The sequence below is a fragment of the Paenibacillus sp. HWE-109 genome, assembly GCF_022163125.1.
Classification (GTDB): domain Bacteria; phylum Bacillota; class Bacilli; order Paenibacillales; family NBRC-103111; genus Paenibacillus_E.
In genome coordinates this window covers 2,710,560-2,768,230 of sequence record NZ_CP091881.1, presented here as the reverse complement: position 1 = coordinate 2,768,230, position 57,671 = coordinate 2,710,560, and the positions used below count along the sequence as shown (strand labels likewise).

Genomic DNA, 57,671 nt, shown 5'->3' with positions numbered 1-57,671 from the left:
CGCTTTCTACTTGTAAGCGCTCATCATCAATCTGGAAAGCAAATGGCTCCTCACTCCAAATAAATCGGCCCTTACTCGAGATGAGCAGCGGGCTGGCTTGATTTGCTCCGCTGTCAACAGCTAAATTCATTTGGAAAAGGGATTTACCAAAGGGCATACTTGTGCCATCCGCTACACGGCCTCCCCACCAATATTCATCCGGCAATAATTGAATTACTATTTCATGATTAGCCATCCCATAATCACTCCTTTATCTAAGAATGATTGTACCGTCCGTATAATAAGGCGACAATCTTAAAGTTGTGATTTATACTATAACAAAATTGACTTTTCAGGAGAATCCTATGCTGAAACCTTCATCATATGCCTTTCGCAACGACGACACCTCCATCCTGACAATGGATTCCATCGGGTGGCAAACGATCAATAGCTCTGCTTACAGTTTCACTGGCGATAACCGCCCTGACTGCGGGCATGTCATTTTTCAATATACGCTGAGCGGTCAAGGCTATCTTGACTATGAGCAGCAGAGCATCCCGTTGCCGAAAGGTACAGCCTTTCTTGTCAAAGTGCCAAGCAGTCACAGATACTTTTATCAAAATCAGGGGGAACCATGGGAGGTTATTTGGCTGAATCTGCGTGGAGATGAGGCGAACCGCATCTGGGATTTGGTCATCGCGTTGGAAGGACCCGTGATTCGCAGAGAATCGGGGGCCCCACTGATTCAAGGACTCTGGAAGCTGCTGCGCATGGTTGCTGAAGGCAAGGCCACCGATAAGTACCAACTGTCAGTCGCGGTATATGAATGGATGATAACCTTGCTCCAATCGAGCCGAGAGCAGACGAAGGACATGAGCCCAAACTCAAGCACGTTAATTCATACAGCCAAGAAATTCATGAAAGAGCACTATGCAAAGCCACTTACACTGGACATGATCTCTCAGTACTGTGAAATCAATAAACATTATCTATGCAGATTGTTTCAGCGTTCCGAGCAAACCTCGCCACTAGCCTATCTGCGCGATCGGAGAGTGGAGGCTGCCCTTGCTCTTCTTCGAACCACAGAGATGCCAATTCAAGACATTGGCCAACATTGCGGCTTCGATAGTCCTAGCTACTTTGGCAAAATTTTTCGTGCATACATGAATATGACACCGAAAGAATATCGGTTAAAACAACTTGAGTTTCCTTTTGATGCGATTTACTATGAGTAGTCAGCATAACACCATCAACATCGTTTATTCGCCGTCTTGATATAGAACGGACTACGTTTCGTAATTCAAGACACCAAACAAAAAGCTTCATTGGATTAATCCAATGAAATCAGCTTTAAAGCAGTTGAAAACAACCTTTCACTGGATCTATCCAATCTTTTAACAGGGAATCGCTCTACAAGAGCCGATTCTGGAAATCCCATTGGAAATACCCAATGAAAGAGGGTTTTGAAGCGCAAAAACGAGGAAAACACTGGATAAATCCAATGTTTTCCTCAACGGAAGGAGCAGCGGCAGAGTGGTGTAGCCGCTAGGCGCTTTCCGCCAGTTCGTGTCGCTCTCCACTCCCCAGATAGTCTCACTCACCGAACCAAGCAACTCGACTCCCACCACTGCCGCGCCACGCACCAACTATAATAAGTTAATTCGAATGTGGCAGAACTTTTTTAACCATTTACTCTGTCCTTCTATGAGATTGAGCAAAGGCCCACAACCCCATTGACTTCATTAAAGTAGTCGTCAATCTTACAGTTATCCTTTAAAATCAAAGACCTTATATTATCCTGATGGAGCATATTCAAAATCATCGGTTTACTTTTTTTTTCGAATCCAGCATTCCATTCAAACATTTTCATGAATATAGTGAATGTTGGTTTATAGTTCGCTTTTTCGATCCCTAGTTTTTGCAAAATAAATCTTTTGGTAATCCTACTTATTCTTATTGCATACGGGGTATCCAAGAAAATGATTAAATCAGCATTTTGAAAGCTTTTGAAAACCCATTCATGGTTATGAGCACCTTCTATAATCCATCGATCAGTACGAATTATTGTATTTAAGTACTCATCTCTTTCTTCGTCAGATCTTCTAATATCTTCAGAATTATGCCTTTTCCAAACCACATTGTCTAATTCATAATAAGGAATGTTGATCTTTCCGGATAAATTTCTAGCAAGTGTGGTTTTTCCGCTGCCGACTGAGCCTATAATATGTATTTTGTTCGGAATATGCCTATTCAGATAGATCACCGCTTTGTGTGAAAGTTGTAATTCCTTAATTCTGTAAAAGAGCTTCAATATCCTTCACATATTCGTCCCAAAATAACATCACGAGCAGCTCGTTCGCATGCTTTCCCAATTATTGAATACATTTAAGTATTCGATAAACAGGAGGACACATGTCATGTCACAACACGGGCAATCGTTCATGAGAGGTACGCTGGTCTTGTCTGTCGCTGCTTTCATCAACCGTATTCTCGGTTTTATCAGCGGTATGTATATCGCTCGCGTACTGGGCGCAGAAGGAATCGGTATCTTGATGATGGCGCATCCGCTCGTCCCGCTCGTCATTACGATTACGGAGCTTGGATTGCCGGTGGCAATTTCAAAGTTGGTCGCGGAGGCTCACGCCCGCGGTGAACGAATGAAAGTGAGACGCATTCTGCATGTCTCGCTTGCTGTTACAGGTGTCTTGAGCGTAGCGCTCACGACCGTAACGTTACTTGGATCTGAGTGGATTGCATCCATTCTTCTAAGCGACCAACGCGCTTACTACGCGATGCTGGCGATTACGCCTATCGCGCCTATCGTCGCTGTTTCCGCCGTATTAAAGGGATATTTCCGCGGCATGCAGCAGATGAAGACTATTGCCGCTTCCGATGTATTGGAGCATACGGTACAAATCGCCTGTGTACTTGCACTGGTTCACCTATTGCTGCCATATGGTGTTGCATACGCAGCTGCCGGAGCAATGACTGCCTCAGTTGTCAGCGAAGCGATCAGCCTCCTATTCCTGGTGATAAGCTACAAGCTATACGGTGAATCGAAGCTGCCCGGTGAAACTTGGTCAAGCCACTTGAAACAAGGAAGAAGCACGCTGGGCGAGCTGCTCCAGATTGGATTGCCGACGACCGTGCATGGAATTATTCATTCGTTGTATAGCACTTTTCAGCCGCTTCTTATTACAACCAGCCTGGCGCTGGCTGGCATCGGCACGGCGTTAGCAACGAAGCAATTCGGGCAGCTGGCTGGCTATGCGTTTCCATTGCTGTTCATGCCTAGCTTCATCACGCAGTCCTTGTCCACCGCTCTCATTCCTGCGATTGGCGAGGCAGCGGCGAACAAGAACAGTCTGCTCATACATGAGCGGATGAATCAGGCTATGATCTTGGGACTCCTGATCGGCGCGCCTGCTACCGTTATCCTGTATGAGTGGGCAACTCCACTAATGATACTTGTCTATCATGCACCGGAAGCAGGATTGCTTCTGAAAATCCTTGCGCCGATGTTTTTCCTGCATTATTTCGACGCTCCGCTACATGCAATTTTGCTCGGGCTCGGACGTGCGAAGACTACCTTATGGAATTACGTAATAGCTACTGTATTCAAAGGTGTCTCGATCTTCGTGTTCGGCAGCCAATTTGGTATTATTGGCGTTGCGTACGGAATCGGTATCGGCATTGTAATACAAACGCTGCTAAACTTCTTTTCCATCTCAAGCTCGATTGGATTTTATTGGAATATTCGTCCTTATGTCAAGGTTATGATCTGCATGATGCTGATGGTGATATGCGGTCACTGGACCTATGACTATGTTGCCAGCCATGGTATGTCGCAGTTGTGGTGTGTAGTCACTTCAATCGTCTGTTCCTTGCTTCTCTATTTCGCTGCACTCCTATTGACGGGTACTTTGAATTGGAAAAGTACGCGTCACCGATTTTCGATACCATGGTAAGTTTACTCGAAAAGGAAAAAGCAGCCATTACAATATTTCAATATACCCTTCTGTTCCATGCACGCGGATTCGTTGCCCATCTTTTATCAGCTTGGTAGCATGTTCCACTCCAACAACTGCTGGCAAGCCATATTCACGAGCGATAACTGCTCCATGGGTCATCAGTCCGCCAACTTCGGTGACTAGTCCTTTTATGGATACAAACAATGGGGTCCAGCCAGGGTCAGTAAAAGAGGTGACTAAGATGTCTCCATCCTCTAGATTGGCATTTTCCATACTTAAAATGACACGTGCTCGGCCCTCAATCACTCCGGAAGAAACAGGCAAACCTACAATAGCTTCCGCTGGGAGATTTTCTCGTTCGTACTTACCTGCAATGATTTCACCATCAGACGTGATTACACGCGGGGGGGTTAATTTCCCGAAAAATTTGTAATCATCTTTTCGTTTGTTGATGATCTGCTCATCCAGTTTATTAGTGCGTACGACATCATGAAATTCTTCAAAAGTGAGATAATATACATCTTCTTTTTCGTGAATAACGCCCGCTAGTACGAGTTGTTCGGCTGCTTTCATTAAAGCTTGCTTATATACGAAGTAGCGATTAATCATGCCATATTTGGGATATTCACGATAACCGATGTAATTCCGGATTAGGTTGATCGCTTGTTCCGTCTCTTTGGCTTTTCGTTCACCATCCGGTAATTGTTTCAATCGATCTAATAACTCTTGTTCTTTTTCTAAAGCTTCCTGTCGCCCTTGTTCAAATTTCCGTTTACCAGCATTAGGCTCAAAGTTTTGGATGTTACCGAGAATCAACGCGACAAGTGTAAGTGGTTTTTCACTCCAACGAGTTTTGGTTATATCGATTTCTCCGGCGCAACGCATTCCGAATTTATGGAGGAAAGCATAGATAGCGTCTTGGGTTTCCAGTCCACCATTAAACTTAACTAGTTCATTCAAAAAGTTATCATCTTTTGCCTGTTGTAAATAATCAATTACTTCTGGATAGGGACGAATCACATCCGCGACATCCAATAACGCCAGACCCATTTCTGAGGTAATATTGTTTGGTACAGATTGAGAAAGCGTATCTGCTGCATTTTTTTCGCCTAACCACTCGTTCATGTTTTCATTGATCCATGAGGTAGTATTTATAGCAGACATAAACACAGCCGTACTTTGTGGGTCAAATAAGATCTTCTTTAATTGCTGAATATCTTCCAGAATAAAATCAAACAAATCCGATCCCGATTTCGTTTGGATGTTTTGTTTTAACTCTTCTATCGATGTTTGATTACGCTTAATCAAATCAGAAACAATGGTCGGATCGTGCTCAAATTGTGCCAGCATATCTATATTATTTTTGCCCGGAATCGGTGCTGTTTGATCATTTGGTAACAATTGTATAAAATCTCGCTCTATTATGGTCATGAGTGCACCTTTTGTAAGCGGATCGGATCCAATGGTATTTAATAAAGTTTCCCGGCCGACAGTTGTAGCCAACCTAGGTGCAACATCAATAAACAACCTCCCACCGGCTTTACGCATAGGCGCAGGAGTAATTAACAGGTAAAAAGACAATCCCAATGGTTTTATAGGATCTGTCATCATTTGTTGATGACCAACAGAGAGATAGACGTGATTTTCTTGATCCTTCGCTTCAGGGATCGGGTATAAAGTAGTGATTGGCCGACTCTGGACAATATAAAATGTATCATGGGCCAAGCACCATTCGATGTCTTGTGGGCTTCCAAAATAAGCTTCGATCTGTCTTCCGATATGTGCCAGTTGAAGAATTTGTTGTTCAGTAAGTGTTTGAGTCTTTTGTTGATCAGGATCGATCTGCTTTGTCACTGTTCCGCCTTCTTCTCGTCCATAGATAGCCAATTTTTTGGTTGCTATCCGCTTATTGACGATTTTCCCTTCCTGTACTTGATAGCTATCAGCAGTAACCAAGCCAGAGACCAGCGCTTCTCCAAGTCCAAAACTGGCGTCAATGGATAACGACTTACGGTTCGAAGTAATGGGATCAGCGGTAAATAAAATCCCCGAAGCCTCTGGGAATACCATTTTTTGAACGATAACGGATAAATAAACTTGGCTGTGGTCGAATCCATTTTGCATACGGTAGATTACCGCGCGGTCCGTAAATAGGGAAGCCCAACATTTGCTGATATGCTGCAAGATTGCTTCTATGCCGATGATATTCAAATACGTGTCTTGCTGACCAGCAAAAGAGGCCGATGGTAAATCTTCAGCAGTCGCACTTGAGCGAACTGCATAAGCCTGTTCATCACCAAGCAGTGAAAGATGGTGAGTAACTGCTTTCACAACATCGGAAGGAATTTCTATTTCCATAATGATTTGTCGAATCTCACGGCTGATTTCACCAATTTGATCTCGATCTTCTGCTTTTAGTACGGTTAATCGATCCAACAAAGCCTGATACGTTTCGTTTTGTGCAATAGCTTTAGGATATCCCCATGTTGTAACACAAAATCCTTCTGGTACTTGTATGCCTTCAATTTTTGATAATTCCCCTAAATTCAACCCTTTTCCACCAACGAGCAAAAGCTGGTTTTTTTCTATTTCCTGAAAACCGAGTACCAAAGAATTCATTCCGCATCTCTCCTAACGATTAAATTGAGGAAATCATTTGACAAGAGCTTACCGACATGGTATATTTAAATTGTAGAATGCATTAGCTATGTCCATGAATTCAAATATAGTCGTGATGTGATTATATCATCGTGTCTGTTTATATGCAATACTAAGAACCGGATAAACCTATCCAGGTTCTTTTTTGAATATATAGCGATCTCCGCGTTCCCCAAGCTGTCTCGTTGGGAGGGAACTACAGTACGCTATTCTAGCCAAAAGTGGCATTATCGCGACTGAGTTGGAACTACAGTACGCTATTTTGCTAATTGCTGCGAAATTTTGCTCATTTCGTGGATATAAGGCCCTGTAGTTCCGCTATTTCGTTAGCATCCCCGATATTTGCCTAATTAGCGTACTTGAGTTCCCTTACTGGGATTTATCGATTGGAAGTGGCTCATCGAAACATCCACTCTTACATCCCCTGCTCTGGCCTGTCTTATGTCTTTCCCCTCCGGTTTGATCTTTGCCTCTGTTTTCCAATCCAGCTTCATTTCAATATACATCACCCAACGTTCTAATCTGTCTTGAGCTACGATCAATGCATTGCTTGTTATGTTTGGAACCAGTGACGTGTTAGGCAATTGATACGCAGGGAAACTGCTGTCTGTGCAACTGTTCTCTTCTATCCCCTCGTTTTGGGGTTGTCCTATATTTTATATATATTTTCACTTTGCTCTTGAAACTTACGTAACGTAATGCATTATGATGTGGATGCCGGTAAAAAACCTCGCGCGAAAAAAAGGTAATGATCATGAAGCAGGAGTGGAAATTTGGAGAACATGCGAAATTATCAGGCATCGCCCGTGCCGGTATTTCCCTTCTGGCCGGACCCGTCAGCCAAAGCCCGGTGGTTCGCAAAGCCGACGAGTTTGACATTCGGGTTGGCGGTCGAGAAATCAACAAAGGCATCCCGCTGAACGGTCCTATATACATTTTCGACGCTGCTACGGCACAAAATTCAAGTTAGATAAGCTGGGCTTGGAGCTGCATAATGAATGAAGAACACCTTATTTGGAAATGAGCTGAAGGCCGGCATAAGGGAATGGATAGGGCTTGCAGTACTAGCCCTGCTAGCCTACCAGCTCTAAGCGCTCAGCATTTGCGGATCATCGACATCTACGGGTTCATGCTAGCCGGGTTATTGATCACCATGAGGACACTGGGAGATCGGTGGGCTCGGTGTTCCTTAAGGGCATGCCTGTCATGTTGCTTTTACTAATAACCAGACCCATGTTGCTGCCCGAATACCGGCACCCCGAAGCCGGCCCGCTGGACTTGACCAGTGTCGCGGCAGCGCAGGTTGACGAGTCCCCTACTGAACGTACCTATTCGCAAGTCCCGGATTCAACGCTGCACTGGGGGCATGTTCGGTGATACTCAGTCTAACCAAGTCGGTAGCATTCCAGAAGTGGCAACCTGCGCTGCCAAAGATTCAAGGTAGTTACATTAACTAATCAAGCATAAAAATGAGAGGTAGTTGAAGAGAATGACGAAGCAAATAAGAATTGGTAAAACTGATTTACTTGTCAATCCAATCGGACTTGGAACAAGCGCTGTAGGTGGGCACAATATTTTTCCTAATTTAAATGAAGAAGCGGGAAAAGATTTGGTGCGGGCTGCAATCAACCATGGAGTGAATTTTTTAGATACAGCGTTTTTTTATGGAACAGGACGTTCAGAGGAGCTAGTTGGTGAAGTGATAAAAGAAGCAGGAAAGCGTCATGAATTCATCCTTGCAACAAAAGGCGGGCTTACACTTGTCCGCAATGATATTGCCATGGATAATTCGCCTGCTTTTTTAAAACAAGCCGTTGAAGATAGTTTGAAAAGGCTGCAGACAGATTACATAGATTTATTTTATATTCATGTTCCAGATCAGGATACACCAAAAGATGAGGCGGTTGGAGTCTTAAAACAGCTAAAGGACGAAGGTAAAATCAGAGCAATTGGCGTTTCTAACTTCTCACTTGAACAATTGAAAGAAGCAAATAAGGATGGTTATATCGATGTCTTACAGGGAAACTACAATTTGCTGCAGCGTGAAGCGGAACAAGAATTCTTTCCATATACGACTGAGAATAATATCTCGTTTATTCCATATTTCCCACTAGCATCAGGCTTGCTGGCCGGTAAATACAATAAGGATATGACATTCAATGATCTGCGCAAAGATATGCCTCACTTCCAGATCGATAAATTCACAAAAAATCTAGAAAAGGTAGAGCAGCTCCGTAAAATTGCAAATGAAAAAAATGCCGAAGTTGCTCATATAGTCCTTGCTTGGTATTTGGCACATGATTCAATAGATGTTGTCATTCCCGGAGCAAAAATAGCAGAGCAAGTGCTGGATAATTTAAAAACATTAGACGTCCATCTGACTGAAGAAGAAATCAACGAAATTGATCGTATTTTCAGATAGGTTTGGTAAAACCGCTTGAATTACCTGCACTTTTTTACATGTATTCAACGTATTCTTGGTAAGAGCATCAACAAAGCCGGCCACAACTGGAACAATCTGTCCAGTAAACCCTTATTATCTTTTGTCGCTAAACCCAATGCAATTAAGAAAAGCAGCTTTGCCGCCCAAAGTGATGAGCGTCTTTATTACGGTTTTCAACAATATAGCGGCCCCTAGTTCCCTTTAGGCCTTGCAATGACAGAGAGCGTCGTGTGAAAAGGAACTATGATCCTCTATATGGCGGAAACTAGGGTAAACGCAGCATGAAAGGGAACTGAGATCCGCTATTTAAGCGAAAACTGCTGATTCCAACCGGAAAATGGTGACATAGCGGATCGTAGTTCCCTCTAGCGTGGAATATCGCGGTTTTCAGAATGATAGCGCACTGTAGTTCCCTCCAACTCGCTATCCTGACATATTTTTCTAGTATCGCGGATTGACGTTCCCTTAGACCTTCGTCGATGGTTGACATGACATACATTCTCAGACAAGACTCGGCTCCACTCTTCCGTTTCTACACATGAACACGTCGTGCAGAAAGTCCCTTGCACCGATAGGGAACCACCTCAAGATCGTGGCACCCTTCACTTGTGAGCAGCTTAAACCATTTTTTTGGGGTCCCGCAATCTCGAAACTTTTGGATTTCTTTCTGCACTATGGGACGTATCTTTTGGCCATGCTCACTTTTAAAGGCTTCCCAGTACCGATTCTCATCAAAGAAAATTCGATATAGGATGTCCTGTTTCATATTCCAAATGTACCAAAAACTAAAAAGGGAGAATCCCTTAAATCCAATCGATTTTCAGTGCTTTCTCCCCTTACAGAATGCCCGCTCTGTAATAATCCGCGAAAAAATGTTACATATAGCCTTGCAAGATCGTTTCCAGATATTGTTCGATGGGAAGCGAATTCCGCAGCGCCAGCAAGTTATTGCCTGCTTCGCCAACGACCGTTCGGAATTGGTTGCTTTCTCCGGTTGCTTGAGCCGCAATGGCATCGACGATGATTTGTGGATCATCGAGATTGCTGTGATCGGAATTATTCATCATCGTGGTAATTTTATTCATTAGCTCGTCATACGCCGTGATGCTCTCTTCTTTGTTCCATCGGATATTATTCTTAAAATTGTTACCCGTAGAGCCGCCTTGTTCGATGAGTCGAAGTTCAATATTCAAAGGTTTGAGCTCGTAATAGAGTCCTTCCGTCAAACCTTCCAGCGCAAATTTGGACATATTATACAAGGAGCCGAGCGGAACGGCCGTGGTGAAACCCATGAATGAACTAATATTGATAAACATGCCTCCGCCTTCGGCTCTGAAATGTGGCAAAAATTTACGAATGACATTGATCGGACCACGAACATTCACGGCATACTGCCAATCGATGGTCTCTTCCAAAGCCAATTCCAACGCACCGTAGACGCCCATTCCTGCGTTGTTGACGACGACGTCGATTTTCCCGAAGGCCGCAATCGCATCGTCGACGGCGGAATTGACTTCCTCCAGGTTCGTGACGTCTAGCTTAAATAGCTTTACGTTCTCGTATGCTGTCAACTCGGTTTCATTTTCCGGGGTGCGCATCGTTGCAGCAACATTCCAGCCGCGCTTCGCGAAATGAATTGCCGTCAACTTGCCAAGCCCCGTACTGGTTCCACTAATAAAAATGGTTTTTGTTGGCATAATAATTCCTCCGATACTAATTATAGTATTTCGTTGTAATGAACGTTCATTCTATAAATAAATCGAACGTTCGATCTAATTTGATTAAAAGAAACAGGCTGAACTTAACCGTTCGAACCTTTTTCTTTGCTCACCGCGTTCCAGCAGGCTAGGATTGCTTGATCAACGATTTCTTTTGTAAGGTCCTGCATGTTTCGTTGATATAACTTTAGAAGATAGACGATCGACCCGTAATGCATCTGAACCATCATATGCGGCTCAAGCGCAACGAACACACCGTCCTCGACCGCCTGTCGATACAGCTTCTCGAGCGGCCCGCACCAACCACCTTTGTAGGCATCTTCCTTGGTCTGCTCATAAATATAGGGTGAGAATGAGTACTGCTCAATAAACCGAAAGCCTTTCGGATACTTCCTGCCCAGTTCAAAAACACGATTCCAAGCCTGTTGGAACTGTTCCTGTACAGAATCGGCATGGTTCAGGTCCTTCGTTACGAACTCCCCGTTGAACTGCACGATAGCCTTGTAAAGCTCATTAATGATGTCTTCCTTACTGCTGAAGTAATGATAGATGTTACCTGTTGAGACTCCGGAATCCTTAGCAATCAATGACATCGATGTAGCCTGCAGCTCCCGATCAATAATCAGATGCAGCGTTGTCTCCAAAACAGCTTTCTGAACTTTATTGTATCGTTCGAACATGTCCTGCCTCCTCTCGCTCAAAATAGATCGAATGATCGTTCTAACCATAATACAAATGAGTCCTTAAGTCAACCCTCCCTGGGTATAGGTAATTCCTACCATATAGATAGGATATCTCATTTATTTGAGGGCATAAAGTCTTGGTCTTTTTAACCCTAGTAAAATATTACCAATCTCTGATAAGATAATATTTCCAAGGATTTCCGCTTAATAAATAGGTAATAAAGGAGACAATAATTGATGAGAAAACTAACATTAGGTTTTATTACTGCATCTTTAGTAGTCTGTATGTTACTAACATTTTCCGGAGCAGCCAGTGCAAGTGACTGGCCTGGACCAAAGGTATATTCGGAGGATTGGCCTGAAAGAGGTTGGTGCTGATCTAGCTTAACTGACCGCAGAACGAGCCTTAAGTATCACTTCTAAGGCTTGTTTTGTGTTTAGGTGGACTTATTGGGCCCACCTAAATCCATTAGCAAACAAGGTGATTCCCCTTCTTTCTCCTACAAGTCGCTAATTTGCAAGCCATTGCTTTAACGTACATTCCTGTTTATTGGAATTCTCAGATCATTAAGGAAAAGGAAGACGCTCTATGACACATATAAATCAGAAAGAAAAATTGCTATTGCGATTAGAACAAATCAGCCAATCTTTACAGAATACAGGAGTAGCCAGAGCATTAATCGGTTTTGGCTCTGTCGCAGAAACCGAGCGTATGGATGCTTATTCAGATTTGGATTTCTTAGCCATTGCCAAAAAAGGCAGTAAGTTAACACTTATTGAAAATATCGATTGGTTAACCTCCATTGCTCCTATAGGCTACTATTATTTGTTTACCAAAGATGGATACAGGATTTTCTATGAAGATGGGATCTACTGTGATTTCGGTATTCTGGAGGAGGATGAAGTGGCCCAAATTCCTCATGCTAATGGTCGGATCATCTGGTGTGAAGAAGATTTCGATCAAAGTCTTTGTTTACCTACTCACACATGTAACTATGAGGAAACGGATTTGAGCAGAGTTGTAGGTGATGTGCTAACAAGTCTTTATGTGGGGCTTTGTCGTTTTGCTCGCGGAGAAAAGTTATCTGCTGCAAGGCATATTCAACATGCAGCAATCGACCACTTATTGTCTTATTCTAATCAATTAGTTAATGAGACCGCTTATTTCAAGGACCTCTTTCAAAATGAAAGACGCTATGAGATACGTTACCCGTCATTGGCCGCATCCTTACCAAATATGATTCAAGGTTATGAAAAATGCCCTGAATCTGCATTGGCAATTTTGGCATTCATCGAAACCCACTTTGACATCAACCTTTTTATGAAAAATAAAATTGCTGGATTTGCCAATGATTTAATTCAAAATAAAGCATAGCGGCTCTAGATGATCTCGCAATGGCAATCTTTCATCACTTGACTTACAAAGCTATCGTCTCTCGTTTAAATTAATTTTTTAGTCAAAATAATTTCCAACGGCTCATTTTCGAGTAATAAACATCCAGCATCCTGATAGCTTAACTTTCTATAGAAATGCTGTGCTTCTTCATTAGCCTGGGTAGACGTCATAACCAATTTAAAGCCTTTTTGTTTCATTTCATCTTCCCATAATAGGACAGCTTGCTTGCCTACACCCTTGCCTCGATATTGTTCTTCGATCCAAATCATATTCATGAAAGGCGTATTATCCCAGAAATATCCGTACCTCATCCATCCAATATTACTTCCTTTTTGGTTCTTTAGTATATATATTTCTTTATTTCTAATTTTTGGTAATATCAAATTCTCTAAAATATGATGATCATGTTTAAATATGTACTCAAAGTCTGAATCCATTGCGACAACTATCTTCATCTTATTCCTCCTTGATACCGCTATTCAATGTGTCGTCCTATGGTCTCCACAATATTACTAAAAACTTCTTCCCAGTCAAGGTTATCATTTTCAATTGTATAGGATGGAAATGGCAGCCTATCAAGCAAGCTCAATTCGATCCGCTTGCGGTTTTCCATAAACCTAATATTTTGTTCCGTTGCGACGTGGGGTTTTGAACGGATGGAAGAAATCCAAACCTGCTGCTCCCGCACACTCGGCTGAGTTAAATAAATCACCACAGGATGCAAATCAACAATCTGAGTGGCGATTTCCTGAATATGATGCTCGATTTGGCGATCAACAGCTTCATAATGACCCAACAAATCATGTATCTGATGTTGGAAAAACACCGCTTCGAGCACATATACTTCCTCCACGGCGCTGGCAAGCTCAGCGAAACGTGCCCAATGCCGCTGAATCGAAATTGTAAACTCTGACAGCGAGGCTACAGGCGTATCCGTCCAACATAGTTCACGAGACTTCAGCTCGGAATAGAGTGCATCCAACTCGTGGAATTCCTTGACTTCACGATAAGGAATCAGATAATTGCTACCATTTTTTATGGCCCATGAACGGATTTCATTAGCGGCGTCTGGATACCGCATCAGAAGTTCCTTATATTCCTCTTCGCGGAAGAAAGCGTGCCAATTCAAACTCGTTGGATGTCCTTTTGATCCCTCGTCATAGAAACGGGAGGAAATACCTTGCTGTACCAGGTAGCTATGCGATCGTTCTGCTAGAGTTGATTTGCCCGTGCCGCACAACCCTTCAACCAAAATCAATTTGCAATTCTTTCGCATGCGATTCACTCTTCCTAAACTTTCTTATAAAAGTATGGTCTTTACATAGATTCATGAGTGTGTACCCTACTTATCGTGGAATGTGTTAACACCGTTGTGATGATGGAATTGTTTCACTGTTTGTTTAAACATACACTTCTCCCCAATCCATCAACGTTATGGTAATAATACCCACACCATTTATAAGAGTCAAGGTTAAACTCTCCTGTCCGATCGCTGAGAAGGCAGCCGAGCACCCTTAACAGAGTCATATCCACAAGGATTAACCGCCTTGGTTAGTGGAGTCATTGCTGCCGATTACTTGAGCAAAAAAGAGAACCTAGCCTGTAGCTAGGTTCTGTAATAGGCACGTTTAGCTGCCTTATTCTTAGCGAATCGACCCTCTTCTATTATGGTTATAAGATAAGCCTCTTCAAAGCTTACTGCTGAATGCCCGTAACGGTATGCACACGGATCGTTTTACCCGGCAAACCGTTGATATCTGTCACCGTACCGGTCGAATTGGTTATTTGTGCCGAGGTGACCTCAACGCTGCCGATGCCAGTTGCCGATTTGGCACGAAGCATCAATTGGAGCAGTTTTTGATCACCGCTGACCGTTCCGCTTCCATAACCACTGTTGCTGACATTGACGGTAACCGTTCCGTTAGCTTGATCATACACCGTATTCGTAACCGTAATACCGGTTTGAGTGCTGTTCAAGCTGACAAAGTCAAATAATTGAGTATTGTAGTGAAAAGCAACTTTCTCAGAGGCAATATTTGTTACATTACGCAAACTAAAATCAATGGGAACTAACTCAGCTATTCCTGCACGGTCAGGCGCTGTAAGCGCAGCCTCAGGCAGGACGGTTTCCTTGTAGAATGCCAGATCATCCAATGTATAATCCCCCGTGTACCGGGTCGGGCTAAAATTGAAAGAATCTATGGCATTAATCGTCGTGTTCCCGTTATAGAAGGGCACACCGGAAATTCGATAAATACCGTTTGTCTTGTCTAATGTGCCAGGAGAATCTACATTACCGGGGTAGTTCTTCAGACTAGCTGTGGCGAACTCAAAATCATAGGTTTTCGTACTCGTGTCAACAACGACCTTTAATTTGATCCAATCGCCGACAGGAATTTTGAAACCTCCTGTATTGGACGGAATCGACATCGTTTTCAAAGTGCCATTATTCAGCACCCAATAACCAAAGCCTCCTCCCGAAAAACCTGACAGACGAGCGGCGATCGCTCCGCTCTTGTGAAGCTCAATTTCATAATTGCCATATGGATTGCTGACCGGGTTGAACTTGTATTTTGTTTCGAAGACAACTCTTCCGCTCATAGCCGGAATGTTCCTTGCCAAAACGGGAGCTCTTCGGTATTCATCCGCTAGATCGTAATACGTATCCTTAAGACTGACCGCCTTATCGGATGTGTAAGCCGACGATGTTACGCTCACTGACGTTCCATGATTCGTATCGACAATCCAGCCGTTTCCGGAAGCAAGCGGTCCCACAGGCATATTCGTAAACGATTCATAAAACCCTCCACTTAAGCCTGGAGCCAGAGTCTTCACCAGGACGGATGGTCCGTACATGGATTGATTACCTCGCAAGTCGGCAGCCTCCACCTTGAAGCGATACATACTGCTAGGCTGCAATCCTTGCACATCATATGTTGTCCCGCTGACAGTCGCAATCTTGTCTACGGCGGATCCGTTGATAAGATAAAGGTTGTAAGTAACCGGTTGACCGGAGTTATCAGTCGCCTCACTCCAAGACAGTCTTGCCGTCTCAGGGAAAATAAGCGTCGTACGCAAGGCAGCATCACCACTCCAGTCGGGTGCAGCGGAATCCGCGGTCACGATATCAAGCGGTAAGCTGTCAAACGACGGGTTATCGCTCGTATCGATTGCTCTCAACTTAATCCGGTAGCCGTTTCCAGCAGTGAGTCCAGGAACGATCGCCTCGGTCACGTTCCCTGTAACGGTCGCTTGAAATACATCGTTCACATAAACTCGGTATTCCTTAATGCCTGCATTATCGCTGGAGGCATCCCAACCAATCGTTGCAGTCGTATCCGTGGTCGTTACCAGACGAAGGTTGGCGGGGACCGTCGGAGGAACTTCGTCATCCTTCACTTCCATAAGGCCGATCCAATCCAAATTCATCAGACCGTTCGAGTTCCACATGGTCAATCTAACGGGTCCGGGCTCTAGCATTGTACCCGTTTTGACTCGCAGCGATCTCCAATTTGCTTGATCTTGCCCGTAATCAAGTGTAGGAGGAACTTGGAAATAGGCGGGAATGTTGATTCCGATTTGCAAGTACCTTGCCGTTCCAACGGCTGGTCCAGACACATACTTTAGAACCAGGTCATAGTTGCCTCGTTTCGGAACGTCAAGTGAATAGCTAAGCCATTGCCCTTTCGTGATCCAGTTGCCGACTCCAATTTTATTAGACAAGAATTCACGCGTCGCATACCGGGTGAACGTCCCTCCTCTTGAAGAATCAAACCTTTCTGCTTCCTGCTGGACGCTAAGCAAATTTCTCACATTGTCATAATCATCTCGAACCTGCGTGTTGACTGGAATATTTGACCCCAGTTTGCGAAGCGTTAGCGGATGATCTGCAGCACCATGTAAAATAATAGACGCGTCCTGTTCCAAATAGAGAGTTTTCTGACTTCCGCTATGTTCGAACAGAAAGCCATTCGGTGCCTCAACGACCTCATAAAGTCCTTCTGAGTTAACCAAATTGCCCCAAGCTACGCTATTACCTTCCAGATCGCTCTGCGCATGCAGCACGACGGATTGATTCGAGCCGTTAACGTTAGTTTGGAGCGTAACGTTGCCTAGTGGTTCCGAGCTCGGGGCGTTATTCAATTTAAACGACTGAGAGCCCTTCTCGACACGCAACGTAAGCGCCGTGGGCGAAGCTTGCCAAAACACTCCTCGGAGTCCCAAAGATTCGCTCGCACTTCCCGTATTCGGAATATCCGTCCCTTGCTCATCTCTCACTCGAGCAATACCATTCGCATGGATCGTCACGTTCGTTTCTTCCGCTCCTGAAATAGACAATTCCTGCTTGCCGAATGCGATGGTTGCCGGCTTATCGCTGGACAGCAGTGTGACGCCATCTTTCACAAGCTTCGTCCCCGATACGAGCATGACAGAATCTCCACGAACTGAAGCTGCTGCGCCGTCGAAACGAATCGCTCCGGCATCAACTTCTCCGCTTTCCGTCAGCCTGACGTATACCGTACTCCCATCTTCAAAGCTCATCTTCATATAATTCCCATGGTTTTCAGAAACGACATTCGGTGCTGCTGTTCCTGACTCGTAGACCCCCATGGTTGCAACGATCGTCGAATTGTTAGACTTGGGCGTAATGAATGCAGCATGTTTCTGGCTCGGTATATTGGCATAATCGCCTTTCGGCAGTACCTCTTGCCCATCCATACTTATGAATTTATCTTCCAGCGTCGCTCGCATGTTCGCAGGATACTGGATTCGCGTCTTGAGTCCCGCCTTTCCTTTGAGAATGGTCGCACCAGCCTGATCCGCATCTAGTATTAGCTGGTCCTCGGCATGCAGTCTCCACTCGAATTCAGAACCGGCTGGATTCGCAGATTTCAGTTGATCTACCACAACGAACATGGACGGCTTCACGTAAATCATATGCCGAACGGCCTTCGTCAGACTTCCCTGATAGGCTGCTGTGGCATCGCCGCTGGTCGCATCGAAATCAGGATGCGTTACAAAACCGAGAATGTTTCCATCTGCATCGATATTGTTGATGGGCTGCCCCTTTTTCCCGTCGATCGTGATCGCATTGCTTGATAATGTCTGAGCCGTATAATTCGTACGATGGGCGCTGTTAAAGTCATCGTAATAGCCGGTCTTCGCCGCAAGCGATTCGCCGTACGCATTGATGACAAAGCTGTTCTGATCCGCTTGGCTATGGATATAGCTGCCATAGGGACTTGATTTGAAATACATCGAAATGCGTTCCGGGTTCAGAAGATCGGAATGCATGGCGACCAGGCCAATGTCTTTAAACCATTTGGAGTTTGGCAAATCGACCGGAGGGCGAGCTTCTACGCTGTTGTCACCGTAGAAATACTTGCTCAATTGATCTAACGAAGGCGAACCTACCGCCTGCGCGCCCCATTGCATCCGTGGGTCTTGAAACATTTGAGCCAGTCTTTGAAAAGTGGTAACGTTTGGCGCTCCGGGAGCGTCATGTGTCCCATCACCGATGATCCCTTTGGGAGATCCATGCGGAAACGCATACAAGGGGAACATTCCTTCATTGCGTGAAAACGCTTTCCCATATAGATTCATACCTGTAGCGCTTAGCAGAACGTCCATAAATTCTTTATTTGTCAAATTTGACCATTGCCAATACCCGGTTCCTTGCGACCAGCCTCCATCTTCACCGCCCCAGTTGGGCATCAAATTGATGTAAGGCGGAACGATTGCTTTAAACCACGGCTCCGCATTTGGGATATCACGCAGGAGAGCAATAGAGACAATTCCCATGAACCCTAAGGCGGTCCAGCCATGTGCATCGTAAGGATTCTTCGTAATGGGATGTTGGACGAGAAGATCATCATACATGGCAGTCATACGGGATACAATCATCGTCTGAATCTTTGTTTTATCGCTTGGACTGAGCAAACTATACACCCAGTCATAGGCCATTGCTGATTGATAAGTGATTGCTCGGTGCACCTGGCCAACTTTCACGTAACTCGTTGTGCCATTCGTATCCCAATTAGCCACGTTGAGCAGCTGTGCCCTTGCACTTTGTCCGAATCGTTCCTCACCTGAAATCAGGTAAACAAAAGCAGCAGTCATTAAATTGTTCAAAACGTCATCGGTATATGATTTCCCCTGAGTGGTTGGCTCCGAAGGCATTGATGCGTTCAAATTGCTGACAGCTTGCGTATACTTGGCATCATAGAACGTTTTACCGCTCGTCAACGCGTAGCTGCGGAACTGCAGAAGCGTATCGGGTGTCGTCCATATGCGTGGATGGGCTGCTGGCACCTTGCTGATCATTGTATCTACAGTGGGTACAGGAAAAGGTACAGCATTCTCCTGGATTCGAAACCGCCGAATTGTCGTCCATTCCGAAGCCGTACCGCTTTGGAAGTAGCGTACCCTCCAATACCAAGAACCCGCTGCGAACGCATCCGCAAAGTTGTAGAAATTGGTCATCAAAGCGCTCGCTTCGTGTGCAACTACCGCAAAATCCGACGTTCGCGATACTTGAAGCTGGTACGATTCTGCACCTAGTGCGGGCGGCCAGCTGAAATCGGGCGGACTTTGCGAGGTGACGAGCGAGTCCTCCGGCCGATAGGGCATATGCTCGCCATTGGCGAATACCGGCCACTGCAGCGCCGTACCTTCAGCACTGGCGTACTGTGGAAATGAAGCAGGATATAGTCCCCCTAGCAACAGCAAGGAAAGCCAGAAAGCTATGATTTTTATTATTCTTACGTGCATTATTCATTCCCCTTTCTCATGATATCGGGATTACCCCAACACTAAAGTGAAAGCTTCCTGCAAAGCATTATTTGCCCGCTTTCTGTCGTTCTAGAGCGGTTTGGTACGTTTCGAGCAGCTTAGCAAGTCCATACTGATTCAAGGAGGAAATGAATGTATCCCACAGCGCTAACGGCATTTCGCCCATGATGAACTTGCTAACGGAAGTCGTGTAATATTTATTGAGTTGATCAGCTTGTGTGACGATGGCGTCGATCTCTTCTTTCGTCAAAATAGGTAAAATGTTGTTGACTGGGAATTGGTATTTCTGCGCTTCAACATAAGCCTCTTGTTCGCTATCTTTTACAAGGGAGAGCCAGGCATCAAAGTCGAACCATCCATACGTTCCAGCCGTTTGAATGCCAGCTTCTTTGCGCAAATCATTCGCTTCCTTAAAGATCGGTTTAAATTTGCGCTTGCCGTTCTCGACGGTGTACGTCTCTCCTTCTTTCCCCCAACTGAGCACATCGCGGCCTTTCTGCGAATAGATGAAATTCAGGTAACGCAGCGATGCTTCCAGGTTTGTCGTCTTGGAGGCAACAGCAAAGCCGTAATCTTCATAATTGCCTTTTGGCAGAAACGCTTTGCTCCCTGCTCCTAGCGGAGGCGCCATAAATTTCAAATGTCCTTCCTTCATCTGATTGTTCATGATTTCAATTTGTCCAATGTATTGCACGGTGATAAATGATTTGTTCGTCGCCATGAATTGGGACCAAGCTTTATAATCCATGGAGAGCCAATCGGGAGGGAACAAGCCCTCTGTATAGAACTTATTCAGATACTCGATCATCTTCTTGAAATTAGGATCGTTCACACCGTATTTCATCTTGCCGGTAACCGGATCTTTATGGAATTCCGGATATACCCCGAACGTAGGAGCGAATGCAAACAGAGTATTAATGCCATGGCGGAATACAAGAGGATAACTTTCCGGGTAAAGCTCTTTCAACTTCTTTGCTGTAAGATAAAGCTCATCCCAGGTCGACGGCGCCTTCAAGTTGTTTTTCTGGAAAACATCGTCGCGATAGAACCAGACTAACTGGTTGCCTGTACCCGCTCCATCGTTAATGATGTTGTAGATCTTTCCATCGGGCTGTGTAACTCTGGCACGAATATCCGGCTTAACATCCAGATAAGCTTTCACATTGGGCATTTTGTCCATATATTTGGACAAATCGAGGAAAGCTCCCTGTGCGCCGAATTTCTGCACATCACCTGGGAAAACGGACATGACATCCGGCATGTTGCCGGAGGCGACTTCCAGCGAGAGCGACTCTGGTGAGGTCGCCGTTTTCTGATTGACCGTAATGTTCGTCTCTTCTTTCACCCACTTCCATACACCCCAATCCTTTTTCGGTGGCCAAGCGGTATTGTACTCGGTAAACACACGAATCGTAGCGGGAGTATAAACAGATGAGCTCGATACGGCATTGTTGGTCGGACTCACCGTTCCTGCACGATTAGGTTCCGCTGAATGATCGGTGGAGCTGCTGCAGCCGGCAAACACTGCGGATGCCAAAACGATCATCGAAACCAAATAACTTCTCTTTGATACTCGTATCATTAAATAACTCCTTTCAATCCTTATCATAGATACCATTGAACGATCCGTAAATGAACGAAAGCCATTCATTCTTCTACTTTTTTGGTATATCCAAAGAAAATCTCAAAAAGCCAAAAAAGTGCACAGCTTGCGATGAAAAAGGAAAAGCTCCGCACTGCGGAGCTTACAGTTATGTATCAAATTCGGGTTTCTTGCGAAATTCGCTAGGTGTAAGCCCGACATACTTCTTAAACATACGATTAAATGATGTAATATTCCGGTACCCTACCGCTGCTGCAACGTCGTGGATTTTCAATTTGTTGTCGGTGAGCAGTGTAGTTGCCTGCATAATTCTTTTTTCATTAATAAAGTCTACGATATTCATCCCCGTCTTCTCTTTGAAGTAGTAGGACAAATAGCTTCCACTCAAATTCAGACGTTCCGCAAGGAGGTCCAGATAGATCTCTTCCTCAAGATGATCGGTTACATAATCGACAACGAACGACGTGATTGGATCACGCAGCTGTTTCTTCTCGCGAAATGCCTCCGCAGCCTGTGTAACCCAATTGAGAAGCAACTGCTCCAGTTCTTCCATCGTAATGCAAGCCTGCATTTGGCTTTCGGCATGTTGGAAGATAGACTGCAGCCGGCCTAGAGAAATATCCAGCGGGGATGCCTCGCTTTTTATTTTGCCAACCAAGCTTCCTCCGAATTCAACCATCGTGGCAGCGGACGGTTCCTTCCCTAGCCATCTGATAAACGTTCGTTCCACTAAGTTCGTCAATTGTAATTCATTTCCTTCGCGCAGGTTTACCTGAAACTCCTTCCATTGATCCGACGCGAAGGCGATTAAATCTGCCTGCTCCCTTCGTTCCGTTATGATCTGTGTTTTGTCAACCATTCTGCGTTCCCGAATCAAGATCTGAACTTCTCGGTAAGCAACAGCAATCTCTTCGGAATGACTATGCACGGAGGAGACCCCCATCGTAATCGTGCCGAATGCTCTATCCTGCTCGAATAAAGCTTCCATTCGGGCAAGTTGACTCGCTAATTCCTCCCTTCGGTCCGAAAAAACAAGACTGAGGATCTGATTATGCTCAATTTGAAAAGTTAAGGAACCCGGAAATGCCTTACTAATTCTATCTTCCATGTACACATTCATGTAGCTAAGCCAAGTTTGAAAAGAAGCGTGCTCCTTCTCTCCCTCTCCTCTGATCATCGCGTGGAACAAAACAACCATAAATGATTTGTTTACAAATGAGATGGGGGTTGCATCCTGACCTTGTATCGCTCTTAGCTGGTGGAGAAAGGATAACTGCTTATGCAACTTGTTCTTGTCCTGTATTTGATGGCGGATAATATTAAATTCTCGAATGGAGGAACGAAAGACGCTTCCGTCATTCTCCCCTCGAATCGTTGCGATTACCTTCTGAAGCGGATTGTTAATGCCAGCAGCGAACAACCAGGAAATGACGATACTTGCCGCGATTGAGATCGCGATGGCGATAATTAAGGTAATGTTCAAACGGGTTTGGGAGGCGATTCTTTCAATCGGGACCCGCTGGACATACGTGAAACCGCTTTCCGCTCCCGTAGACTGAAAATAATATGCGGTTTCCCTCTGGTATTCTGTGGTACTGTGCTTGCCCAGATCTTCTAAATCAATGGGCGGATCCTGACCCTTACTTCGGAAAAGGGCTAGACCCTGTCCGTTATGAATCATAAAATCTTCGTTGATCGTACGATGAAAAGCTTCATACATCTTGCTTGCATCAAGGAATACGATCATCATGAAATCGCTATTGCCTGACGTTTTGAAAATGACGGGAATCAGCTCTTCGTCCCCTGTCTGATCCCGATACATCTGGTTATGAAAAATGGAGGAAGGAAAGATGCGAATATTATAATCCTGGTTAAACTGCCCGCGCCAGAAGTCAGGCAAATACGCTTCGTTCTCATAGAAAACCTGGAACATCGTATCTACTTTTGTACTCGTTCCCTTTTCCAAGATCATCTCATTGCGCTTCGAGTAAAGAACAATATTGTTGATAAACAACTGATTATTGGAGACCCATGAATTTATATCCTGTTGTATGCCGGGGAAATCAATGTATTTCGGATTCGAGTGAAACTTTTGCACTTTCTCACTGATGAAATAAAGCAGCATTTGCCTTTTGATCATGTCAAAATGCTTCTCGTAGCTTTCCATCGTATTATGCAGCATAAGGGTATTATACTTAACGATTTCCTTCCGGACATTTTGTTTGGAAACAGTAAAAGAATATAACGTAAGGGTACTCAAAAGCAAAGTAATGCACAGAAAGCCTGAGAGAAGTCTAAGAAACAAGGATGTAGATCTATTCTTGATATAAAAGAATGGTTGAAGTTTTCTCATGCAGCTCCGCCTTTCTTGATACTACCATTTAATCAGAGGAAGTACTGGCATGTAAAGGCGGTTTTTCGCGCGGCTTACAAATAATTAAAACCCGCGCTAACGCGGGTTCAGTTCCTCTAAGTATTTGCTTTGGGAGCGATCTGGTAAATATGAATTTGCCCCATCAAACCATATGGACGAAGGACATATTCGGGTGAATACGCCTGTCCAGCAGGATGAAAAGACCACCAATCAACCCAAGTTGGATTTGGACTGGCCTCATGCAAGGGACCAAGAAGATTTCGCGGACTGCCAACAACCTCGATATCAAGGGAGTTGATTCCATTTGTAAGTAATCCAGTCAGTTCTACTCCCCTCGCAGGACGCCATGGGATTGGCTGCTCATGCTGTCCGTTTATTGTCATAGATAATGTGACTGCCTCATAAGGACCAAGTTCCAACACGATCCGATTGCCTTCCTCAAGATTCACATTAAACTCGAAGTGGTAGACCATACTTCCGCAATAGTGGGGATAACCTTGCAAGCACCAATCTCCAAATTGCAGACTCGTTGGTTCCTTAACCAGACTCCAATTGCTGTCAAGAGCGAAGTCGCCGATTAGAAATGCATCCTCGATCTCCATATCATGTGTATATTCACAACTGATCTCGAGCCTGTTCTCTCCTTGAAGCAGTAACGGAAGCTTAAGTTTTGACATACTGCGATCCAAATACCAGCCGTCTGGTTTATCTGAAATGAATTGTCCGTTGCATCGAAATTGAAAGCGATGCGCTTGCTCGAAGACAATAAACGTATCGGTTACCGGGATATCCTTCACATGGAAAACGAACCTAATCGTCATTGGCGTGCCATTATTCATATGAGAATCGTGGATCCAAAAATGTCTCTGAAGATTGCCATTAGCAAAAACTTGTCTCATCTGCAGTCTCTCGCGAACGAGTTGTTGAGCTTGCCAAACACTCATCATCTCAGACCATGGTTCATCTATGATCCGGTATTGGCAGGAGTCAAGGACAACGGCGTTAGGAGCTGTCTTGGTGAACCGGGTAACTGGGCCAAGGCTGGTCAATGGTTGTGAATTACCCCATTTCTGTTCTGCGGGCAACGTTGTCTCTCCTGAATGGGATAAGATATACAATTTGGAATCTGCTTGACCGAAATGCTCTTGGAAAATGATATCCCCATTGTGAGACTGGACAGGCTTCTCCCAACTTTCACCTGTAAGCGGGTTCCATTCTTCTAGCCGTCCACTTCCTTTGATTCGAACTTCTACCTCACATCCGGATTCTCGGTCATTATTGACAACAAATAAAACCGTGCAGTCCGACAGCTCTCGACGCATGCACATTAGTTGGACGGCCTCTTGTCCGTTGTGGTCTATTAAACGAAGCGTACGGCCTGCATAAGATGCAAGTTCTTTCAAAAGCTCATGTTGGGTCTGAAGCCGATGAAATCGTGGGTGACCCAGCAAGGATTGCAATTCGTGTGTTTGTTCTCCATCTATGCACATTGGAACTTCTCCGCAAGATAGTACGCTTCCTCCAGCATCCAGGTAAGTGATCAGCAGTTCGTACGTTGTTCTGAGCAAGTTATGGAGTCCGGGCAGTACGACAACTTGGTAACTTGCTTGTCCAACGAGCAGCGTATCTTGATGTACGCGACCTATCTCCTCCAGAATCAATTCGTCTCCCAGATCAAAATCATAGTGTTCGCTAAGGAGTTGTTGGATGAGTTCGTTGAATGCTCTGTTGTATTCCTTCAGCTCTTCCGTATTTCCGGCATGATTGAGCCATTCGGTTGAGCAAACATCCTGTCCGAGTTTCGTCCAAACCGAGGTCGCTGGATGAATCACCAATATATCCCTGACTACGGTGCCTTCACTAAGCACTCCTCCTAGCCGTGCGAAATAGTCTTCCATGACACGATTATGCTCCCACCAGTTCACATGATAATTGAAGGAAGGCGGATAATCGCGCTTGCGGCATCCACGAAGAGAATACAGGGCAAGATGATGGGTCAAAAAGTTAACGCCAAGCGCAAACTGCCAGTCCCCAATCCATTTGCGGCTTTCGAACGTCAGGCCCCATCCTGTGACACCATAGGTTTCCGTAATGACCTTTTTCTTTCCATATTGATTCGCTACGCTGGACACCTGCTTAATCGTCAGGCTCTCATCCGTTTGCTCGCACAACGTATCGATTCCGGGGATATCCATATACCGATAATGAGGCATGACAGCTCCGCAGTGTCGGACCGCGCCGACGATATCTCCTTCCTCACAGAAATGCCCGGCAAAGGAGATACCATTTACTCCACACCAGTTGCCGATCTGCTTCGTGTAGGCATCACAGAACATTTCGGTGACGATCTTCCAGTAGTCATGGCGAATCTTCGAGGAGAACGGGCCCAGGAAAAAAAAGTAAGGGAGTGTATCCCAAATCTCATAACCGTTCCTATCTGAGAAAGCTTGGGGTAAGAGATCCGACCAGGATATCCAAGTCAACTCCGGCTCATTAAGCTGCTCCTGAAATCCCCGAATCGATGGTTCATCCGTAAAAATCCCTGGAACCGTGCGCCCAAACTCCTCTCCCACCGCTTCCTTATAGCATTCATATGTCGTCTCGATAAATAATTGGGCCGACTGGGGATTCATGTTGTCTGGATAGGTATCACCGTGACACCACTCATTCGGCGATGCGATATGACGGCGCATAACCAAATAGACTTCTTCTCCCGCTTGCAAATGAATCGGATTTTTCCAATCGTGTATGCTTTTGCAGCTATGCAGCTCGTTGCCGAGAATACTCGCCTGATAGACCGCCTGGATCGTATCGTCTTCTTCATAATTGCGGCAAATCGATAATGATAATGCTTTAGCCCGCACAGCGTCGCCGCCTAACCGGGGGACCCTGCCTCCGCCCATTCCTGATGAATAGCGGTCTTCATCATATAACCACGCAGAAACGCCTTCCTTCTTCGCTGTGGCAACTGTTTCTTTAATACGTTCTATAAATTCATCACCTAAGTACGGCGTTTCCAGACCTTCCCTTACATGGATCATAAAGCCGCCCATTCCCTGTTTCTTGAATCCTTCAATTTGTGCGTCCAATTCATTCTGGTCCAGCAAACCATTCCATGACCAGAACGGTACGGAGCGATGTTCCATCGGAGGCGTCCTAAATTTTTCTTTTAGAAGCTCGTAATCGGTTGGTTTTTTCCTGTTCATTCCAAGTGACCTCCGTTGTTAAACTGAATCAGAGATCTATGTTGCTCAACTCTCCGCTGCACCTATTTTAGAGTTGTTTTGGAAAGACGTATATAAACAAAAACCTACAAATGTTTTATTTATTTAAGATATCGCAAAATAATACCAACTATCTTAAAATCAGCTCATCCCCAAGCATAGGTGAATTCCCTGATCCACGAGCACAACTTCTGATCTTTTTCTTAGTAGAATATACTAGACATTGAAAAAATAGGAACAAAGGAGATGGCTTTATGTGGAGAAAAGTTTCATTCCTCGTACTGTTCGGAGTCAGCATGCAGCTCGGTCTGTTAACCGCAACAGGAAGCGCCTATGAATATGCCGATACGCCAACAGAGCCAGCGGACGGTATCTTTATTCCGAAGCAGCTCACATTTATTGAAAACATGCCCTACTATGTCATCCCCAATACACTGCGCAATCAGCCAGAAGGTACCTTCGCGCCGCAAACGGTTGAAGTCCTTGAAGCCGAGGTCCAATGGGCGACAGGCGGCAATTGGTGGAAAATACATACGGATATCGGCGACCGCTGGATCAAAACCGCACCATGGCAAATTGAAGTCCCTGCTCCTCAAACCCTGCGCTTAATGTCGGAAACGCCGCTATACGCGCGGCCATCGGAAGCCGGAGATCCAACCGCGGCGCTGTCGCCGCAGGAAGTCACTGTCGTCGATGCGGAGAAGACCTGGTTTCGCCAAGCTGAAGGGAATTACAATCCGAAGCGGTGGATCAAAATCCACACAACGTGGCTAGGGGATCAGTGGGTTCATTTGCATTTGGATGAGATCGGGAATTTGCAGCCGCTGGATCAGCAAGTGTTCTATGCGAGTACTTATTACAATAGCAATCCGCGAATGGATTACATTACGTATCAATATGAGGGGTATCTGACGTCTCTTTTCGTTCATCAAACAGCGAAATTCCGTTCTGTACTTGGAAGCTCCTATCAATTTGAAACGAAACAAGGCTTGAAATGGGCGTTCGGACCAGGCATGCTGATTGTGCCCGAAAAGCAAATCCTCAAACGAAAGCATCAAAGTTCTTTATTCGCGTATCCCGATGCGAATGCGAAGATTACAGCAACGCTTCCTTCCGGTGATCTGAACGTAATAGAGACCACTACCAATTTGGATGCGCTATGGAGCCCTGAGAACTGGTATCATGTCAAAAACGATCAAGCTGAAGGCTGGTTCAGCCCGAGCTATGCCGAACCCGAAGACACCATGGACGATACGTCTTCCATCGAGCTTAAGGCGTACAGCACAGCGATCTACCGATTCCCGAATACGAGAATATCGCTGGATAATGGCCAAATCGGGGCTCAAACGATCTCCCCTCTCGCTGCTTGGACTGCACCTGACGGCACACGTTGGTTCAAAATTAACTCCTTTGTGGGCCAAGGTTGGATTCAAATGAATCCATATCAAGACCGTGTTGTACTGAAAGACCACGAGAATGACATCCAAATTCATTCGAAAACCTCCTATCAAGGGGTATTTTATCAGAACGAATCCGGTGTATTTACGTATGGTCCCGATACGATCGGAGGTATGCAGAAAGGAGAACCGGCTTTTCGTTCAGCATTTTTGGCCAGTCTATATCATTATGAGCTATCTGGGCCTGACTCCGAGGGCTGGTGGACCTTTAAGAAAGCAGACGGCTATGCGGTACAACTTAAAGCTGGCGAGTCTGCAGCCAAAACATTGTGGAACGGCAAGCTGGCAAATGTCGTGAAACTCACGGAAGCGCCGGCTACCGATCCGGATTCGAAACAAGGGGCACCTCTTCTAAGCTTAGCTCATCTGAGGATTTTATTCGGTGTGACAACTGCCTACAATGATAAGGTTTCCTATGGAGATAGAAATGTGACGCTCAGCACCACAGAGTATGAAATTTCCGACTATAACCTGCAGGAGAAGGCAGACGTCGCACTGAAGCTTCATCTCGCGGGGCTGCTTTATGAGGACTTGTACAAGGATGAAAAGGCGATTAAACCGCAATTGCAAATCATTGTCAACAACCGTGATTCTGCTGACAACCAGTCCCCTGTTCAACTGGCGCAAATAAATCACCTCTACAAATTGGGTTATCAATTCGGATTATCTGATATGGGACTTGACGTTAAGTTGAAACCAGGGATCAATCACCTCTCCATCCAATTCAAAGCTGGGGAACGCATTCTTATGCAGCGAGATTGGGAAGTGATCGCTCCGGGAAATTAAGCCGATGCATTTAAGAAAAGCGGCTATGGTGCCCTAAGAGATGAGTGTCTTCATAACGGTTATCAATAAACTAGCGGATCCTAGTTCCCTTTGAGCTTTGCAATAACAGAGAGCTTCGGAGAAACGGAACTATGATCCGCTATATGGCGGGATCTGGGGTAAACGTAGCATAAAAGGGAACTGAGATCCGCTATTTAAGCGGAAACTGCTGATTCTGAGCGAGAAATGGCGAAATAGCGGACCGTAGTTCCCTCTAGCCTGGAATATCGCGGTTTTCAGAATGATAGCGTACTGTAGTTCCCTCTGGATCCCTTTTATGACACATTTTCTAGTATCGCAGCTTGACGTTCCCTTATCTCCGCGCTATTGCTAATCTAAAGGATCTCATTCTGCCAAATAGCTTGTTTATACCTCCAAACCAGCAGCAAATGGAACAAATAGGAACATTCACATTCTAAAAAACTAAAAGGGAAAACACCTGAAATCCAACCAAAAACTTATACTTTCACAATTAACAAAAAGGCTGTTCGTTAATAAAACGAACCAGCCTTTTTTGGAGTTTCGGCCACAAGTAGTTACCGCTATCCGTACCTCATTCATCCAACTTCTTAACATCTAGTTTAGATTCAATGGAAGCAAGAAGCTGTTTAATCTGCATCAACTCGTTGCTAAACTGTTCTTGAGTATGCAAACTATTATCTTCTATACGATGTAAGTGCTTTTGAATATCATCAATTTCTTGTTCTGCTTTATAATTAATGGCAAAATCGATAACCGACTCATGTTTATCTCTGGCATTTTGCCGATTTTGGCTCATCATAATGATTGGTGCTTGGAAGGCTGCGAGAAAAGATAAGCACAAGTTCAGAAGAATAAATGGAGGTTCGTCAAAGTGATAAGGCTTATTAAAAGGAAGCATATTCCATACCGTCCAAGCCAGAAGAACTGCGCCAAAGTATCCGATGAAAGTCCAGCTTCCACCGAACTTGGCAATTCGATCTGCAAGACGTTCAGAAAACGTTGTATTTACTGAATACTCTTCATCAACTCGATTTAAAATACTTTTTTCGAAATCATCAACTAATCTGTCTATGCGTTGCGCATTTTTTTCACTAAGCTCAATGTCAAACCCCTGAATGATAGAGGCCTCATCAAAATTGTTAGTGCTTTTTATATTCTTATTGTTCATTTCTCTACTTCCATCCTTCCCTCATTCCATTTCTTTTTCCATAATAAAATCATCCATCACAAACCCATTCCCGATATCTGCAATTTGTTCCCTTACTGTCCGGAAACCTTTTTTCTCATAAATCGCAATACTCGATTCATTATCACGATTGACCGTCAGCCATATATGGCTTAGGTTGCGGTCTTTACACAGCTGCTCCAGGAATGCCATCGCTTGGCTGGCATAGCTGCGCCCCCGGTGCTCCTTCCCGATATAAAACTTGCTCAGAAAGAGCTTCCCCTCATCTTGTCTGGCCGACATATATCCGATTGCGGAGCCATCGTGTTGGATCAAGTAATATTCGTAGCCCTGATGGTAGATTTGATCCGTAATGGCTGGAACCGCTTGGAATTTACCAATCATGTAATCGATCTGCTCGATTGTAATGAGGGTTACATAATATTCACGCCATATTTCAGCCGCCAATCGAGCAACTTCTGTGATGTCTTCCTCTGTATTCACGTGTAGTAACTTAATATTCAAGTTATGTGCCCGCCTTTCTTTGATCTCTCGCTTCCTGAATTTACAAGTACGAGAATATGCCAACAGACTTATTTTACCACAAGCATTATACGTTCCGGTATTGCGACCGATATTCACTGGGGCTATGGCCATATTTTGAGCGAAAGGCACGGCAGAAGTAAGGGTAGCTGCGGAAACCGGAAGCTTCGGCAGCGTCCTCAAGTCGCATATCACTGTACAGGATGCGGTCACAGGCAATGGCCAAACGAACCTCAACGGCATAACGGATAGGCGGCAAGCCAAAGGCCAGCTTGAACAAATGGGAGGCAGTTGACGAACTGACGCCATTGCGAGCTGCCAGCTTATCCAGCGTGAGCGGTTCCGTCGCATGCTTTTCAATATATTGCTTGAGCTTATAGGCAATGAAATGCTCCTTGCGGCCGTCGGCGGACAATGTTTTGGCAATGGACCGTTCAAGCGTCAAGCATAGCAGCTTGGCGCAGCAAATAATGATTTCTGCGTTATTCTCATGCAAATTCCGCTTTTCATAGATGAGCCTTCGCCACAGGCTAAGCAACTCCTCATTGACCTCAATGGGAACGACATCGGGTAATGTCTGACTGGAGAGCCAATGATCCACCAAGAGGTGGCAAATCGGGTATCCATGAACTACTCTTATTTCAGCAAGCTGTTTAAAGAACGGATGGGGTTGACCTTTACCGCTTATTTGACCAAGATACGCATAGAGGAAGCACAAAAACTCTTGAAGGACCCCGCTTTGCGCATCCATGAAATTTCGGAAAAGGTCGGTTACAGCAACGCTTATCATTTCTCGCGGGCTTTTAAAAACCACTGCGGCATTTCTCCCAAGGAGTTTCGCAATACAATGCAATGAAAAGCAAGCCCCGGTATCGATAGCTACCGGGGCTTGCTTCGTTATTATTCCTTTATGATTCACGCATATAAATCTTCAATGCCTGAGCCAAACGCCTGCCTAACCGCCGAAGTGAATCCGCCGTATACTGCATATAAACGAGACCGAAATAGGGGATTTCCATCGAAACAGCCATAGGTACGTTTTCCTGAATCATAAATGATGAGCAAGTGGGAGACAGCTGGTTCCAATCATCGCCCATCTCGATATCATAGGAAGGATCGTACGGAATCTCCCGATTGCTGTCTAATCCCTGCGTCAGATCATGCAGCAGTTGCCCGAGTCGCTCGATCCGGCGGTCTGCCTCGGTACCTGTCTTAACGAAAAAGACGTGATCATTGCGTTCGCCCCATTTGTGCGGGCAATGGAAATCAATGCCGACTTCGGGCTGCAAGGCACTCACATATCGCATAATCGCTGGTGTAGCTGCATAAATTGGTTGATCGATGTAATCCCGATTATGGTCGTGTGGCGCCCTTCCTTTACCTTGATTACCATTTTCGACCCCGTCTATGTCAACGAAAGGTACGAAGTGTATGCAAAATTGATCGAGAAACCCAGATACGGAATGCTCCTCTATGAATAACTCCAACAAACCCTCCAATACGTAGTTCACCGTAGATTCGCAGGCATGGTGACGACTGGAGAAGAACATATGTTGCGGCGCATCCGCATTGCCGATTCGTAAGAGAGGCACTTCTCTCTTTTGTTCAGATAGGCAAAGGGTATCACGACGCACAATCGAATAATCCTTGAATTTATCATAAAATCTTTCCAAATGCAGCAATTGATAGGGCAGCGAAAATGCGAAATAAACTTCGGGGTGTTCTGAAACGAATCGGTATACAAATGATTTGGAGTTAATTAAACTTTGTTCTCCAAGCCATGTCCAGTTCATGCCATCTAAGCTATAAGCCGGTCCCCATGGTCCAATCACTTCGCCATTCATGAATTCGAAGACGATTTCCCGTTCTTCTTCACAGCGAATACAGAAGTTCCAATAAAACCACCAATAGGAGGAATCCCGGATATCCTGCTCCAACCTCACAATTTCATCCAACGAGACTACCTTTATATTGCCGCCTGCATAGTCCGAACGAATGTGAATCACGCGCAGCCCTCCTTTGGACTAATTGTAGCCGGTATTTGGCATATCCAACCTATAGAAATAATCTCCATCTACCTCATGCTCACCCGTTGCCCTTCTCACAGCCCCAGTTCACCGAATTAGAGCTGTTGTTATTATGCTAGGAATAACAACGAATTTCATAGATCGCAGCCGATGGGTCACCGTTGGTTGCCTCGATGACAACGCGCAGCTTAGCAGTTTGAACTGGCTGCTCAAGTGTATATCGGCAGTGACGCTGGTAATTCTCCTTCACCTCAAGGAACTGCTGCCAGTCACCTCCAACGAAGGCTTCGATCCGATAATCCTTCGGACATTGCGGGTCACGATATAACGGTGCATACCCTCGGTATTCCCATAGCAGGCTGCCAGGGAACGTAATCTCAATTTGTTGAATGGATTGAAGCTCTTCCCAACGCAGCTCAAGCCATTGCGGGAGCGACTCGCGCGGATCTGAGCGCCACAGGTTCGTAAATCGATAGGGTCTGGTGACACCATTAATGACATGCTCTGGACGGTAGGCATTCTGCGGAGGCTCCACACGGAAGCTGCGGGTCGGCCCATTCCAATCCCGGCGCATCTTCCCCTCACCCATTTCATACGCACACGTTTGCCCTGGCACGATGCCATCCGAACAATGCCAAACGATGTGGGGATTCGCAAGCAAATCCAAGCGAACGTAGCTGCCGGACTTCAAGCCAGTGGTCTCGTCCAGATGGACATTCCAATCGATCCATTGATACTTGCCAGGCATGATGCGCAGCTCCGCTGCAGCAATTGCAGGATTCGCTTCCGAGCGGTAATCCCAGATATGATCGACAGGAATGATTCTGGCTTCCACAATTTGCGGGGTGTCGCTCCAATTGCTCAAACAAACCGAAACTTGGTTCAGAACTCCTTCCGAAATCGCCATCCATTGCCCTTTCCGTTGGCGAAGAAAATCATCCTGGGGCCCCCGTTCACCTGACTCTTGCAGGTCTGCCCTCACTTCAGCGCCATGGCACGCCGCTTGGCTGCTTGCCGTCACCTGCGCGCTGCGCGCAAGATCCAACTCATCTTCGTTCGTTGTATTCAGCAGGAAGCAGCCATCACGAAGAAGCGTTTGCTTCACTTCCTGAATCGCCTGACTTGGTACATCGGCAAGTACCAATCCTTTCCGCAAAGCAATCGCTGCGGCTGTTCCAACCGCTTGCCCAACAAGCGCGGTCGTCGCCATAACACGCACCGTTCCTAATGCTGCATGTGTCACAGAAATGTTCCTGCCGGCCATCATCAAGTTATCCACATCCTTGGCAATCGTTGACCTGAGTGGTATGCCATAAGGGCCACAGTAGCTTTTGACCATATAGGCAGACGTCTCATCATATCCTTCTGAACTGGCATGCTCGCTCGTTGGCGCAAGTAATCCACCCGGCGTGTGCAAATCAAGGAACCAGCCTCCATAAGCAATTTCGTCTTCAAAGACAGTGTTGTTTAATGGATCATGCTCAGTCATTAAATACTGCCCCATAATTCTGCGGCTTTCTCGTTTGCCCGGCACCTGACCGATCCAATCTATCGCATGATTGACAGCCAGTTCTTTGGTAAGCGGATCTTTGTTCTTGATCCACTCCCAGATGCCTAAGACATAGCGCGTCAGCTCATGGCGAATATCTTCACTTTCATAAATCGTATGCCAAGGCACACCAATCTCGATCCACCAGTAACCCCCACGCAGATCATTCGGGTTACGTCCCTGTTTATAGAAAAAGTCCGGATTATCAAGCTTCGCCGCCCAATCAGGAGCGGTAAACGGAACCGGGTAACCAAGATCCTTCGTTTTAAAATGAATCGAACTTCCCATAACATCTCCACTGGCCTCAAGTGGCGCATGCGGTTCGCCAAACTCCTCGCGTCCTTCGGAACCCATCCGCCATTCACAGCCGGCCCGGTCGGCAACGATAGCGTCCCCCGTGCAATCGACGAATACGTCCGCTTCCAACTCAAGTTCAGTTTCAGCATTTGCCACGTATCCCACGACCGACGCGATCTTTCGCTCATTGCTCATCCGGACATCCAGAATGGACGTATTCAAATAGAAGGTCAAATTCTCTGTTCGCTGCGCCAGATCATAAAGCGTCATATCCCAAACGCTGTTCGTCCAGCCGTTCTCGAATACCGTCTCGTGATTGCGTGCGCGTTCCTCAATCAACAACTCCGATATGATGCCGGTTTCCTTGGCATATACGTGAAACGCTGCGGCACCATGCGGTGTCACTCTGACCTCGGACGAGCTATTCCCTCCGAAGACGGGGCGATCCTGGACCAGACATGTTTTCGCCCCTTGTCTAGCTGAAGCAACAGCCGCACAGAAACCTGCCAGCCCGCCTCCACAAACGACAACGTCGTACTTCTCCTTCTTCTGCCGATTTTTTCTTGCTGCATGATCCCCTGCTGTACGAGTATCTTTGAAATCAGTCGTCATTTGCTCAAATCTCCCTTAATCAAGCCTCATCTACCTATCCAGAGATGAGAGCGTTTTCTTTTCCTCCTCTACACTTTATCGTGCTTACAACTATAATAAAATATCTCCATTTTTGATTTGATGCCTTCATTTTGGTTAGGGCAGAACTCTGCGTTTTTTCTGACTGAAGTCATCTGACTATGTTAGCTATACGAACCTTTCATAACTGATTGGCGCTTGAGGTATAGGGATTCGGGAGTTCGCTCCACTATGTGGAAGGGAACTACAGGGCGCTATTCCATTCAAAAGTATCATTATAGCGAGCTTGAGGGAACTACGGGACGCTATTTAGCTTTTTAGCAGGAAATTCAGCACTTTTCGCGTATATAAGACCCTGTAGTTCCGCTACGGACCTCGTTTCCCTGCTATTTGCCCAAATAGCGTCTTGTAGTTCCTTCCACCAGCCAATTCGCCAATTCTTCCGTTTGAGACAGTACGGCGATGGGATCGTAATACCAAGAGTGCTCTTCTTTCCAGACATAGACATGGTTGTTCTTGAAAGCCGGCAGTGAATTCCACAGCGGATCCTTTTGAAAGTCTTCAAGTGTTTTGCTGTTGGAGGTTATGACCAGATAATCCCCGGCATATTCCACCATCATCTCCGGGCTGAGCTCCGCCCATTGCTTTTCCATAATCGTGCTGGCGACCTTCGCAGGAGGCTTGCGTCCAAGCGATTGATACACTGGTTGGCCACCTCGTCCGAAGTTATTTCCGTAAGTATATATCGTCTTTTCGGTTACCTCCAGGATCGAGAAAGTTGCCTCCGGCGGCACAGCTTTGTCCACGCGGGCTTTGGCTAAAGCTATACGCCTGTCATAATCGATTAGCCAAGCAGCTGCTTCTTTTTGCTTGCCAAGCAGCTGCCCGAAGTAGGTCAACTCCTCATGGGCATTTTTCAGTTCTCCGTAAGGCACAATAACGGTTGGAGCAATCTTGCTCAGTTGCACGTAGTTGTCGCTATTGGAGGACAAAATGAGGTCCGGGTTAAGCTGAGCGATTTTTTCAAGATTCATTTTCCCGTAGTCTCCCGTATCCGCCACTTTTTGGAGTGCTTCTTTGAAATAAATATTTTTCAGAATCAAGCTTGGAGCACCAACCGGGATAACACCTAGCGGAATCAGGCTCCCGAGATATTCCTCGGCGACGATCCGCTGCGGCTGCAGAGGAATTCTGATATCGCCGTTCATTGTCTTTACCGTCTTTACTTCCGTCCTCTGCTCTGCGACGGGGGAAACGGTTGCCGCTGTCGGCGCAGCTCTGGAAATGCTTGCGCCTTCTGCACCTTGAGTAACGTTCCTATTCGATGTGCCATTCCCGATGCTGCTGCATGCCGTCAGCGCAACCATCAGTATAGCTGGCGCCAGCCAGCCAATCACACGACCAATTGCAGTTCTCTCCGTTTTCCTTCTGATTATTGTGCTGTGTACGACCTCTATCGGGACCATCGATTGCCCAAATACGTTTGTCATGTTCTCTCCCCGCTTCTAATTGATATTAATTCTCAATTAACAGTACACAACTGGACAATCTTTGGCTATGCCTTGGCATGATAAGAAGGCATGGATTTTTGTGAGGTCTGCAAAGCCGAAGCGATGCTGCCGTTAAGCATAATTCGTTCCAGCTCCTGCAACTGCGCACGGCACGATATCGGATCGTACCCGTAAAACAGCTCTGACTGGCCCAACATGAACACACGTCCAGCGAGGACAGCCTCCAGGCACTTCCATTCCTCTGAGGCAAGCACCATCTTCAATCGATCTGCGGCCTGCGGTTGATTTGGGCAGCCCGTAATAAATATGAATCCGCCTTGTGCTTCGCCAGATCACGGATATCCACCTCGACATATCCTTTGTGTTCAATGTTCTGTTCCTTGAACTGCCCAGGCAGCCGATATCCGAGTTCGCCATACATTAACTGCGCACCACGACCATGACTCGCCGCGATTCCATATGCCAAATGGTCGCCAATCTCCCACACAATTGCGCTGCCAGGTGCGCCATACCTCCGCTTCAGACCATCCCGCAAGCGCTCGGCCTCCTCGCCGATCTGCTCCACCAGTTCATCGGCTTGCCGCTGGCGGCCAACAATATTCGCAATCAGCTTGAACTGGCCACGCCAGCTCATTCGCGTAGGAGACAACTGCACCAAGGGCGCAAACGCAAGCAACTCTTCATATCGGTGCGGCAGCTCATAGTCCAGTATCACATCCGGTCTTGGCACCGCTCGGCCCGTCCTGTTCCAACCGTCCAACAGTCGCTCCGGAGAATAGTGCGCTTTTGCGCCCTGACTTGCAGCAAACCAACTCGCGTACATTCCCCATTCAGGTTGGATGCCAAGCGCCCATAAGGAAGCGCTATGATTGATATTAAGAGCTGCCGGTCGCAGTGTAGACTTGATATAAACGAAAAAGTAGTGCCGGTATGACGCCGGAAGCATCGCGAATAATGCTCCGGACTAATCCCGGCCCGCCTTGCCATATCCTCGCGAGTCAGTTCTTCGCTGTAATGATTATGCAGGTGAGTTATACTCTCCTCCATCCAACCATCCAGCTGTCTTTCCCTCCTCTGCTCTTCCTCGCTTAACCGGCTCATCAGCTCCAGAAACTGCGTTTGCAGTGACCAAGGATTTCCCTGCTCGCCGACCCAATTGCGCGCCAAATTTTTGGCCGCTGATAGTAACTCAGATCCCGCCTGCTTCAGATACTGACATTTTGGAGTCACTTGCTTCCCTCCGACCAGCCGCAAGTCCAGTTCAAGGAGCATACCTTCCGCTGGCACTTCGATATTCCGTCCTTGTTGGATCTCATCCGCATGCTGCAATCTCAATCTTAGCTTCGATCCGCACAGCAGTAAATCTCCTGCCTCAAGTACTAACTTGTCTTTATCATCAACCTCGCAAATTACGGTACCCTGCCAAACAGCAAGCAGCAAGCTTCCAGAAACCATCCATTCCTCTCCCTGCCGCAGCCACTCCACCGAACTCATCCTCACTGGATGGCCCAATTGAGTCCCTTCCGGCAAACCTATATAAACGGGGTTCTCCAATCTCTTCCCACCTTTTAGCTATACAATAAAAAATTACAAAAAACAATTTTCTTGCAGAATAGTCAAAACCAAGCGCTTACTCCGCTAATTTCAAGAGATTTTCGGCAGCCAAGCGGATAGCCAGGACGCTTCCCGAGTTGAGTGAATTATCAAACAAAACGACATGATTGTTCTTTACGGCTTTCAATGATTTCCACACGGCCAAACCTTCCTTTTCCAGAATGGCTTGCTTGGCCACGTCAAGCGTGTGCTGAATGATAAGATAATCAGGATTCATCTCCGACAAAGCCTCCAGAGTAAGGATGGCGCTATCTTCCGGATATCGATCAGGCTTCATTAGCCCAAAGCCGGTCGTTTCGTTATAGTACGTGGTGTTTTTGGTCCCCTGAGCGGTAAAATTGGATTTGCCGTCAACCCTTAACAAAGCAAAGCTTTTATTCTTTAAGTCTCCCAACTGATCTTTGGTTTTCTTGATAATTCCTTGAGTTTCCTTGATCAACTGATCCGCCTTATCCTCTTTGCCAATGATGCGAGCGCAAATCATTGTCGCATTTTCCCATTTATCGCTGTAGTCGATTTGGATGACAGGAGCGATTTTGCTTAACTTATCATAATTTGTCTCATCGATATGGCCTTTAAAAGTAACAATGACATCCGGCATTGCCTCAATAATTGCTTCCATATTCAAGTCTTTTCCAGCGCCCAGGTCCGCTATCTCTGCTTTTCCGACATAGGGCTGCAGTGTAGCGAACTCCTTCATCGATTTCGCTGCGCTTCCCGAGGCAATCGGAGGGGTGTCGAGCGCGAAGAAATAATCCAGATACAACGGATGGAGCACGGCTACGCGCTCCGGACGTTCCTTGAGCACCACTTTACGGCTAGTTGCGTCCGTAATCGTTCTTGGCCACCCTTCCCCCACTTCAAGTGTACTTGCTCCCTTAGCCTGTTCACCTGCACGTTCTTTTGCAGCATTCGTGGAAGACGTATTCCCTGCAGTCGTTTGGGAACTTGAACAAGCGGCTAATATGCCTGTCAGCAGGACAAGCGCAGCAATCAGACTAATCCATCTTTTCATAGTGCTCCTCCTGCATGCTCTCCCGTTTTGGCGTACAAATGCTGCATCAGATCCCTATTTTTTTGCGCGAAAACGTCATTATGCGAAGATATCATCCCGTTTGGATTGGCGCCCGGCGAAATATATTGCTTGGCTTTATTAACTGCATTCGCAGCATCTTGGAACGCTCCGGCAATCAAATGCAACTTTCCTTCATGATGCAAAACATCCCCCGCCGCATACAGTCCAGGCACCGATGTCTCGCTCATCGAAGAGCCTGCAATCCAGTGATCTTTCAACTCGATTGCCACCTCACTGTTGGCCAGCAAATCTCTGTCGCGTTCATAGCCGTGATTGATAATTACATCGTCCACCGCCACTTCGAACGTCATCGCATCCTCGCTATTTTTCAGAATCACGGTTTCAATGGTTTGATGATCAGCAGCTGCAATCAACTTCTCGATGGACGTGTTCAACAAACAGATGACAGAGCTATTCTCAAGACGTGAGATTTCTGCTTCATGCCCTTTAAGTGTATCTTTCCGATACGTTAAATACACTTTTTTAGCAATCGGCTCCAGTTCATTTGCCCAATCGACCGCTGAATTCCCACCACCAGAAATAAGCACCGTCTTCCCTTTAAAGTGAGAAAGCGCCTTTACGGTATAATGCAAGTTCGTAATCTCGAAACGCTCCGCGCCTTCAATATCCAGTTTAATCGGTTTAAGAATACCGCCACCAATAGCCAATATGACGGTTTTGGAATAATGCTCTTGCCCAGAGACACTATGCAGAACCCAGTGATCTTCTACTCTGGTTATGGACGTAACCTTCTCCCCAAGTACAACTTCCGGCTGGAACGTCAGCCCTTGAGCAACCATTTGTTCGATCAGCTGTAAGCCAGGAACAGGCCTAAGTCCACCCACATCCCAGATCATTTTCTCCGGATATACGTGCACTTTACCCCCTAGATGAGGCTGGAACTCAATGATTTTCGTTTTCATTTCTCGCAAACCGCTATAGAATGCAGCATACAATCCCGCAGGGCCGCCGCCAACAATCGTGACATCAAACAATTCCTTATCAGGCATCATTAATTCTCCTTGTATGTTGAGAGCATCTCTTAATTCGAGGTTGCTCTTATTTATTTTTGGTACTTTGTTAGATGCTAAATACCTAAATGCTCCCTCAGAGATGAGCCCGTATATTCGCTTCGGAACATACCTAGTTCAACCAGTTGAGGCATCAGCTTTTCAAAAAACAATGCCATGGAGTGTTCTGATCCTCCCGGAAGAGCTATAAAACCATCGATAGCGCCTGCTTCGAACCGTTGTATAATATCGTTCAACACGTCATCTACCGTTCCGACCGAAACCCAGTGCGCAGATCCTACGACCTCCGGTCTTGCCAACACCTCAGCAACTGTTGGTTGATAGTTGACAATATATCTCCTAAGCAGTTCGGCATGCGTTCGACTGCGGACTGGCTGATTCGTGTCAGGAAGCATATCGCTGGTCACGTGATCATTCAACTCAAATCCGCTTAAATCAAGACCCAAAACAGTCTTGAGTGCCGCATGTCTGCGTTCAATACTGAAGTGTGCGTTAGCAAGCTCAAATAATGCTTGAGCTTCCTCGCGCGTTTCGGCCAAGAAAAAATAGAGTCCTGGCAAAACTTTAATCGTGCTCGGATGACGTCCATGCTTCTCCGCTCTTCTCCTCAGATCGCTCCGCAGTTCGATCCCTGACTCCAGATCCGGCATCGCCGCAAAGATAGCATCTGCTACTGAAGAGGCGAAATCTCGTCCAATATCCGATGCGCCTGCTTGAAATAAAGGAATGGCTCCTGATTGATGGGCAGGCAGCGTAAGTGGTCCTTTAACACGGAAATACTCACCTGAATGATCGATCGGGGAAACTTGATCAGGATCTGAAAATTTGCCTGACTCACGATCAATGAGAATTGCTTCATGCGGGAAACTCCCCCACAGCTTCTGCATGACATGAGTAAATTCCTTTGCTCTCTTATATCTCACTTGTGGCGAAGGCATCTGTGAATCTCCGAAATTCTCCGCTCCTTCAATCGACGTAACAATATTCCAACCAGCACGTCCGTTGCTAAGCCAGTGCAGAGACTGAAGTTGTCTGGCTACGACATACGGTGGATTAAAGGTCGTGGAAACTGTCGTTACCAGTCCAATTCGTTCCGTTGCACAAGCAATAGCCGCAAACATGACCGTAGGGTCTGGACTTCCAAAATTAGCAGAGTCGCCCAACATCTGCGGGCTAATATAAAGATAATCTGCTCGGAAAAGAAAATCGAGCTTGGCCTTCTCTGCCAATTGGGCCAAATGGATATAATAATCGATTGACGCAAGCTTCTCGACACCGCTATCCTGTTCCCGCCAGCCGTGCCCTTTCATCCAAGTTGCTGATAAAGAAAACCCGATGCATAAATGCCTTTCTGTATTCACTGGTTGCTAACATCCTTTCAGCTATGAATAATAACGATAATCATTCTCACTGAATAGTGTAGCAAGGGCTCCTCCTTATGGGAATACATAGATAACGAATACGACATGCACAATTATCAAATCTAGCTAGCTCACTCAATCTTCTTTGCCCAAGTATGCGGAGGGAGAAACACCAAATTTCTTTTTAAATGCTCTACTGAAATAGAGCGGATTCGCATACCCGACACTAACCGCAATGTCACTAATAGGAAAATTCCCAATTCTAAGCAGCTCACTAGCTCTCTCCATTCGATACTGAATAACAAAGTCGATAGGACGGAAACCCGTATATTTATAAAAGTAGTAGGAGAAGCGTTTGCTATTCATGGCATGTATGTCAGCTAGCTCTTCAAGTGTCACCTGATTCATGTAATTTCTCTTAATATAAGAAATAGCCTCCTCGATCACTTCTTTATTCGCAGAGCTGCTATTCACTCGATTCTTGTATCCAACCAGCACTTGATGCATGACACTCAGAAATATTTCCTTTACACGAAGCTTTCCGATTCCCCCAGAAGTATGTGCATTCTGATGAAGCATTGTCAACAATTCAATGACTCTTGGGATGGTTTCAACCTCCAGCTTGAAGTGAGAATTACACTCATGATTGCTATTTTCAACAGACCTCTTGTCCAAGCTATAAAAGATGGAGTAATACTCCAACTCAGTCTCACTTGTCACCTTGGCTTCCATGTGCATGCCAGGAGCCGCATGAAATACATCTCCCCGCCGCAGATCGTAAATCGTATCATTTACGCTGATTCTGACGGAACCACGGATGATAAAGAGAAATCCATACTTAAGAGTTCTAAAAGCATTATGTACACTTTTTGGCTGAATGACCAAACGATAAATATTGTCTATATGATAGGAATCATTAGCGAATCTCTCCGCTAGTCTCTCCACATCAAGCATCATGTGCTCTCCCCTCCATCCGTTCCACTATGAGCCATTAAACCAAAACCAGAACGATTCCCATACCATACCGTCATTGATTTTTCTTGTCAATATTAAAAAGCCTTCCAGAGCTAACGGCTCATGGAAAGCTTTTTACCAAACTCACAATTCATTTGCAGCCTTTAAAGCTCCTCCAGCGGCTTGACGTTGCCGAAGACTGGCACTGTCGTACCCTTCACTGGCGCGGCCCAGTGGACCGAATTCGCAATCACCTTCAGTATTTCCTGATTATGGTACGTAGGCGAGGTTTCGTGGCCAGGTCGAAAGACGAAAATCTTCCCTTTGCCTCTCGTATAAGTCATACCGCTGCGGAAAATTTCTCCACCCTGGAACCAGCTCACCATAATGAGCTCATCCGGCGCCGGGACATCAAAAAACTCGCCGTACATCTCCTCTTCCGCCAGCTCGATATACTCTCCAAGCCCTTCGGTGATAGGGTGGTTCGGTTGGAGAATCCAGATGCGTTCCTTCTCGTTGGCTTCCCGCCATTTGATATTGCACGAGGTGCCCATCAACTTTTTAAATATTTTCGATTGGGAAGCTGAATGCAGTACGATAAGTCCCATCCCACTTAGGATACGATCGTGTATTTTTTCAACAATGTCATCCCGTACTTCATCGCCTGCGATATGTCCCCACCAGACAAGCACATCGGTGCGGTTCAACACTTCATCGGTCAGCCCGTGCTCCGGCTCATCCAACGTTGCTGTAGTAACGTTTAATCGCTGTTTGCTCAGATAATCGCCAATGACGCGATGAATGCCTTGCGGATATATTTTCATCGCTGGCTCATAATTCAATTCGTGTCTAAATTCATTCCATACGGTAACGTTAATCGTTGATTCCATGTTTAGATCTCCTTTGGGGGCTCTATTTTTATTTTCATGCCGCTTTTCGCCGAGTCTGCCGCACTGCATGCCATTGACCAGCTAATCAGGTTGTCTCCAATATGCGTAGCAGGCAATCTGCGTTCTCGGATCGCATCGACCATATCTCCGATTGAATATTCCAGATAATCCGAATCATTGAATTCAAAGACAGGAATCGGAATATTCTCCCGCGTACCATCCGGCCAAACGATCTGAGGTACATCGTCCTTCAGCTCAATAGCTCCTTGACTGCCCGTAAGAATAATATCGCCGTTCCATGAAGTGCTCTTCCCCTTATTCACCCAACTTCCAAAGTAAGTCATAAATACGCCGTCTTCAAAGTTAAACACAGCTGCGGTCACTGAGTCCCCATTGATTGGACTCCAAGTAGGGTTCATGCTTTCCGCATAGACCGAAATCGGATTTTTCCCGAGAATATATCGAACGGAGTCAAAATGATGAATGCTCATTTCTTTCAGCATGATGTCATTGAAAGCCCGGCGCCAGCCGGTAAGTTCGATATTCTTGTGATCCAAGGAAAACCGCCATTCCACATTTTCGATTGTGCCTACTTTACCTGAATCCACGCATGCTTTGAGCGCTTGAATAACGGGTCTGCGGCGGTAATTTTGATTGACCATGACGTATTTGCCGCAGGTTTGGGCGAACTTATATATTTTAACGGCATCCTCATAACTGCTGGAGACCGGTTTCTCCATAATCACATGCATGCCGGCTTCCACCGCATCAATCGTTAAAGCTCTATGCGTATGTGGCGGTGTAATTAGCAGTACGAGATCTGCCTTCACTTCGCGCAGCGCTTTTGTGTGGTCTTGATACAACGGAATATTTCTCCCTGCAAACCTTTGGGCCGCCACCGCTAAATTGTTCTCTTCCATATCCACGACGGCCACCAATTCCACTTCTTCCACATTCAATACAGCACCTAGCCAAAACTTGCCAAAGCCGCCAAGTCCGATTTGAATCACCTTTATTTTCTCCATGCGTCTCACTCCATTCCGTCAGCTCTAATACTTCATGCAAATCGTCGAGATGTCGCTATAGAAATCGATGCTGTACATGCCGCCCTGCCGTCCAATCCCACTCTCTTTGACACCGCCGTAAGGCGTTCTTGGATCACGGAGAAACCACGTGTTAACCCAGGTTAATCCGACGTCGATCTGCTCGGCTACCCGAAATGCGCGGCTAACATCATTAGTCCATATGGAAGCACTTAATCCATAATGCGAATCATTGGCCTGCTGGATGACCTCCTCCTCGGTATCGAATACCTGAATCGTCACTACGGGACCGAAAATTTCTTCCCGAACGACGCGGGAATCTTGGGATACACCGGTAATGATCGTCGGTTCGACGAAATAGCCTTTCTCGCAACCCTTGACTCTGTTGCCTCCTGTTTCAATCGTACCTCCTTCTTCGCGGGCAAAATCGATATAACGGAGCACACGCTCGTAATGCTCCTTGCTTATCAAGGCGCCTATGTTCGTTTGGGCTTGCATCGGATCGCCGACAACCTGCTCGCGGGTCTTGGCTACAAAACGCTGCAAGAAAGTTTCATAAATAGCTCGCTGCACATAGATCCGCGAACCACTGAGGCACACTTCTCCTTGATTAATAAAACTGGAACGAATCGTCGTATCCACAACCTTATCGAGATCGCATTCCGCAAAAATAAGGTTCGGATTTTTCCCGCCCAGCTCGAAGGACAATCTTTTCAAATTGCCTGCCGCCGCTCTCATAATCTGTTTGCCTGTATGATTTTCGCCTGTAAAAGCGATTGCGCTCACATCCGGATGTTCCGCCAACGCTTCGCCTGCGGCATCCTTGCCAAAGCCGTGAACGATGTTAACTACGCCGTCAGGAAGACCGGCATCCTTGCATATCTGCGCAAGCACGGTTGCCGTCATTGGCGTCCATTCCGCCGGCTTGATGACGACGGTATTTCCCATCGCCAAGCAAGGAGCCAGCTTGGCGCTAAGCAGCAGAAGCGGCAAGTTCCAAGGGCAGATCAAGCCTACGACACCAATAGGCTTGCGGATCACATAGTTGAGCGCTCCAGCTTCCATCGGGTAAGCTTCCGTTCCCAGCGTCGAGATAAGATTGGAGAAATAGTGAAAGCTGCCAGCTGCGCGCGGAATATCTACAGCTGTTGACAACGATAACGGCTTCCCGGTATCGAGCGACTCCAGCATGGCCAATTCATCCTTGCGCTGCAGGATCAGCTCACCGATACGGCGCAGAATGGCTGCCCTTTCACTCCATTTACTATTCTTCCACCCGCCATAGTAGGCTTTTCTTGCGGCTGCCACCGCCCAATCAATTTCCGTTTTGCCTCCCTCCGCTACGCTGCCGATCATCTGTTCCGTAGCCGGATTCGTATTCACAAACGTTTTTTGATTGTGTGATGGAACGTACTTGCCGTCGATAACATGCAAACAATCCATGACTGCTGTTGGTTCTGTTTCCATATGGAGTCCTCCAATCCAATCGATATTCTTCTGTGAATCGTCATTGCCGCAGCGTTCCCATTGCTCCTCTTGCCAAAACAACAGCTGGCATATAAAATCCGCATCCATGGACATCGCTCGACCCCTTCCAATGAACGAAAATTAATGAACGCCTGAAAGTAGGAGTACCTGCTGCATTCGCTTGGCAGCCTCCTCGGGGTTAATCAGAAGACCTGCTTGATCAGCCAGGGTGAAAATCCGTGCAAGATGAATAACCGAGCGTGAACTTTCCGCTCCGGCAATCATCCGAAAATGCGTTTGATGACCGTTCAGATACGCCATGAAGACAATTCCCGTTTTATACGATGAGGTCGGTTTTTGAAAAATATGCCGAGCCAAGGGTACCGTCTTCTCCAGAAGATGACTATACCTGTTTAAATCACCTTCATCCAGCGCCTGAATTGCGGCTGCAGCTGCAGGAGCAATCGCATCGAAAATGCCGAGCAAAGCATGACTGTAGCCCTGCTCATCCCCTGCAATCAATGTTGGGTAATTGAAATCATCGCCTGTATACATGCGAACGTTCTGAGGTAAAAGACGACGCATCGCGATTTCCTTGTCCGCATCAAGCAAGGAGATTTTGATGCCGTCGATTTTATCGGCATGTGTCCGAATAATGCGCAAGCAAACCTCCATCGCCTGATCCAAGCTGTCCTGTCCCCAATAGCCCTTTAGCGCCGGATCGAACATATCTCCCAGCCAGTGGAGAATGACGGGCTGAGAGACTTGATGCAGAATTCGGCCGTATATCCGCTCATAATCGTCCGGTCCTTTCGCAGCACGGGCCAAGGCTCTGCTCGCCATCAAGATGATCTGTCCCCCATGCCTTTCCACAAAAGCGCACTGCTCTTCATACGCCTGCTCAATGTTGGCAAGCGTAATTTGCGAGTTGGGAATCAACTGATCCGTACCTGCACCGCAGGCGATATGTCCACCCACTGCACGCGCCTCGGCGACCGATCGTTGAATCAGCTCTTTTGATGTTTCCCATCCTAGACCCATACCGCGCTGGGCAGTATCCATCGCTTCTGCTACGGAAAGCCCAAGCGACCACAAGTAGCGACGATATGCCATTGTCGCATCCCAATCCACTTGAGCATTGGCGAGCGGATCTGTATTAGCTAACGGATCACAAGCGACATGAGCCGCCGAGAAGGCGATGCGGCTTTTTAGTGGCTTTCCTGTAATTCCAGCTTTTCCCGCATAAGATCCTTCGCTTTGCGTGGTATAGGCATATAACGAGCCGTCTTCATGCGGCAGCTTTAACGTAACCATTCCGCTTCCCTCCTAGAGCTTCAGTTCCGGTACATCCAACCAACTTCGCTTTTGCCATGATAGCAGGGCAAGCTCGGACAATTGCGTTCCCTTGGCACCTTCAAGAAGATCCCATGGGAACGGCTGATCTTCATGAACATTCTTCAGAAACATTTCCCACTGTATTTTGAATGCGTTATCAAAATGTTGGTTATCCGGAACCTCACTCCACAGTTCTCTGAAATTGAACGGATTCGGAATGTCCGGATTCCAAACAGGCTTACACGTATTCACCCGGTGCTGCACCTTGCAATCACGCAAGCCCGCAACTGCGCTGCCTTCCGTACCGTCCACTTGAATCGTCAGCAAATCTTCACGGTTCACGCGAACCGCCCAAGAGGAATTAGCCTGCACCACTATGCCGCCCTCCAGCTCAAACGTTGCATAAGCCGCATCGTCCGCTGTGCTGGTATAGCTTTTCCCGTTCTCATCCCATCGCTGTGGAATATGGGTTGCTCCCAGACAAGAGACGCTGCGAATCTTCCCGAACAAATGATCGATCACATAACGCCAGTGTGCGAACATGTCCACGATAATTCCACCGCCATCCTCCTTCCGGTAATTCCATGATGGACGCTGTCCTGGCTGCCAATCCCCCTCAAATACCCAGTAGCCAAACTCCATCCGTACAGATAAAATGTGACCGAAAAATCCAGCATCGATCAGTCTTTTCAGCTTCAACAGCCCTGGTAGAAAGAGCTTATCCTGCACAACGCCGTTTTTCACACCGGCATCCTTGGCCAGCCGTGCCAGTTCCATGGATTCCTCCAAGGTGGCGGCTGTAGGCTTTTCACAATAAATATGCTTGCCTGCTGCAATTGCCTTGCGAATGCTATCTACACGGAAGCTCGTCATTTGCGAATCAAAATAAATCCGGTCACGCTCATCTGCCAAGCATTCGTCAAGGTTCGTGCTCCAACGCGAAATGCCATGCGTCTGCGCCAGCGCTTTCAGCTTTTGCTCTTGCCGTCCAACCAAAATCGGATCGGGCATTAGCACATCCCCACTGGCAAGCTTCACCCCGCCCTGATTGCGGATTGCAAGGATAGAACGGATCAGATGCTGATTGGTTCCCATCCGGCCAGTTACCCCGTTCATGATGATTCCGATTGTATATTCTGCCATTTGTAGTTCCCCTTTCATTGCCTGCAAGCAAAGGAATATTCTTATCATAAGTCAGCTAAAGCAAATACGTCTTATGCATATAGGAACTGCATTCTTTATAATGGAAATTGATTTTATGCCGGTTTCAGACAGCCGATCATGCATTCCCCCCTTTTTTCTGTGGGAGCTCAGAAGTAGGTCAATAGTGATTAGCACCATTAATAGTTAATGTCATTAATTAAAGCTGTGAATGTTTGGACCAATGCAACCAAATGTTAACTTTTAAACTCAAAAAACGGAAAATAAATGACTCAAAACTCCTATAAATCAGCTAAAATAAAAGCAGTGGGTGACAGAAAAATTAACATTTTGGATTTTAAGTATATGTTTGAAACTTCAAAAAAAAATCCCCGAGGCATACACACCTCGGAGAATTTCTTAATTACATACGGCTAACCGCCACTGATACTAAACTAAACCATAATCTTTTGCTAAACCACCAAGACCATCTCTATATCCACTGCCTACCGCTGAGAACTTCCACTCACCTGAATTCCTATATAACTCACCTACGACAACAGCAGTTTCAATTGAGAAATCCTCACCCAGGTCATAACGAATTAGTTCTTGGCCATCCACTTCATTTATAATACGAACATAAGCATTTGAAACTTGTCCGAAGTTTTGATTGCGCTCTGCAGCTTCGTGAATCGTAATAGCAAAAGCAACTTTATCGATACTTGCAGGAACCGTCGATAAATCAATTTTAATTTGCTCGTCATCACCATCGCCAGTACCTGTACGATTGTCACCATTATGTACAACAGATCCATTCTCATTTTCCTTGTTGTTATAATAAACAAAGTTTTTTTCGTTATCAACTTTGCCTGCAGCGTTTGTACAAAATACAGAACAATCAAGATCAAAAGCGCCGCCGCCATCGTATTTATTCGTGTCCCAACCAAGACCTACAAAGATTTTTGCAAGTCCAGGATTAGTTTTTGTAAGATCTACTTTCTGACCTTTAGATAGATTAATTGCCATTGTATGATTACCTCGATTTATTTTATTTTTATTGGTAACGTTCAGCTAAGTAATCAATATGAGCTGCATGAGCTCCTTCGCCAATTGCATTAAATTTCCACTCGCCATTATTACGATATAATTCTCCCGTAATCAGCGCCGTCATAGTAGAGTAATTGTCAGTTAAATTAAACCGAATCAACTCTTGATTATTGGCAGCGTTCACTACTCGGATATAAGCCGATTTAATCATGCCAAAATGCTGGTTTCTTTCATCAGCTTCATAAATGTTTACAACTACAAGAATCTTATGAACATCTGATGGAACTCTGGCAAGATCAATTGCAATTTGTTCATCGTCGCCATGTCCATCGCCTGTCAAATTATCACCAGAATGCACGACAGATTCGCAGTCACTGGCAAGGTTATGAAAACATACAACATTCTCGTCTTTCACTAACTTGCCATGTTCATTAAGAAGAAGTGCAGAAGAATCACAATCAATTTCTGGAGTAGTTTGCTTATGGGAGCCAAATAATCCTTTGGATTCACTTGTCGCTGGATCCCATCCAAGGCCAACTACAAGTTTAGATAAGCCAGTAGTGCCCTTAGTTAAGTCTATTTTTTGACCCTTTACCAGATTAATACTCATTGTCTAGGTCACCTCCTTTCAAGGAAACAAGCGCTTATGAAACTAGTACGACAATACTCTCAAATAGTTCCAAAAAAGAAATAATGTTCATCAAAAAATTTATTAGATATGAGCAAAGCACCTCTAATAGACCGGAACGTTTCCAAAATGGAAAAAAAAATCGCCCTCCACTCAGCCAAATAGGCTAATGGAGCAAGCGATCTTAATGACTGAATTGGGTTCTGTTCCTGGCAATACCTACTGAATGACGATACTATCCAGATTTGGTGCGCTGCCAGTATTATTATAAAATTTAATTGTATTATTCCCTGCATTAAGCTGGATGGAGATCGACGTATTGTAAGTCGTGCTCCAAGAGGTGCCCGTTAATGGATGAGCTGTTCCAGTACCGCCGTTAATGCTTATATAATAGGTCTTGGTGTTGTTGGTTAAATAATTAATTTTCATCGTGTAAGTCCCTGCCGCTGCGACATTAACATTAGCAAAGGTCACATAATTTGTCGTGCCGTTCCCAATATTATTGACCGCATTGCCTGCTGAGCAATAAGAACAACTGGCAATCCCTACCGTTCCGCTCAAGGTTGCCGCTTCCGCCTCATAATTAGTTGCTGTTGGGGTAGGAGTCGGCGTTGGTGTCGCAGTAGGAGTCGGTGTTGCCGTAGGAGTAGGAGTTGCTGTTGGCGTCGGTGTCGGTGTAGATGTGCCAATCGTAATCTGGTATTTTTGATTGTAATCCGCGCTGAATGTAATATTGCCTCCACTTACTGTCGGCGTAAATGCGCTTCCGCTGGGATTACCACTAGAGTCAAGCGGTTGTACACTTGGTGTACCGCTGCTCCACGGATTTTTAATCGTGACAGGCAAACTGATTTGCTGCTTATTCACATTATTAATTTGAATACTGTTTACAGCTCCGCTTGATAAAGCGCTCGATACTTCGAAGCCGCCTTTGGCTAGTAGCCGCTTAAAGGAAGCGTCATTGCTCGTCGGCCAGTCGGGAAATAACTTGATCACGCCGTTCTCCGTTTGCATCAGCATCGAATTCACACCCTCAATGGCTCCAGATGTCTCGATACCGCCTCCGCCTTCAAAAGCTGTAACATTGCTTGCTCTCCACAGCTTGGTTGATGTCGTATTCGTTAGAGATGCCTTGAACTTACTCAACAGATCCGCCGCAGGCCAGCCTAACCTTGCCGCAATCGGCCAAACTTTCGGGAAGCCGTTATGGTTGCTGTATCCCGTTAAAGTCCAAGGATGCATATAGCTTAGCGTATTTGTAGCGGTTTGTTTGTAAGCCGTGTCGGTGCTGACATAAGATTCTCCTGGAAAAACAGAGCCTTCCAATTGAACCGGCTGTCCATCAACATAGATGTATGCGGGAGCAGCATCGTTAGGTCCCATAACCTCCATTAATACATAAACTGGAGTATTCGCCACCCCGTTCACCGTGAAATTCTGGGTAGGGTAAGCAGCGATATGATCGCGCAAGTCCTGCCATTTAGCTACTAGGTTCGCGTCCACACCCAACGTTTGACTCGCATCAATCAGGAATTGGGAATATCTTTTGATAAAACCAATGTCGATGGCAGGATTCAAATCGTCTCCGCCTTCATGTGCCGAGCTGTGCTGGATATCATATTTATAATTCCCGCCGCCAAGATCCACTTTCGTTACATAATCGAGAAAAAACGCTTCAATATTTTTGGCAAGCGGATATAACGTATTTTGCAAATAGGTTTTATCCCCGGTGTACTCGTAATACCAGATTAGCGGCATCACCGCGAAACTGCCATCGGACTTCTGGTCTTGAAGCTTCGTCCAATCTTTGGTTGAAGCAGGTGCATTAATAGAAGGCGCTGTTGTAATTAAATTGTAAGGCGCAAGGCTCCTTTGATACAAAATACCTTTATAACCCGCCGAAGCCGTTTTATTTTGCTGAAATGGCGATTCTTTCACAATCACGTTGCTATAAGGCAATACCGAATCGGAGCGATTGCTGGAAAAAGCTCCATAATACAGCGCCTCCGCATTGTAATTCAAGAAATATCTACCGCCCCAATTAGGTATATCGTTGGTTATCCAGTTGCCCCAAATCGACGGCGGCGTTACGCTGTTCGCTCTGCTGGAAGCCCCCAATACATAAAGTGCGCCAAAATAAAATTTATTCATGACGCTGTCATTCAGATTCACATAGGATTTCATCCAGAAGTCCTTCCACCAGGTTTGGTGTTCGGCTTTCAGCGTTGTGATATTCGCTGCGGTTAAGGCATTCACGCCATTGATCGCATTATTCTTCACGGTAGTTAAAGATGGGGCTGCACCGCCGATACCGATGCCGCTTTTGATAGTCGTAATAAGCTGCACGGTTGTCCCCGGACTCAAAGTAAACGTTCCTTTGGCATCCGCTGTGCCGTCCGTCGTACCGCTGAAGGAGCCCCCTAACAGCTTAGTCGCTACGGCAATTCGCGACTTATAGTCGGAGGCGCCATTCAAATTGTTCTCGCGCGAGACCCAAAGTACTCCGCTCGTAATCCCGCTTGAATAGGGATACGTGCTGTTATTGTCCTGTGAGACGTTGGATATCGTAATTTTATCCGGCACCCATAAATCCGCGTTTATCGTAACAGCGCTGCTCCCAGCTGGACTTGATAACTCGGTAACGAACACGTCGTCCGAATCCGCCGTCCAGGAGGTCATCGTTACGGTCGTACTGCCGAACTGCATGTTCGTGATGACTTGCGCGTTTTGAATATCCTGTTTCATGCTGTAGACCGAAGCTGGATTCGTGCCTGCAGTTGGAGAATTGATCGTTAATCCGCCGGCGGACAAGATAGACGGCTGCCATGATGGAGAATTGGCCGTATCCGTCGGATTCTTAATCGCATTCCCCCAGAAATCGTTCTTGCCAAAATAAAATTTCTGGCTGCTGACGGTATCTCCAGCCACTACACCGATATTGCCGTTGCCTAGAAGCTGACCCGGCGAGTAATTTTTCGTTTGCACGCCGCTAATCGGTGTAGTAACGGTTGGTGAAATGCCAGAGAGCAGGCTCTGAATCGCCGCCCAGTCATCGGCTTGCTCGGAAGCAAATGCTGTAGTCGGACCACTTAATCCTGTCGGTAGAGCAACCGACAACACCAACACTAACAATAACCCCCAGACATAGCCTTTTTGACTTGATTTGAACGTTGACATACTTAAAGCACCTCCTAATTAATTTTTGGGAAGTTCTTCTAAGGTAGCGTTTGCAAATGGGACGGGATAAGAACTCCCTTATTTAACAATAGGTTAAATAACAAATTTAAGCTTCCGAAAATCAGAAATTTGTTATTAAAAATAGCGCACGTTTTGTCGATCACCTTTCATACTAAAACCTGTTCATTTCTGGACCGTACCCGGTGAACAACCCGATATTGGTTTGGCGACATCTGGATATAATTTTTGAACATTCTGTAGAAGCTGGATAAAGTCTCAAAACCCACTTCAAAGCAAATGCTGACAATTTCCTTGTCTGTTTCAACAAGCATTTTTTTGGCCATTTCGATTCGGACCTCCGTCAAATATTGAATCGGCGTAATCGAATACTGCTTTTTAAAAATATTGTTAACATGCCTGGTACTCATGCCCAATTTGATGGAAATATCGTTCGAATGCAGAATTTCAAAGTAATGCGTATCAATATAAAGACGCAGCTTCTCCGCACGCAAGCTGTCCGCATCAATAACGTGCGAAGGCTGCTGCGCCCTTGCAAGCACAAGCAGCAGCTCAGACAATTTGAGCTTCATGGCGAGAAAATTCAACGGATTTCCGCGAGACAGCTCGAACAGCATTTTCCGCAGCAACTGCCGAAGCTCGCTGCCGAGAAATGGATTCAAGCGGATCAAGCTGGAAACGTTGAAAAAGACGGCAAGCAGCTCTTTTTGTACAGAGATGTCCAGCAGTTGTGCATCAAAGGCGAGCACGAGAATCGTCAGATTGGAATCGGATACTACCGCATGCGGCGAGAACGGGACGATCACAACGCCATGGTCCTTGTTGAAATCCAACTGCTTTCCGTCAAGTATAATTTGACCCTCCCCATCCAACGCATATAGAATTTCATGGAAAGGATGGTCATGCTCCATAATCACATCCCCTTCTTCATGTTTGACCTCATACAAATGAATTCCTTGGATGGAGAGATCGATCACTCTACGATTGCTCATTGCGGCGTTCCTCCCGAATCATCAGACATGTCTTGCATAACGCATTTTCAGCAAAGCCAGAACCTCGTCTCCCGGTTGATCCCAAATGGTCTGATTGAATATTTCAACCTCAATCGGTCCATGATACCCTGCCGCTTCCACCGCCTTGCGTATTCGTCTCAGCTCAATCACGCCATCCCCCATCATCCCCCGTCCCATTAACATATCCGGCGTAGGCACGATCCAATCGGAAACGTGAAAACCTAATATACGTCCGCTTGCCCTTTGAATTTGAGGATACAAGTCGGGGTCCCACCATACATGGAACACATCGATAATAACGCCAACCTGCTGCGGCGTAAATTTCTCGGCCATAGCATTTGCTTGGGCTAAAGTAACGACCACCGATCGTTCTGCGGCAAACATCGGATGCAGCGGCTCGATCCCCAATCTAATTCCATAAGACTGAGCAAAAGGGACAAGCTCAGCAATACCTTCCTCCACCCATTGCCGTGCGCTGTCTATATCTCGGTCAGGAGCAGCCCCGCAAACCAGCACCAACACCTCAGCACCCAGCTCGGCAGCCTCTTCGATAGCACGGCGATTATCGTCTAGCTTGGCCCGGCGCTCATCCGCGCTCGCCGCCGGAAACATTCCCCCTCGGCACAGGCTGGATACGCTTAATCCAGCGTCACGTACTAACCGCTTGCTTTCAGCAAGGCCTGTTTCGGTTACTTTGTGCCGCCATAAGCCGATCCAAGGGATTCCCGCTCGGGCGCTTCCCTCAACCGCTTCCTTCAAGCTCCAGCGCTCCGTTGTGATTTGATTTAAACTGAGGCGTTCTTTTGAATCGAATGCTTCCATTGATTTCTCCTCCTGAGGACAGTTTAAGTCAACCTTTCACCGCACCTGAAAGCATACCTGACACAATATAACGTTGCCCAAATAAATACACGATGACAATCGGCAGCGTGGTCAGCACGATTGCCGCGCATACTAGATTCCAGCTGGATATATAGGTGCCATAAAAGTTATAAACGGCCAGTGTCATCGGGTTATTCGTCGATTTGTTAAATACATATAGGGGCAGAATAAAGTCATTCCAAGCATTCATGAAATTAATCAGCAGCGAAGTAATCGTCACCGGCATAAGCAGCGGATATTGAATCCGAAAAAAAAGCTGCCACGCGTTGCTACCATCAATCACCGCCGATTCGTCCATTTCTCGTGGGACGGAATGAATGAATCCGTAATAGAGAAAGACGGTAAAGGGCATCATCAATGCCGAATAAAGTAAAATGATTCCTTGAAACGTATTCATGATATGCAAGGATTGCATAATCTTAATCGTAGGTATCATATTGACAGGTGCGATCAAGCCGACGATAAAATAGTAATACAGCATTTTATTAAGCTTTGTTCTTCTTCTGGACAGAACAAAAGCCCCCATGGCGGACGCGATATTCGTAAGCAGTACCGAACCGACGGTAATGATCATACTATTTTTAAAAGCGCGGATCATTTTCCCTTCTTTTATAACTGTCGCGTAATTATTAAATTGAATGTGTTTAGGAAAGCTGAGATTCATTGAATCCGCTTCTGCCGATGTTTTCACTGAATTAATAACGACCAAAAATAAAGGAATTAATATGACTAACGTGAGCAACCATACCGAAATTTCCTTGACTATTTTCATTCGCTAACCTCCGACCGCCTGGACAGCAGGCTTAGCGTAGAGAGCGCAATCAAGGTAGTCATTAAAAACAGGATAATACCAATGGCTGTCGCTGAGCCGTAACGCCCAGAAGAAAACTCTCTGAAAACAGCGGTGTTCAGAACCTCCGTCGTATTGCCGGGACCACCTTTGGTAAGGACAAAGATGAGATCAAATACCTTAAAACCGTTGATGAGATTCAAAATCAGATTAATCGTAATCGCAGGCATGATAAGGGGCAGTGTAATATGAATGAGCTGCTGCCATTTGCTTGAACCGTCTATGGAAGCCGCCTCGTAATAAGAACGCGAGATGGTTTGCAAGCCGGCCAAATAAATAATCATATTAAAGCCGATAAACTTCCATGTTTCTACCGAAACAACGGAAAGCATGGCGAATTTTACATCTACCAGCCAAGCATGCTTCCAACTCTCCAGTCCGATATAGCCTAGGAAATTGTTGATTAAGCCATGGCTCGGATCGAATACCGAGGAAAAAATCAACCCGATTATCAGAGGAGAGATCGTGACGGGCAAATAAAAGATCGATCGGAGCACATTTTTCGTGCGGAGTCCTTCGTTCAACAGCAAAGCTAAAGATAAGCCCAGCAAATTTTTCAACAGTGTAGTCGACAATGCAAATTCAAAAGTATGTGAAATATATTCCCAATAAAGCGCGCGATCTTTCAACATATCCCTGAAATTATCCAGCCCAATAAAGCGCATGTTTTCGTTATACGTATTCCAGTCGGTCAGAGCGTAGTAAAAGCTGAATAAACTTGGGGTAAAGTACAGAAGTGTATAAATGCCTACCGGTAATATTAGAAAATATAATGGGTAAATCTTCTTAGTATTCATATCGCCCCTGCTTCCTCTTAGCCATATGTCAGTAAAGTCAGAAGGACAAGCGGCGCCGGTGAACGCTGGAATATGCTTTTTTTGCTCACCGGCGAACCCGCTTTGATGTCCATCCAATTATTTGGCAGTTGCTTTGAAAGATTTTTCTCTGTTGTCGTCCAATTTTTTCAAGACATCTAACGGTGTTAATTTGCCAAACAACATGTCTTGCATCGCCTTGGCGATGATTGCCCCCGAATCCCCGTAGAATTTGACGGAGTCGTTTAAATCAATAAGCTGGGAGCTGGCAATGGATTGTACGCTTTGCAGAGCTTGCGTTGCAGGTGCAACTTCTATTCCTTTAAAAGAAATCGGGCCTAAATCTTTGCGCTCCGTATAGTATGCTTTTAAATTGTCCTGACTGGATAGAAAAGCGAAATATTGACGAATCGAATCGATGTTTTTCGTTTCTTTATTCACAACACGGATAATCCCTCCGGCAGAATGGCCGAATGTTGTATTGTCCCCCATTGGAACCGGGAA

The 57,671-nt window shown here is 45.9% G+C and carries 44 protein-coding genes and 1 pseudogene (2 of these 45 cut by a window edge); 7 read left to right on the top strand and 38 right to left on the bottom strand.

All coding sequences use genetic code 11. From position 1 onward, the window contains the following. Positions 1–235 carry the 5' end (the start) of a glycoside hydrolase family 31 protein gene (locus LOZ80_RS11300; protein ID WP_238171524.1) on the bottom strand. The gene continues 1,304 nt to the left of window position 1, outside the view, so only the first 235 of its 1,539 coding nucleotides appear in the window; the start codon lies at positions 233–235; the stop codon falls past the left edge of the window. A gap of 109 nt (positions 236–344) precedes the next feature. Between LOZ80_RS11300 and LOZ80_RS11295 the strand changes: the two genes are divergently transcribed. Further along, positions 345–1,214, top strand: a complete 870-nt coding sequence (locus LOZ80_RS11295; RefSeq protein WP_238171523.1) for an AraC family transcriptional regulator — start codon at positions 345–347, stop codon at positions 1,212–1,214. A 467-nt stretch (positions 1,215–1,681) separates the two neighbouring features. Here the strand turns inward: LOZ80_RS11295 and LOZ80_RS11290 are convergent, their stop codons facing one another. After that, on the bottom strand, positions 1,682–2,233 hold the full coding sequence (locus LOZ80_RS11290) for an AAA family ATPase (protein ID WP_238172957.1): 552 nt from the start codon (positions 2,231–2,233) through the stop codon (positions 1,682–1,684). 163 nt (positions 2,234–2,396) lie between these two features. Here LOZ80_RS11290 and spoVB point away from each other — a divergent pair, with 163 nt between their 5' ends. Beyond that, entirely contained in the window at positions 2,397–3,947 is a 1,551-nt protein-coding gene (gene spoVB / locus LOZ80_RS11285; protein WP_238171522.1) for a stage V sporulation protein B, read from the top strand. A 27-nt stretch (positions 3,948–3,974) separates the two neighbouring features. Here the strand turns inward: spoVB and ppsA are convergent, their stop codons facing one another. Further along, positions 3,975–6,569, bottom strand: coding sequence for a phosphoenolpyruvate synthase (gene ppsA / locus LOZ80_RS11280; RefSeq protein WP_238171521.1), 2,595 nt, complete (start codon positions 6,567–6,569; stop codon positions 3,975–3,977). A 793-nt stretch (positions 6,570–7,362) separates the two neighbouring features. On the opposite strand from ppsA, the gene LOZ80_RS11275 reads away from it, so the two are divergent. Beyond that, complete coding sequence (locus LOZ80_RS11275; protein WP_238171520.1) at positions 7,363–7,578, top strand: hypothetical protein; 216 nt, start codon at positions 7,363–7,365, stop codon at positions 7,576–7,578. 519 nt (positions 7,579–8,097) lie between these two features. After that, the gene (locus LOZ80_RS11270) at positions 8,098–9,030 is read left to right on the top strand and encodes an aldo/keto reductase (protein WP_238171519.1); all 933 of its coding nucleotides are present in this window, start codon (positions 8,098–8,100) and stop codon (positions 9,028–9,030) included. Between the two features lie 497 nt (positions 9,031–9,527). Here LOZ80_RS11270 and LOZ80_RS39470 read toward each other — a convergent pair. From LOZ80_RS39470 to LOZ80_RS11260, 3 genes and pseudogenes are all read right to left on the bottom strand, one after another. Beyond that, positions 9,528–9,817: pseudogene (locus LOZ80_RS39470) on the bottom strand (transposase zinc-binding domain-containing protein); the annotation flags it as partial. A gap of 109 nt (positions 9,818–9,926) precedes the next feature. Beyond that, complete coding sequence (locus LOZ80_RS11265) at positions 9,927–10,748, bottom strand: SDR family oxidoreductase (RefSeq protein ID WP_238171518.1); 822 nt, start codon at positions 10,746–10,748, stop codon at positions 9,927–9,929. Positions 10,749–10,852: 104 nt separating this feature from the next. Further along, complete coding sequence (locus LOZ80_RS11260) at positions 10,853–11,449, bottom strand: TetR/AcrR family transcriptional regulator (RefSeq protein ID WP_238171517.1); 597 nt, start codon at positions 11,447–11,449, stop codon at positions 10,853–10,855. Positions 11,450–12,041: 592 nt separating this feature from the next. Here LOZ80_RS11260 and LOZ80_RS11255 point away from each other — a divergent pair. After that, entirely contained in the window at positions 12,042–12,827 is a 786-nt protein-coding gene (locus LOZ80_RS11255; protein WP_238171516.1) for a hypothetical protein, read from the top strand. A 65-nt stretch (positions 12,828–12,892) separates the two neighbouring features. On the opposite strand, the gene LOZ80_RS11250 is transcribed toward LOZ80_RS11255, so the two are convergent. The 6 genes from LOZ80_RS11250 to LOZ80_RS11225 form a co-directional block, all read right to left on the bottom strand. Further along, on the bottom strand, positions 12,893–13,303 hold the full coding sequence (locus LOZ80_RS11250; protein ID WP_238171515.1) for a GNAT family N-acetyltransferase: 411 nt from the start codon (positions 13,301–13,303) through the stop codon (positions 12,893–12,895). A gap of 20 nt (positions 13,304–13,323) precedes the next feature. Beyond that, entirely contained in the window at positions 13,324–14,124 is an 801-nt protein-coding gene (locus LOZ80_RS11245; protein ID WP_238171514.1) for a P-loop NTPase family protein, read from the bottom strand. 419 nt (positions 14,125–14,543) lie between these two features. Continuing rightward, positions 14,544–19,619, bottom strand: a complete 5,076-nt coding sequence (locus tag LOZ80_RS11240; RefSeq protein WP_238171513.1) for a DUF4962 domain-containing protein — start codon at positions 19,617–19,619, stop codon at positions 14,544–14,546. Positions 19,620–19,686: 67 nt separating this feature from the next. After that, complete coding sequence (locus LOZ80_RS11235; protein ID WP_238171512.1) at positions 19,687–21,222, bottom strand: extracellular solute-binding protein; 1,536 nt, start codon at positions 21,220–21,222, stop codon at positions 19,687–19,689. Between the two features lie 169 nt (positions 21,223–21,391). Beyond that, the gene (locus LOZ80_RS11230) at positions 21,392–23,596 is read right to left on the bottom strand and encodes a helix-turn-helix domain-containing protein (RefSeq protein WP_238171511.1); all 2,205 of its coding nucleotides are present in this window, start codon (positions 23,594–23,596) and stop codon (positions 21,392–21,394) included. Positions 23,597–23,712: 116 nt separating this feature from the next. Then, on the bottom strand, positions 23,713–26,823 hold the full coding sequence (locus LOZ80_RS11225) for a glycosyl hydrolase (protein ID WP_238171510.1): 3,111 nt from the start codon (positions 26,821–26,823) through the stop codon (positions 23,713–23,715). Between the two features lie 272 nt (positions 26,824–27,095). Between LOZ80_RS11225 and LOZ80_RS11220 the strand changes: the two genes are divergently transcribed. Next, positions 27,096–29,084: an SH3 domain-containing protein gene (locus LOZ80_RS11220; protein ID WP_238171509.1), complete on the top strand. Its 1,989-nt coding sequence runs from the start codon at positions 27,096–27,098 to the stop codon at positions 29,082–29,084. Between the two features lie 592 nt (positions 29,085–29,676). On the opposite strand, the gene LOZ80_RS11215 is transcribed toward LOZ80_RS11220, so the two are convergent. The 3 genes from LOZ80_RS11215 to LOZ80_RS11205 form a co-directional block, all read right to left on the bottom strand. Beyond that, positions 29,677–30,273 (bottom strand): DUF1003 domain-containing protein, encoded by a 597-nt coding sequence (locus tag LOZ80_RS11215; protein WP_238171508.1) that lies wholly within the window; start codon positions 30,271–30,273, stop codon positions 29,677–29,679. A gap of 21 nt (positions 30,274–30,294) precedes the next feature. Then, positions 30,295–30,795, bottom strand: coding sequence for a GNAT family N-acetyltransferase (locus tag LOZ80_RS11210; protein WP_238171507.1), 501 nt, complete (start codon positions 30,793–30,795; stop codon positions 30,295–30,297). Between the two features lie 85 nt (positions 30,796–30,880). Continuing rightward, a complete protein-coding gene (locus tag LOZ80_RS11205; RefSeq protein ID WP_443147062.1) occupies positions 30,881–31,414 on the bottom strand; it encodes a helix-turn-helix domain-containing protein in 534 nt (177 codons plus the stop codon). Here LOZ80_RS11205 and LOZ80_RS39465 point away from each other — a divergent pair. Next, positions 31,406–31,669 (top strand): helix-turn-helix transcriptional regulator, encoded by a 264-nt coding sequence (locus LOZ80_RS39465; protein ID WP_443147020.1) that lies wholly within the window; start codon positions 31,406–31,408, stop codon positions 31,667–31,669. The two genes, LOZ80_RS11205 and LOZ80_RS39465, sit on opposite strands and share 9 nt — an antisense overlap. Before the next feature lie 52 nt (positions 31,670–31,721). On the opposite strand, the gene LOZ80_RS11200 is transcribed toward LOZ80_RS39465, so the two are convergent. The 23 genes from LOZ80_RS11200 to LOZ80_RS11090 form a co-directional block, all read right to left on the bottom strand. Next, positions 31,722–32,819 carry a M14 family zinc carboxypeptidase gene (locus LOZ80_RS11200; RefSeq protein WP_238171505.1) on the bottom strand — a complete coding sequence of 366 codons (1,098 nt, stop codon included), beginning with the start codon at positions 32,817–32,819 and terminating at the stop codon, positions 31,722–31,724. A 136-nt stretch (positions 32,820–32,955) separates the two neighbouring features. After that, a complete protein-coding gene (locus tag LOZ80_RS11195) occupies positions 32,956–35,298 on the bottom strand; it encodes an FAD-dependent oxidoreductase (RefSeq protein ID WP_238171504.1) in 2,343 nt (780 codons plus the stop codon). Positions 35,299–35,702: 404 nt separating this feature from the next. Continuing rightward, positions 35,703–36,806, bottom strand: a complete 1,104-nt coding sequence (locus LOZ80_RS11190) for an ABC transporter substrate-binding protein (protein ID WP_238171503.1) — start codon at positions 36,804–36,806, stop codon at positions 35,703–35,705. Between the two features lie 65 nt (positions 36,807–36,871). Beyond that, positions 36,872–37,090, bottom strand: a complete 219-nt coding sequence (locus LOZ80_RS11185; protein WP_238171502.1) for a hypothetical protein — start codon at positions 37,088–37,090, stop codon at positions 36,872–36,874. Then, positions 37,087–37,557 (bottom strand): ABC transporter substrate-binding protein, encoded by a 471-nt coding sequence (locus LOZ80_RS11180; protein WP_238171501.1) that lies wholly within the window; start codon positions 37,555–37,557, stop codon positions 37,087–37,089. Before LOZ80_RS11180 ends, LOZ80_RS11185 begins: the two co-directional genes overlap by 4 nt. Further along, positions 37,539–38,381: a helix-turn-helix transcriptional regulator gene (locus LOZ80_RS11175; RefSeq protein WP_238171500.1), complete on the bottom strand. Its 843-nt coding sequence runs from the start codon at positions 38,379–38,381 to the stop codon at positions 37,539–37,541. Before LOZ80_RS11175 ends, LOZ80_RS11180 begins: the two co-directional genes overlap by 19 nt. A gap of 76 nt (positions 38,382–38,457) precedes the next feature. Then, positions 38,458–39,456 (bottom strand): ABC transporter substrate-binding protein, encoded by a 999-nt coding sequence (locus tag LOZ80_RS11170; protein ID WP_238171499.1) that lies wholly within the window; start codon positions 39,454–39,456, stop codon positions 38,458–38,460. Further along, entirely contained in the window at positions 39,453–40,526 is a 1,074-nt protein-coding gene (locus LOZ80_RS11165) for an NAD(P)/FAD-dependent oxidoreductase (RefSeq protein WP_238172956.1), read from the bottom strand. Before LOZ80_RS11165 ends, LOZ80_RS11170 begins: the two co-directional genes overlap by 4 nt. Before the next feature lie 77 nt (positions 40,527–40,603). Next, complete coding sequence (locus LOZ80_RS11160) at positions 40,604–41,857, bottom strand: NtaA/DmoA family FMN-dependent monooxygenase (RefSeq protein WP_443147061.1); 1,254 nt, start codon at positions 41,855–41,857, stop codon at positions 40,604–40,606. 186 nt (positions 41,858–42,043) lie between these two features. Continuing rightward, positions 42,044–42,865 (bottom strand): helix-turn-helix domain-containing protein, encoded by an 822-nt coding sequence (locus LOZ80_RS11155; protein ID WP_337951015.1) that lies wholly within the window; start codon positions 42,863–42,865, stop codon positions 42,044–42,046. Between the two features lie 161 nt (positions 42,866–43,026). Further along, positions 43,027–43,752 (bottom strand): ThuA domain-containing protein, encoded by a 726-nt coding sequence (locus tag LOZ80_RS11150; protein ID WP_238171497.1) that lies wholly within the window; start codon positions 43,750–43,752, stop codon positions 43,027–43,029. Positions 43,753–43,754: 2 nt separating this feature from the next. Next, positions 43,755–44,777: a Gfo/Idh/MocA family protein gene (locus LOZ80_RS11145; RefSeq protein ID WP_238171496.1), complete on the bottom strand. Its 1,023-nt coding sequence runs from the start codon at positions 44,775–44,777 to the stop codon at positions 43,755–43,757. 24 nt (positions 44,778–44,801) lie between these two features. Beyond that, positions 44,802–46,262, bottom strand: coding sequence for an aldehyde dehydrogenase (locus LOZ80_RS11140; RefSeq protein WP_238172954.1), 1,461 nt, complete (start codon positions 46,260–46,262; stop codon positions 44,802–44,804). 141 nt (positions 46,263–46,403) lie between these two features. Then, positions 46,404–47,576 carry a dihydrodipicolinate synthase family protein gene (locus tag LOZ80_RS11135; protein WP_238171495.1) on the bottom strand — a complete coding sequence of 391 codons (1,173 nt, stop codon included), beginning with the start codon at positions 47,574–47,576 and terminating at the stop codon, positions 46,404–46,406. 12 nt (positions 47,577–47,588) lie between these two features. Continuing rightward, complete coding sequence (locus LOZ80_RS11130; RefSeq protein WP_238171494.1) at positions 47,589–48,740, bottom strand: Gfo/Idh/MocA family protein; 1,152 nt, start codon at positions 48,738–48,740, stop codon at positions 47,589–47,591. Between the two features lie 447 nt (positions 48,741–49,187). Then, a complete protein-coding gene (locus tag LOZ80_RS11125; RefSeq protein WP_238171493.1) occupies positions 49,188–49,763 on the bottom strand; it encodes a TerD family protein in 576 nt (191 codons plus the stop codon). Between the two features lie 28 nt (positions 49,764–49,791). Then, the gene (locus LOZ80_RS11120) at positions 49,792–50,394 is read right to left on the bottom strand and encodes a TerD family protein (protein WP_238171492.1); all 603 of its coding nucleotides are present in this window, start codon (positions 50,392–50,394) and stop codon (positions 49,792–49,794) included. 237 nt (positions 50,395–50,631) lie between these two features. Then, positions 50,632–53,589, bottom strand: coding sequence for a glycosyl hydrolase family 95 catalytic domain-containing protein (locus LOZ80_RS11115; RefSeq protein WP_238171491.1), 2,958 nt, complete (start codon positions 53,587–53,589; stop codon positions 50,632–50,634). Positions 53,590–53,756: 167 nt separating this feature from the next. Further along, on the bottom strand, positions 53,757–54,599 hold the full coding sequence (locus tag LOZ80_RS11110) for a helix-turn-helix transcriptional regulator (protein ID WP_238171490.1): 843 nt from the start codon (positions 54,597–54,599) through the stop codon (positions 53,757–53,759). 21 nt (positions 54,600–54,620) lie between these two features. After that, positions 54,621–55,442: a sugar phosphate isomerase/epimerase family protein gene (locus LOZ80_RS11105; protein WP_238171489.1), complete on the bottom strand. Its 822-nt coding sequence runs from the start codon at positions 55,440–55,442 to the stop codon at positions 54,621–54,623. Between the two features lie 28 nt (positions 55,443–55,470). Further along, positions 55,471–56,274, bottom strand: a complete 804-nt coding sequence (locus LOZ80_RS11100) for a carbohydrate ABC transporter permease (protein ID WP_238171488.1) — start codon at positions 56,272–56,274, stop codon at positions 55,471–55,473. Then, on the bottom strand, positions 56,271–57,149 hold the full coding sequence (locus tag LOZ80_RS11095) for a carbohydrate ABC transporter permease (protein WP_238171487.1): 879 nt from the start codon (positions 57,147–57,149) through the stop codon (positions 56,271–56,273). Before LOZ80_RS11095 ends, LOZ80_RS11100 begins: the two co-directional genes overlap by 4 nt. A 117-nt stretch (positions 57,150–57,266) precedes the next feature. Then, positions 57,267–57,671: the end of an ABC transporter substrate-binding protein gene (locus LOZ80_RS11090; protein ID WP_238171486.1), read on the bottom strand. It continues 942 nt past the right edge of the window; the window shows 405 of its 1,347 coding nt (coding positions 943–1,347); its start codon lies off the right edge, out of view — the gene reads right to left on this strand; the stop codon is at positions 57,267–57,269.

What these genes read in the sequence shown, in the direction of transcription:
- LOZ80_RS11295 (WP_238171523.1), top strand. Translation starts at nt 345, where the DNA reads ATGCTGAAACCTTCATCATATGCCTTTCGCAACGACGACACCTCCATC.
- spoVB (WP_238171522.1), top strand. Translation starts at nt 2,397, where the DNA reads ATGTCACAACACGGGCAATCGTTCATGAGAGGTACGCTGGTCTTGTCT.
- ppsA (WP_238171521.1), bottom strand. Translation starts at nt 6,569, where the DNA reads ATGAATTCTTTGGTACTCGGTTTTCAGGAAATAGAAAAAAACCAGCTT.
- LOZ80_RS11275 (WP_238171520.1), top strand. Translation starts at nt 7,363, where the DNA reads ATGAAGCAGGAGTGGAAATTTGGAGAACATGCGAAATTATCAGGCATC.
- LOZ80_RS11270 (WP_238171519.1), top strand. Translation starts at nt 8,098, where the DNA reads ATGACGAAGCAAATAAGAATTGGTAAAACTGATTTACTTGTCAATCCA.
- LOZ80_RS11265 (WP_238171518.1), bottom strand. Translation starts at nt 10,748, where the DNA reads ATGCCAACAAAAACCATTTTTATTAGTGGAACCAGTACGGGGCTTGGC.
- LOZ80_RS11260 (WP_238171517.1), bottom strand. Translation starts at nt 11,449, where the DNA reads ATGTTCGAACGATACAATAAAGTTCAGAAAGCTGTTTTGGAGACAACG.
- LOZ80_RS11255 (WP_238171516.1), top strand. Translation starts at nt 12,042, where the DNA reads ATGACACATATAAATCAGAAAGAAAAATTGCTATTGCGATTAGAACAA.
- LOZ80_RS11250 (WP_238171515.1), bottom strand. Translation starts at nt 13,303, where the DNA reads ATGAAGATAGTTGTCGCAATGGATTCAGACTTTGAGTACATATTTAAA.
- LOZ80_RS11245 (WP_238171514.1), bottom strand. Translation starts at nt 14,124, where the DNA reads ATGCGAAAGAATTGCAAATTGATTTTGGTTGAAGGGTTGTGCGGCACG.
- LOZ80_RS11240 (WP_238171513.1), bottom strand. Translation starts at nt 19,619, where the DNA reads ATGCACGTAAGAATAATAAAAATCATAGCTTTCTGGCTTTCCTTGCTG.
- LOZ80_RS11235 (WP_238171512.1), bottom strand. Translation starts at nt 21,222, where the DNA reads ATGATACGAGTATCAAAGAGAAGTTATTTGGTTTCGATGATCGTTTTG.
- LOZ80_RS11230 (WP_238171511.1), bottom strand. Translation starts at nt 23,596, where the DNA reads ATGAGAAAACTTCAACCATTCTTTTATATCAAGAATAGATCTACATCC.
- LOZ80_RS11225 (WP_238171510.1), bottom strand. Translation starts at nt 26,823, where the DNA reads ATGAACAGGAAAAAACCAACCGATTACGAGCTTCTAAAAGAAAAATTT.
- LOZ80_RS11220 (WP_238171509.1), top strand. Translation starts at nt 27,096, where the DNA reads ATGTGGAGAAAAGTTTCATTCCTCGTACTGTTCGGAGTCAGCATGCAG.
- LOZ80_RS11215 (WP_238171508.1), bottom strand. Translation starts at nt 30,273, where the DNA reads ATGAACAATAAGAATATAAAAAGCACTAACAATTTTGATGAGGCCTCT.
- LOZ80_RS39465 (WP_443147020.1), top strand. Translation starts at nt 31,406, where the DNA reads ATGATCCACCAAGAGGTGGCAAATCGGGTATCCATGAACTACTCTTAT.
- LOZ80_RS11195 (WP_238171504.1), bottom strand. Translation starts at nt 35,298, where the DNA reads ATGACGACTGATTTCAAAGATACTCGTACAGCAGGGGATCATGCAGCA.
- LOZ80_RS11190 (WP_238171503.1), bottom strand. Translation starts at nt 36,806, where the DNA reads ATGACAAACGTATTTGGGCAATCGATGGTCCCGATAGAGGTCGTACAC.
- LOZ80_RS11170 (WP_238171499.1), bottom strand. Translation starts at nt 39,456, where the DNA reads ATGAAAAGATGGATTAGTCTGATTGCTGCGCTTGTCCTGCTGACAGGC.
- LOZ80_RS11165 (WP_238172956.1), bottom strand. Translation starts at nt 40,526, where the DNA reads ATGCCTGATAAGGAATTGTTTGATGTCACGATTGTTGGCGGCGGCCCT.
- LOZ80_RS11160 (WP_443147061.1), bottom strand. Translation starts at nt 41,857, where the DNA reads ATGAAAGGGCACGGCTGGCGGGAACAGGATAGCGGTGTCGAGAAGCTT.
- LOZ80_RS11155 (WP_337951015.1), bottom strand. Translation starts at nt 42,865, where the DNA reads ATGATGCTTGATGTGGAGAGACTAGCGGAGAGATTCGCTAATGATTCC.
- LOZ80_RS11150 (WP_238171497.1), bottom strand. Translation starts at nt 43,752, where the DNA reads ATGGAATCAACGATTAACGTTACCGTATGGAATGAATTTAGACACGAA.
- LOZ80_RS11145 (WP_238171496.1), bottom strand. Translation starts at nt 44,777, where the DNA reads ATGGAGAAAATAAAGGTGATTCAAATCGGACTTGGCGGCTTTGGCAAG.
- LOZ80_RS11140 (WP_238172954.1), bottom strand. Translation starts at nt 46,262, where the DNA reads ATGGAAACAGAACCAACAGCAGTCATGGATTGTTTGCATGTTATCGAC.
- LOZ80_RS11135 (WP_238171495.1), bottom strand. Translation starts at nt 47,576, where the DNA reads ATGGTTACGTTAAAGCTGCCGCATGAAGACGGCTCGTTATATGCCTAT.
- LOZ80_RS11130 (WP_238171494.1), bottom strand. Translation starts at nt 48,740, where the DNA reads ATGGCAGAATATACAATCGGAATCATCATGAACGGGGTAACTGGCCGG.
- LOZ80_RS11125 (WP_238171493.1), bottom strand. Translation starts at nt 49,763, where the DNA reads ATGGCAATTAATCTATCTAAAGGTCAGAAAGTAGATCTTACAAAAACT.
- LOZ80_RS11120 (WP_238171492.1), bottom strand. Translation starts at nt 50,394, where the DNA reads ATGAGTATTAATCTGGTAAAGGGTCAAAAAATAGACTTAACTAAGGGC.
- LOZ80_RS11115 (WP_238171491.1), bottom strand. Translation starts at nt 53,589, where the DNA reads ATGTCAACGTTCAAATCAAGTCAAAAAGGCTATGTCTGGGGGTTATTG.
- LOZ80_RS11110 (WP_238171490.1), bottom strand. Translation starts at nt 54,599, where the DNA reads ATGAGCAATCGTAGAGTGATCGATCTCTCCATCCAAGGAATTCATTTG.
- LOZ80_RS11105 (WP_238171489.1), bottom strand. Translation starts at nt 55,442, where the DNA reads ATGGAAGCATTCGATTCAAAAGAACGCCTCAGTTTAAATCAAATCACA.
- LOZ80_RS11100 (WP_238171488.1), bottom strand. Translation starts at nt 56,274, where the DNA reads ATGAAAATAGTCAAGGAAATTTCGGTATGGTTGCTCACGTTAGTCATA.
- LOZ80_RS11095 (WP_238171487.1), bottom strand. Translation starts at nt 57,149, where the DNA reads ATGAATACTAAGAAGATTTACCCATTATATTTTCTAATATTACCGGTA.